Origin of the sequence: Sphingobium sp. CFD-2 (assembly GCF_024611135.1) — a bacterium.
Taxonomy (GTDB): Bacteria; Pseudomonadota; Alphaproteobacteria; order Sphingomonadales; family Sphingomonadaceae; genus Sphingobium; species Sphingobium fuliginis.
This window is the reverse complement of record NZ_CP084405.1, coordinates 1,418,190-1,474,492: the sequence shown is the minus strand read 5'-3', so window position 1 is coordinate 1,474,492 and position 56,303 is coordinate 1,418,190. Positions and strand designations below refer to the sequence as shown.

52 protein-coding genes, 1 tRNA gene and 2 pseudogenes (2 of these 55 cut by a window edge) are annotated in these 56,303 nt (G+C 64.3%); 20 read left to right on the top strand and 35 right to left on the bottom strand.

From position 1 onward, the window contains the following. The 4 genes from LDB29_RS07115 to LDB29_RS07100 form a co-directional block, all read left to right on the top strand. Positions 1–1,593, top strand: partial view of a S9 family peptidase gene (locus LDB29_RS07115; protein ID WP_025550871.1) — the 3' portion only. It extends 627 nt beyond the left edge of the window; only the last 1,593 of its 2,220 coding nucleotides appear in the window; its start codon lies off the left edge, out of view; the stop codon is at positions 1,591–1,593. A gap of 235 nt (positions 1,594–1,828) precedes the next feature. Then, on the top strand, positions 1,829–2,854 hold the full coding sequence (locus LDB29_RS07110; RefSeq protein WP_025550873.1) for an aspartate-semialdehyde dehydrogenase: 1,026 nt from the start codon (positions 1,829–1,831) through the stop codon (positions 2,852–2,854). A 10-nt stretch (positions 2,855–2,864) separates the two neighbouring features. Beyond that, on the top strand, positions 2,865–3,545 hold the full coding sequence (locus tag LDB29_RS07105) for a DUF2238 domain-containing protein (RefSeq protein ID WP_025550875.1): 681 nt from the start codon (positions 2,865–2,867) through the stop codon (positions 3,543–3,545). Between the two features lie 7 nt (positions 3,546–3,552). Continuing rightward, positions 3,553–4,326: an alpha/beta fold hydrolase gene (locus tag LDB29_RS07100; RefSeq protein ID WP_025550876.1), complete on the top strand. Its 774-nt coding sequence runs from the start codon at positions 3,553–3,555 to the stop codon at positions 4,324–4,326. Positions 4,327–4,367: 41 nt separating this feature from the next. Here the strand turns inward: LDB29_RS07100 and LDB29_RS07095 are convergent, their stop codons facing one another. Beyond that, entirely contained in the window at positions 4,368–5,822 is a 1,455-nt protein-coding gene (locus LDB29_RS07095; protein ID WP_025550878.1) for an AMP nucleosidase, read from the bottom strand. 73 nt (positions 5,823–5,895) lie between these two features. Beyond that, positions 5,896–6,378 (bottom strand): peroxiredoxin, encoded by a 483-nt coding sequence (locus tag LDB29_RS07090; RefSeq protein ID WP_025550880.1) that lies wholly within the window; start codon positions 6,376–6,378, stop codon positions 5,896–5,898. A 146-nt stretch (positions 6,379–6,524) separates the two neighbouring features. Here LDB29_RS07090 and LDB29_RS07085 point away from each other — a divergent pair, with 146 nt between their 5' ends. The 3 genes from LDB29_RS07085 to ahcY all read left to right on the top strand — a co-directional run bounded on the left by LDB29_RS07085 (position 6,525) and on the right by ahcY (position 9,331). After that, positions 6,525–7,085 (top strand): YqgE/AlgH family protein, encoded by a 561-nt coding sequence (locus tag LDB29_RS07085; RefSeq protein ID WP_025550882.1) that lies wholly within the window; start codon positions 6,525–6,527, stop codon positions 7,083–7,085. 163 nt (positions 7,086–7,248) lie between these two features. Further along, on the top strand, positions 7,249–7,800 hold the full coding sequence (locus LDB29_RS07080) for a hypothetical protein (RefSeq protein WP_025550884.1): 552 nt from the start codon (positions 7,249–7,251) through the stop codon (positions 7,798–7,800). Between the two features lie 121 nt (positions 7,801–7,921). Continuing rightward, the gene (ahcY, locus tag LDB29_RS07075) at positions 7,922–9,331 is read left to right on the top strand and encodes an adenosylhomocysteinase (protein ID WP_044662340.1); all 1,410 of its coding nucleotides are present in this window, start codon (positions 7,922–7,924) and stop codon (positions 9,329–9,331) included. 339 nt (positions 9,332–9,670) lie between these two features. Here the strand turns inward: ahcY and alaS are convergent, their stop codons facing one another. The 4 genes from alaS to LDB29_RS07055 all read right to left on the bottom strand — a co-directional run bounded on the left by alaS (position 9,671) and on the right by LDB29_RS07055 (position 14,170). After that, on the bottom strand, positions 9,671–12,325 hold the full coding sequence (gene alaS, locus LDB29_RS07070; protein ID WP_099185777.1) for an alanine--tRNA ligase: 2,655 nt from the start codon (positions 12,323–12,325) through the stop codon (positions 9,671–9,673). Between the two features lie 179 nt (positions 12,326–12,504). Further along, positions 12,505–12,786, bottom strand: a complete 282-nt coding sequence (locus LDB29_RS07065) for an acylphosphatase (protein ID WP_025548909.1) — start codon at positions 12,784–12,786, stop codon at positions 12,505–12,507. Beyond that, positions 12,786–13,520, bottom strand: a complete 735-nt coding sequence (locus LDB29_RS07060; RefSeq protein ID WP_025548911.1) for an NYN domain-containing protein — start codon at positions 13,518–13,520, stop codon at positions 12,786–12,788. Before LDB29_RS07060 ends, LDB29_RS07065 begins: the two co-directional genes overlap by 1 nt. After that, complete coding sequence (locus LDB29_RS07055; protein ID WP_025548912.1) at positions 13,520–14,170, bottom strand: carbonic anhydrase; 651 nt, start codon at positions 14,168–14,170, stop codon at positions 13,520–13,522. The genes LDB29_RS07060 and LDB29_RS07055 overlap by 1 nt, the downstream gene beginning before the upstream one ends. A 20-nt stretch (positions 14,171–14,190) precedes the next feature. On the opposite strand from LDB29_RS07055, the gene lipA reads away from it, so the two are divergent. Both lipA and LDB29_RS07045 read left to right on the top strand, forming a co-directional pair. Continuing rightward, positions 14,191–15,174 carry a lipoyl synthase gene (gene lipA, locus LDB29_RS07050; protein ID WP_025548913.1) on the top strand — a complete coding sequence of 328 codons (984 nt, stop codon included), beginning with the start codon at positions 14,191–14,193 and terminating at the stop codon, positions 15,172–15,174. 4 nt (positions 15,175–15,178) lie between these two features. Next, positions 15,179–15,655, top strand: a complete 477-nt coding sequence (locus tag LDB29_RS07045) for a type II toxin-antitoxin system RatA family toxin (RefSeq protein WP_025548914.1) — start codon at positions 15,179–15,181, stop codon at positions 15,653–15,655. Here the strand turns inward: LDB29_RS07045 and LDB29_RS07040 are convergent. After that, the gene (locus LDB29_RS07040; protein ID WP_025548915.1) at positions 15,601–16,119 is read right to left on the bottom strand and encodes a CinA family protein; all 519 of its coding nucleotides are present in this window, start codon (positions 16,117–16,119) and stop codon (positions 15,601–15,603) included. The genes LDB29_RS07045 and LDB29_RS07040 overlap by 55 nt on opposite strands. A gap of 5 nt (positions 16,120–16,124) precedes the next feature. Next, a complete protein-coding gene (locus LDB29_RS07035; RefSeq protein WP_037482354.1) occupies positions 16,125–17,306 on the bottom strand; it encodes a bifunctional 2-C-methyl-D-erythritol 4-phosphate cytidylyltransferase/2-C-methyl-D-erythritol 2,4-cyclodiphosphate synthase in 1,182 nt (393 codons plus the stop codon). A gap of 106 nt (positions 17,307–17,412) precedes the next feature. Between LDB29_RS07035 and dusB the strand changes: the two genes are divergently transcribed. The 7 genes from dusB (at position 17,413) to hflX (ending at position 26,811) form a co-directional block, all read left to right on the top strand. Then, a complete protein-coding gene (gene dusB / locus LDB29_RS07030) occupies positions 17,413–18,432 on the top strand; it encodes a tRNA dihydrouridine synthase DusB (protein WP_025548918.1) in 1,020 nt (339 codons plus the stop codon). After that, positions 18,429–19,538, top strand: a complete 1,110-nt coding sequence (locus LDB29_RS07025; RefSeq protein ID WP_025548920.1) for a nitrogen regulation protein NR(II) — start codon at positions 18,429–18,431, stop codon at positions 19,536–19,538. The genes dusB and LDB29_RS07025 overlap by 4 nt, the downstream gene beginning before the upstream one ends. A 13-nt stretch (positions 19,539–19,551) precedes the next feature. Continuing rightward, complete coding sequence (ntrC, locus tag LDB29_RS07020) at positions 19,552–20,997, top strand: nitrogen regulation protein NR(I) (RefSeq protein WP_257557002.1); 1,446 nt, start codon at positions 19,552–19,554, stop codon at positions 20,995–20,997. Between the two features lie 151 nt (positions 20,998–21,148). Next, positions 21,149–23,413 (top strand): HAMP domain-containing histidine kinase, encoded by a 2,265-nt coding sequence (locus LDB29_RS07015; protein WP_025548923.1) that lies wholly within the window; start codon positions 21,149–21,151, stop codon positions 23,411–23,413. After that, positions 23,403–24,776, top strand: coding sequence for a sigma-54 dependent transcriptional regulator (locus LDB29_RS07010; protein WP_044662332.1), 1,374 nt, complete (start codon positions 23,403–23,405; stop codon positions 24,774–24,776). The genes LDB29_RS07015 and LDB29_RS07010 overlap by 11 nt, the downstream gene beginning before the upstream one ends. A gap of 155 nt (positions 24,777–24,931) precedes the next feature. Continuing rightward, complete coding sequence (gene hfq, locus LDB29_RS07005) at positions 24,932–25,414, top strand: RNA chaperone Hfq (RefSeq protein ID WP_025548924.1); 483 nt, start codon at positions 24,932–24,934, stop codon at positions 25,412–25,414. A gap of 65 nt (positions 25,415–25,479) precedes the next feature. Next, positions 25,480–26,811 carry a GTPase HflX gene (gene hflX / locus LDB29_RS07000; protein WP_025548926.1) on the top strand — a complete coding sequence of 444 codons (1,332 nt, stop codon included), beginning with the start codon at positions 25,480–25,482 and terminating at the stop codon, positions 26,809–26,811. A 58-nt stretch (positions 26,812–26,869) separates the two neighbouring features. Here hflX and mazG read toward each other — a convergent pair whose 3' ends face one another. From mazG to LDB29_RS06950, 10 genes are all read right to left on the bottom strand, one after another. Further along, the gene (gene mazG / locus LDB29_RS06995) at positions 26,870–27,658 is read right to left on the bottom strand and encodes a nucleoside triphosphate pyrophosphohydrolase (RefSeq protein WP_025548927.1); all 789 of its coding nucleotides are present in this window, start codon (positions 27,656–27,658) and stop codon (positions 26,870–26,872) included. A gap of 132 nt (positions 27,659–27,790) precedes the next feature. Beyond that, positions 27,791–29,086, bottom strand: coding sequence for an MFS transporter (locus LDB29_RS06990; protein WP_025548929.1), 1,296 nt, complete (start codon positions 29,084–29,086; stop codon positions 27,791–27,793). Then, positions 29,083–29,733: a TIGR02281 family clan AA aspartic protease gene (locus LDB29_RS06985; protein WP_025548930.1), complete on the bottom strand. Its 651-nt coding sequence runs from the start codon at positions 29,731–29,733 to the stop codon at positions 29,083–29,085. Before LDB29_RS06985 ends, LDB29_RS06990 begins: the two co-directional genes overlap by 4 nt. Before the next feature lie 15 nt (positions 29,734–29,748). Next, a complete protein-coding gene (locus tag LDB29_RS06980) occupies positions 29,749–30,528 on the bottom strand; it encodes an MBL fold metallo-hydrolase (RefSeq protein ID WP_025548931.1) in 780 nt (259 codons plus the stop codon). Next, positions 30,525–31,298 (bottom strand): TatD family hydrolase, encoded by a 774-nt coding sequence (locus tag LDB29_RS06975; protein WP_025548933.1) that lies wholly within the window; start codon positions 31,296–31,298, stop codon positions 30,525–30,527. Before LDB29_RS06975 ends, LDB29_RS06980 begins: the two co-directional genes overlap by 4 nt. A gap of 4 nt (positions 31,299–31,302) precedes the next feature. After that, positions 31,303–32,865 carry a methionine--tRNA ligase gene (gene metG / locus LDB29_RS06970; protein WP_025548934.1) on the bottom strand — a complete coding sequence of 521 codons (1,563 nt, stop codon included), beginning with the start codon at positions 32,863–32,865 and terminating at the stop codon, positions 31,303–31,305. 43 nt (positions 32,866–32,908) lie between these two features. Then, positions 32,909–33,871: an AAA family ATPase gene (locus LDB29_RS06965; RefSeq protein WP_025548936.1), complete on the bottom strand. Its 963-nt coding sequence runs from the start codon at positions 33,869–33,871 to the stop codon at positions 32,909–32,911. Continuing rightward, the gene (gene tmk, locus LDB29_RS06960) at positions 33,868–34,509 is read right to left on the bottom strand and encodes a dTMP kinase (RefSeq protein WP_025548937.1); all 642 of its coding nucleotides are present in this window, start codon (positions 34,507–34,509) and stop codon (positions 33,868–33,870) included. Before tmk ends, LDB29_RS06965 begins: the two co-directional genes overlap by 4 nt. Continuing rightward, entirely contained in the window at positions 34,506–35,669 is a 1,164-nt protein-coding gene (locus LDB29_RS06955) for a D-alanyl-D-alanine carboxypeptidase family protein (RefSeq protein WP_025548938.1), read from the bottom strand. Before LDB29_RS06955 ends, tmk begins: the two co-directional genes overlap by 4 nt. 80 nt (positions 35,670–35,749) lie before the next feature. Then, positions 35,750–36,787, bottom strand: a complete 1,038-nt coding sequence (locus LDB29_RS06950) for a lytic transglycosylase domain-containing protein (RefSeq protein WP_025548940.1) — start codon at positions 36,785–36,787, stop codon at positions 35,750–35,752. 241 nt (positions 36,788–37,028) lie between these two features. Between LDB29_RS06950 and LDB29_RS06945 the strand changes: the two genes are divergently transcribed. After that, positions 37,029–37,118, top strand: a tRNA-Ser gene (locus LDB29_RS06945). On the opposite strand, the gene LDB29_RS06940 is transcribed toward LDB29_RS06945, so the two are convergent. From LDB29_RS06940 to LDB29_RS06860, 17 genes and pseudogenes are all read right to left on the bottom strand, one after another. Then, positions 37,086–38,735, bottom strand: coding sequence for a recombinase family protein (locus tag LDB29_RS06940; protein WP_257556701.1), 1,650 nt, complete (start codon positions 38,733–38,735; stop codon positions 37,086–37,088). The two genes, LDB29_RS06945 and LDB29_RS06940, sit on opposite strands and share 33 nt — an antisense overlap. Next, complete coding sequence (locus tag LDB29_RS06935; RefSeq protein ID WP_235577907.1) at positions 38,728–39,201, bottom strand: helix-turn-helix domain-containing protein; 474 nt, start codon at positions 39,199–39,201, stop codon at positions 38,728–38,730. The genes LDB29_RS06940 and LDB29_RS06935 overlap by 8 nt, the downstream gene beginning before the upstream one ends. A gap of 62 nt (positions 39,202–39,263) precedes the next feature. Further along, on the bottom strand, positions 39,264–39,533 hold the full coding sequence (locus tag LDB29_RS06930) for a hypothetical protein (RefSeq protein ID WP_114229172.1): 270 nt from the start codon (positions 39,531–39,533) through the stop codon (positions 39,264–39,266). Between the two features lie 244 nt (positions 39,534–39,777). Then, entirely contained in the window at positions 39,778–41,139 is a 1,362-nt protein-coding gene (locus LDB29_RS06925) for a hypothetical protein (RefSeq protein ID WP_155944427.1), read from the bottom strand. A 68-nt stretch (positions 41,140–41,207) separates the two neighbouring features. Further along, positions 41,208–41,951, bottom strand: coding sequence for a CsgG/HfaB family protein (locus LDB29_RS06920; RefSeq protein ID WP_257556696.1), 744 nt, complete (start codon positions 41,949–41,951; stop codon positions 41,208–41,210). A 98-nt stretch (positions 41,952–42,049) separates the two neighbouring features. Continuing rightward, a complete protein-coding gene (gene istB / locus LDB29_RS06915; protein ID WP_257556693.1) occupies positions 42,050–42,817 on the bottom strand; it encodes an IS21-like element helper ATPase IstB in 768 nt (255 codons plus the stop codon). After that, positions 42,814–44,310: an IS21 family transposase gene (gene istA, locus LDB29_RS06910; RefSeq protein WP_082430708.1), complete on the bottom strand. Its 1,497-nt coding sequence runs from the start codon at positions 44,308–44,310 to the stop codon at positions 42,814–42,816. Before istA ends, istB begins: the two co-directional genes overlap by 4 nt. Positions 44,311–44,429: 119 nt before the next feature. After that, positions 44,430–44,939: pseudogene (locus LDB29_RS06905) on the bottom strand (DUF932 domain-containing protein); the annotation flags it as partial. Between the two features lie 391 nt (positions 44,940–45,330). Continuing rightward, on the bottom strand, positions 45,331–45,645 hold the full coding sequence (locus LDB29_RS06900; protein ID WP_056878434.1) for a DUF736 domain-containing protein: 315 nt from the start codon (positions 45,643–45,645) through the stop codon (positions 45,331–45,333). Between the two features lie 305 nt (positions 45,646–45,950). After that, positions 45,951–47,304 (bottom strand): annotated as a pseudogene (locus LDB29_RS06895) (IS701 family transposase). Positions 47,305–47,677: 373 nt separating this feature from the next. Further along, the gene (locus LDB29_RS06890; protein ID WP_056878436.1) at positions 47,678–48,847 is read right to left on the bottom strand and encodes an IS91 family transposase; all 1,170 of its coding nucleotides are present in this window, start codon (positions 48,845–48,847) and stop codon (positions 47,678–47,680) included. 9 nt (positions 48,848–48,856) lie between these two features. Next, a complete protein-coding gene (locus LDB29_RS06885; RefSeq protein WP_056878437.1) occupies positions 48,857–49,729 on the bottom strand; it encodes a tyrosine-type recombinase/integrase in 873 nt (290 codons plus the stop codon). A gap of 588 nt (positions 49,730–50,317) precedes the next feature. Beyond that, positions 50,318–50,608 (bottom strand): putative quinol monooxygenase, encoded by a 291-nt coding sequence (locus LDB29_RS06880; RefSeq protein ID WP_056878438.1) that lies wholly within the window; start codon positions 50,606–50,608, stop codon positions 50,318–50,320. A gap of 41 nt (positions 50,609–50,649) precedes the next feature. Next, the gene (locus LDB29_RS06875; RefSeq protein ID WP_056878439.1) at positions 50,650–51,072 is read right to left on the bottom strand and encodes a type II toxin-antitoxin system VapC family toxin; all 423 of its coding nucleotides are present in this window, start codon (positions 51,070–51,072) and stop codon (positions 50,650–50,652) included. Continuing rightward, a complete protein-coding gene (locus LDB29_RS06870; RefSeq protein WP_056878440.1) occupies positions 51,069–51,323 on the bottom strand; it encodes a hypothetical protein in 255 nt (84 codons plus the stop codon). Before LDB29_RS06870 ends, LDB29_RS06875 begins: the two co-directional genes overlap by 4 nt. A gap of 95 nt (positions 51,324–51,418) precedes the next feature. Beyond that, positions 51,419–51,835: a hypothetical protein gene (locus tag LDB29_RS06865; RefSeq protein ID WP_056878441.1), complete on the bottom strand. Its 417-nt coding sequence runs from the start codon at positions 51,833–51,835 to the stop codon at positions 51,419–51,421. 137 nt (positions 51,836–51,972) lie between these two features. Continuing rightward, positions 51,973–54,018 (bottom strand): ParB/RepB/Spo0J family partition protein, encoded by a 2,046-nt coding sequence (locus LDB29_RS06860; protein ID WP_056878442.1) that lies wholly within the window; start codon positions 54,016–54,018, stop codon positions 51,973–51,975. A gap of 477 nt (positions 54,019–54,495) precedes the next feature. On the opposite strand from LDB29_RS06860, the gene LDB29_RS06855 reads away from it, so the two are divergent. The 3 genes in view from LDB29_RS06855 to LDB29_RS06845 are tightly spaced (at most 8 nt apart) and all read left to right on the top strand, a layout consistent with a single transcriptional unit that may run on beyond the window. Beyond that, entirely contained in the window at positions 54,496–54,984 is a 489-nt protein-coding gene (locus tag LDB29_RS06855) for a TIR domain-containing protein (RefSeq protein ID WP_056878443.1), read from the top strand. Between the two features lie 8 nt (positions 54,985–54,992). Beyond that, complete coding sequence (locus LDB29_RS06850; RefSeq protein WP_056878444.1) at positions 54,993–56,153, top strand: toll/interleukin-1 receptor domain-containing protein; 1,161 nt, start codon at positions 54,993–54,995, stop codon at positions 56,151–56,153. Positions 56,154–56,155: 2 nt separating this feature from the next. Next, positions 56,156–56,303, top strand: partial view of a hypothetical protein gene (locus LDB29_RS06845; protein WP_056878445.1) — the 5' portion only. It continues 509 nt past the right edge of the window; 148 of the gene's 657 nt are visible here — the first part of the coding sequence; its start codon is at positions 56,156–56,158; its stop codon lies beyond the right edge, outside the window.

Genomic DNA, 56,303 nt, shown 5'->3' with positions numbered 1-56,303 from the left:
CGCACCGGCTATTGGTGGTCGCCCGACGACAGGCTGATCGCGGTTGCGCGCGTGGACGAAAGCCCGGTCGGCATCGTCACGCGCACGGCCATCGGCGGCGAGGGCACCAAGGTCTATGAGCAGCGCTATCCGGCGGCCGGAACGCCCAATGCGCTGATCGAACTGTATGTGATGAAGCCGGAGGGCGGGGAGCCCGTCAAGGTCGATCTCGGCACGGAGAAGGATGTTTATCTCGCCCGCGTCGACTGGTCCAAGGATGGCAGAACACTTTACGTCCAGCGCGAGAGCCGGGACCAGAAGACGCTCGACCTGCTGGCCGTCGATCCGGCGACCGGCAGGGCGCGGGTGATCCTGACCGAAAGGGCGAAGAGCTGGATCAACCTCAGCAACAATTTCACGCCGCTCAAGGATGGCAGCTTCCTCTGGTGGTCGGAAAAGACCGGCCATGGACATCTCTACCATGTGCGGGGCGGCCGGTGGACGCCGCTCACCAGCGGTGAATGGGAAGTGCGCGATGTGGTGAGCGTGGATGAGGGGAAGGGCCTCGTCTATTTCACCGGCAACAGGGAAACGCCGCTGGAGCAGCAGCTTTATGCCGCGCCGCTCGCCAAGGCGGGGCCGCTGCGGCAGCTGACCTCGGCGGGCTGGTGGAACGACGCCGTGATGGACGGCGCGGCGAGCCGCATCGTGGTCGCGCGCAGCAATAGCGACCAGCCCAGGCAGGTCTATCTGGCCGACAGCGGGGGCAAGCAGTTGAACTGGCTGTCGGAGAATGCGGTTCGGGGCAGCCACCCCTATGCGCCCTATTGGGCCAGCCATGTGAAGACCCGGTTCGGCACGATCAAGGCGGCGGACGGCTCGACGCTCTACACCCGGATCATGACGCCGCCGCTGGAGGCAGGGAAGCGCTATCCGGTCTTCATGCTCCATTATGGCGGGCCCGGCGCCGGACGGCAGGTCACCAATTCATGGGGATCGCCCATCTACCAATATCTGGTAGACAGGGGCTGGATCGTCTTTGCCGTCGACAATCGGGGTACGCCCGATCGCGGCAAGGCGTTCGAGGACCAGATCTACCATGCCATGGGTACGGTCGAGGTGGAGGATCAGCTTGCGGGCGTGAACTGGCTCAAGACCCAGCCCTATGTCGATCCCAAGCGGATCGCGACCTATGGCTGGTCCTATGGCGGCTATATGTCGCTCAAGCTGCTGGAGAAGGCGCCGGGGGTGTTCTCTGCGGCGGTGGCGGGCGCGCCGGTCACGAAATGGGAACTATACGACACCCATTATACCGAGCGCTATCTGGGCCGGCCGCAGGAGAAGCCCAGCGCCTATCCCGGTTCCGGCGCGGTGGATGAGGCGGTGAAGATCAGGGACCCGCTGCTGCTGATCCACGGCATGTCGGACGATAATGTGGTGTTCGACAATTCGACGGCGCTGGTGGCGAAGATGCAGGGCGCCGCCGTGCCGTTCGAGATGATGGTCTATCCGGGCCAGACGCACCGCGTCGGCGGGCCGGGGATCAGCGTGCATCTGTGGCGGACCATCGAGGATTTCCTGGCGCGGCATGGGACGGGGCCTCAATCTCGATAATTCTGAACCCTGTCCTTCGTTCGCTCCAAGCCTGTCGAAGGGCTTTCTCTGAGAAGAAAGTGAAGGGCTTCGACAGGCTCAGCCCGAACGGAGGGAGGGTGTAAGGGAAGGGGGCAGGGCAAGGTCCGCCATGCAAGCCAAGCTTTGACGCAATAAACGGCTTGTCACTGGACAAACGGCGCAATGCCGCTATGGCGCCCACTCCGCAATTTTGCATGGAGTGGAGTGTTAAGTCATGGGCTACAAGGTCGTCGTCGTTGGTGCCACCGGTAATGTGGGCCGCGAGATGCTGACCATTCTCGCCGAGCGCGAGTTCCCTATTGACGAGATCGCGGCGGTCGCCTCGCCCCGGTCGCAGGGCACCGAAATCGATTTCGGTGACACCGGCAAGACGCTCAAATGCAAGAATATCGAGCATTTCGACTTCACCGGCTGGGACATCGCCCTGTTCGCCGCAGGCTCCGGCCCGACGGCGGAATATGCGCCCAAGGCGGCTGCGGCGGGCTGCGTCGTGATCGACAATTCGTCGCTCTACCGCATGGACCCGGACGTGCCGCTGATCGTGCCGGAAGTGAATCCGGATGCGATCGACGGCTACAAGAAGAAGAACATCATCGCGAACCCCAACTGCTCGACCGCGCAGATGGTGGTCGCCTTGAAGCCGCTGCATGACGCCGCCACGATCAAGCGCGTCGTCGTTGCCACCTACCAGTCGGTTTCCGGCGCGGGCAAGGCGGGCATGGACGAGCTGTTCGAGCAGTCGCGCAACATCTTCGTCGGCGATCCGGCCGAACCAAAGAAGTTCACCAAGCAGATCGCCTTCAACGTGATCCCGCATATCGACGTCTTCCTGGACGATGGTTCGACCAAGGAAGAGTGGAAGATGGTTGCGGAAACCAAGAAGATCCTCGATCCCAAGGTGAAGGTCACGGCGACCTGCGTGCGCGTGCCGGTGTTCGTCGGGCATTCCGAGGCGATCAATCTCGAGTTCGAGAATGAGATTTCGGCGGAGCAGGCCCAGAATATCCTGCGTGAAGCGCCCGGCGTGATGCTGGTCGACAAGCGCGAGGACGGCGGTTACGTCACCCCCGTCGAGTGCGTGGGCGACTATGCCACCTTCATCAGCCGCGTGCGTGAGGATTCGACCATCGACAATGGCCTGAACCTCTGGTGCGTCAGCGACAATCTCCGCAAGGGCGCGGCTCTGAATGCGGTGCAGATCGCGGAACTGCTGGGCCGCCGTCACCTGAAGAAGGGCTGAGGCCCTTCCCATGATCTCCGGCGCTGCTGTCTGGAAAGCCGTTCCAGCCGCGCAGCGCCGGATGATCGTTCTGCTGGTCGCGGCCATTGTCGCCGCAAATGTCGATCAGCCCTATCCCGAACTGGCGCCGCTCCAGCATGGGCCGACGGCGCTGCTCATCCTTGTCTCGCCTTGGCTGTTGCGCCGATGGCCGCTGTCGAACGGATCGGTGGCGTGCGTCCTGCTGTTCCTGCTGCTGCATACGCTGGGCGGGCGGTACATCTATTCCTATGTACCTTATGACATCTGGGCGCGGGCGATCAGCGGCCATGATATTTCCGGCACTTTCGGCTTGGCGCGCAACGGCTATGACCGGCTGGTGCATTTCGCCTTCGGCGCCCTCCTGACAGCGCCCTTCGCGGAAGCGGCGCGGCGTCATGGCGTCATGCGGACGGGCTGGAGCCTTGTTTTCGCCTTTGTCTCCGTCGGGTTCGTGGGCGCTGTCTACGAGATTTTCGAATGGCTGCTGAGCGTGGTGGCCGCCGGCCAGACGGCGGACTGGTATAATGGCCAGCAGGGCGACATGTGGGACCCGCAAAAGGACATGGCGGCCGCGCAGATCGGGAGCGTCCTCGCACTTGTCTGGCTTCTCTCTACTCGACAAGGAGAGGGCAAGGCCATATCGCCGCACGCGCATTCATCCAAGGAGTAGCCCGCTCATGTCCGGCCCCACGTCCGACCTGCCCATCGAGAAGCTGGAGATCAAGGGATTGGGCGGGCTTCCCCTTGCCGTGCATGTGGTGGGGCAGGGCCGCGACCTGGTTCTGATCCATGGCTATTTCTCCAATGCCTACACCAACTGGATACGTTACGGCCATGCCGCGAAGCTGGTGGAGGCGGGATTTCGCCTCATCCTGCCCGACCTTAGGGGGCATGGCGAAAGCGGCAAGCCCCATGATGCCGCCGCTTACCCGCCCGACGCGCTGACCGAGGACGGGCTGGCGCTGGTCGAGCAGCTTGGGCTGACCGACTATGATCTGGGCGGCTATTCGCTGGGGGCGCGGACGACGGTGCGGATGCTGGCGCGGGGCGCGACGCCGCGCCGGGTGATCCTGGCCGGCATGGGGCTGCGCGGTCTGGTCCAGACGCTCGACAATGGCGGCTATTATCGCAATGTCCTCACCAACCTCGGCACGTTCGAGCGGGGGACGTCGGAATGGATGACGGAAGCCTTCCTGAAGACCACCAAGGGCGATCCGGTCGCGATGCTGCACATCCTCAACACCTTCGTCGATACGCCCAGGGAGGTCATCGCCGGGTTCCAGCAGCCCATAGAGGTGATTTGCGGAGCCGATGACCGGGACAATGGCGTCGCGCAGGAACTGGCGGAACTGCTGCCCCACGGCCGCTATGTCGAAGTTCCGGGGAACCACATGAATGCGGTGACGCGGAAGGAGCTGGGGCAGGCGATGGTGGATTTCCTGACGGATTGAGCCATGCACATGCTCCTGCCCTTGCAGGAGCATGGCAAGCTTCAGCGGAACGGCGGCTCGTTGAAGGCGCGCAGCTTGCGGCTGTGGAGCTTCGGCCCCTCCTGCCGCAGCAGTTCGCAGGTCATAAGGCCCACGCGCAGATGCCCCGCAATGGCTTCCTCATAGAAGCGATTGGCCTGTCCCGGCAATTTCAGTTCGCCATGGATCGGCTTGTCCGAAACGCAGAGCAGCGTTCCATAAGGCACGCGGAAGCGATAGCCCTGCGCGGCGATGGTGGCCGACTCCATGTCGATGCCAACGGCGCGGGACAGGCTGAACCGCAGCGCCGAACTGGAATAGCGCAGTTCCCAGTTGCGGTCGTCGGTCGTCACGACCGTGCCCGTGCGCAGGCGGCGCTTGAAATCCTCCCGATCGTCGCCGCCCAGCACGGCCTCCGCCGCCTTCGCCAGCGCCACCTGTACTTCCGCGATGGCGGGAACCGGGATTTCGGGCGGCAGCATTTCATCCAGAACATGGTCGTCGCGCAGATAGGCGTGGGCCAGCACATAGTCGCCTATCCGCTGGCTGGGGCGCAGGCCGCCGCAATGGCCGATCATCAGCCAGGCTTCCGGCCGCACGACGGCCAGATGGTCGCAGATCGTCTTGGCGTTGGAGGGCCCGACGCCGATGTTGACCAGCGTGATGCCACTGCGGTCCGGAGCGATCAGGTGATAGGCGGGCATCTGATGCCTGCGCCAGGCGCTGTCCGCGATCATCTGCGCCGGGTCGGCGGTTTCCGGCGTTACATAGACCCCACCGGCCCCTGACAGCGCGGTGTAGCGACTGCCCTCCCGCTGCAATTCGGCGCAGGCCCATGCCACGAACTCGTCGACATAGCGGTGATAATTGGTGAACAGGATGTAGCGCTGCACATGCTCTGCCGGGGTGCCGGTGTAATGCTTCAGGCGGGCCAGTGAAAAATCGGTACGAAGGCCGTCGAACAGCGCGAGCGGCCTTTCGCCCTCCGCATCCTGCATGAACAGGCCGTCCGCGATCTCGTCCCCGATTTCCGCCAGTTCGGTGGCCGGGAAGTGGCGGGCCAGTTCGGTCGGCGGGGTGCCATCCAGCGCGCTCATGTCCAGCCCGTCCAGAACATAGGGGAAGGGAATGGGCTGGTCGCTGATGCCGGTTTCCACCATTACGCCATAGTCGCGGACGAGAAGGTCGACCTGTTCGGCCAGATAGTCACCGAACATGGCGGGGCGGGTGACGGTGGTCACATAGCGTCCGGGCTTGGACAGCCGCGCGAAGGAGCGGCCGGGGGGCGGCGCGTCCGACTCGCCGTGATGGGTGATCCGCAATTCCGGATAGCAGAAACGCCGGTCCGTCCTGGCTTCCGGTGGCGGTACGCTGCCGTCGCGGGCGTAGGCGCGCATCGCCTCGCGAAGATTTTCGATGGAGTTCCGATAGATGTCGTCGAGTTCAGCGACGATCGCACTTCCGATGCTTCTTGTCATCGAGCCTTGGTAACGCACTTATATGACCGAAGGAAGATGCGCGCCCGGATAGCGGGCGCACATCCCCCGGAAATCAGATCTGGTCGAGCAGATATTCGGCTGACGACACCTTGAAATCACCCGGCGCCTCGACATTCAGCTCCGTAACGACGCCGTCCTTGACGATCATGGAGAAGCGCTGCCCGCGCGTGCCCATGCCGAACTTGCTGCCGTCCATGGTAAGGCCGACGGCCTGCGCGAAGTCGCCATTGCCGTCGGCCAGCATCGTCACCTTGCCGTCGGCGCTGGCGGACTTGCCCCAGGCGCCCATGACGAAGGCGTCGTTGACCGCGGTGCAGGCGATTTCATCCACGCCCTTGCCCTTCAGTTCCTCCGCCTTATCGACGAAGCCGGGCAGATGGCGCGCGGAGCAGGTGGGGGTGAAGGCCCCCGGCACGGAGAAGAGCGCGACGGTGCGGCCCGCGAAGAAATCGTCCGAAGCAACCTGCTCGGGACCGTTTTCGGTCATCTTGACGAAAGTGGTGCTAGGGATGCGTTCGCCCTTCGAAATGGTCATCGTCTGCCTCCTGGCCTTGTTGGGGTTCGCGGCACGTTGGCCCTGCCGCCCTGTCTGTCAAGGGGGAGCCATGGAATATGGCGCGCTGCCCCGCCCAAGCGACGGCCCGCCATTGGCAAAGGCGACAAGGGGCGTATAGTCGCGCCATGACCACAGCACGCTCCTATGCCGGACAGTTCCTGCTTGCCCTGCCGGGAATGGAGGACATGCGGTTCGATCATTCCGTCATCGCCATGTGCGTGCATGACGAGAATGGATCGCTGGGGATCGCGGTCAGCGATGAGATCGACGGGGTCAGCCTGCACGACCTGCTGGAGAGCTTCGACATCGAACCCGGCGATGTTCCGGATTCTCCCGTGCTGCGCGGCGGGCCGGTTGAACCCCGGCGCGGCTTCGTCCTGCATTCCCTGGACTGGAGCGGTCATGACATGGTCGCCGTGGGCGAAGGATGGGGCCTGTCCGGCTCGCTGGAGATATTGAAGGCGATTGCGGAAGGGAAGGGGCCGAGTCGCTATCTGGTCGCGCTTGGCTATGCCGGGTGGGGCGCGGGGCAACTGGATGAGGAAATGAACGGGGAAAGCTGGTTTCCGACCGACTGCACCCCTGAGCTTCTGTTCGACGTGCCGGCGGCGCGGAAATGGTCGGCCGCCTATGCCGCGGCCGGAGTCGATGCCTCCCATCTGGTCAGCGGCGCGGGATCGGCCTGACCGGCCTTTCGGAACGTTGCCGTAAGCATGGCTGCATTGGGGGCTTGTTGCCTTGGCGTAACTGAACCCTTTACGGTAAAATTCGGCTAACCTTCGCCGTTGAGAGTCCGGCAACCGGATGAGCGCACCCTGATCCTCGGGCAATTGGACGGGGGTTCAACTCATGAGGATATTGATCGCAGCGGCGCTTGCCGCGACGATGCCGCTTGCGCCGGCCACGGCGGCGAACTGCTGGAAGCAGACCGCCGTGGAAGCAGCGCAAATCCGGGATTTCGAGATGATGCTGATGGTATCTGCGCTGCGGTGCCGGGCGACGGGACATGACTTCCTTGCCAGCTACAACCGCTTCATCCGGGAAAAGCGCGAGACGCTGACGCAGGTGAATGACGAGCTGCGCGAGCATTTCCGTTCGGCCGCCGGGCCGGTCGGCGCGCTGGGGGCTTATGACAATTACGTCACGGGCCTCGCCAATGTCTATGGCGCGGGCGCGGATGGGCTGGGCTGCCGCGACCTCCAGTCGATCACGGACGCCGCCAACGCCCTGCCGCCCAGCCGGTCGGCCTTGTTGGAACTCGCCGATGCGGCGGCGATCAGCCCGCATCTGTCCGGCGCGCGGTGCGACATCGTCACGGCGGTGGTGGAGAAGGTGCGGAAAACGGAGGGGACCTCATCCGGCGCGCCCGTGAAGGTCGCAGTGCGCGGTCCTGCCGAATAAGACATAAAGAAAACTTTATATTGAGTTGCCTTGGATGGCGGCGATTGGTAAAGCCCAGCCCATCGTCGCCGTTCGTTCATTCGGGCGGCGGCCTCAATCTTAACGATATGGAGACAGGCTCGTGGCCACCGCACCCGCCACCCAGGCGCAGGATTATGTGATCCGCGACATCGGCCTTGCCGCTTTCGGCCGCAAGGAAATCGAAATCGCGGAAACCGAAATGCCGGGCCTGATGGCCCTGCGCGCCGAATTCGGCGCCGCCAAGCCGCTGAAGGGCGCGCGCATCACCGGGTCGCTGCACATGACGATCCAGACCGCCGTGCTGATCGAGACGCTGGCGGAACTGGGCGCCGAAATCCGCTGGGCGTCGTGCAACATCTTCTCGACCCAGGATCATGCCGCCGCCGCCATCGCCGCGCGGGGCATCCCGGTGTTCGCCGTCAAAGGCGAGACGCTGGAGGAATATTGGGACTATGTCATCCGCATCTTCGACTGGGGCGATACGGTCTGCAACATGATCCTGGACGATGGTGGTGACGCCACCATGTTCGCGCTGTGGGGCGCCCGCGTCGAGGCCGGGGAAGAACTGTTCACCCCCGGCAACGAGGAAGAGGAAATCTTCGTCGCGACGCTGAAGCGCTTCCTGGCCGAGCGTCCGGGCTATCTGACCGAGACGGTCAAGGCCATCAAGGGCGTGTCGGAAGAGACCACGACCGGCGTCCACCGCCTCTATGAACTGGCGAAGAAGGGCAAGCTGCCCTTCCCGGCGATCAACGTCAACGACAGCGTCACCAAGTCGAAGTTCGACAATCTCTATGGCTGCAAGGAATCGCTGGTCGACGCCATCCGTCGCGCCACCGACGTCATGCTGGCCGGCAAGGTCGCCGTGGTCGCCGGCTTCGGTGACGTGGGCAAGGGTTCGGCCGCTTCGCTCCGCAATGGCGGTGCGCGCGTGCTGGTGACCGAGATCGATCCGATCTGCGCGTTGCAGGCGGCGATGGAGGGCTATGAAGTCGTCACCATGGAAGAGGCGGCCACCCGCGCCGACATCTTCGTCACCGCGACCGGCAATGAGGACGTGATCACCGTCGACCATATGCGCGCCATGAAGAACATGGCGATCGTGTGCAATATCGGCCATTTCGACAGCGAGATCCAGATCGCGGGCCTCAACAACATGAAGTGGACCGAGATCAAGCCGCAGGTCGACGAGGTCGAGTTCCCCGACGGCAAGAAGATCATCGTGCTGGCGAAGGGCCGGCTGGTGAACCTGGGCTGCGCCACCGGCCATCCGAGCTTTGTCATGTCATCGTCCTTCACCAACCAGGTGCTGGCGCAGATCGAGCTTTGGACCAAGTCGGATGAGTATAAGAACGACGTCTATGTGCTGCCCAAGCATCTGGACGAGAAGGTGGCGGCGCTCCACCTGGAGAAGCTGGGCGTGAAGCTGTCGAAGCTGACGCCCAAGCAGGCCGCCTATATCGGCGTGACCCAGGAAGGGCCATTCAAGCCGGATCATTACCGCTACTGAGCGGGATGGGGAGGGGAGGCATCGAGCCTCCCCTTTTTTTTGGGCTTGGGCGGTACGTGCTTTTGTGCCGGGTCAGGTTGCCGTGAGCCGGTCGTGCAGTTCCATTCCTTCTTGCAGAGAGCCAGGCACTCAGCCCTGTTGCTGTCGGGTCTGGACCGGATCACCCAATATCCGTCTCTTTGGGCTTGCCGTGGAGCGCTTCTCTTCGAGAAAGAAGCGGGGCTTCGACAGGCGCAAGCTGAACGGGTGGGAGAGCGACTCCGTCCTTCCGGGTAGAAGGAGGGCGCCGCTCACCCCGCGGTGCATGGCCTGCGGTCGAATATCGGGCCGGCCGCGCGGTTATGCAGGCCCGCTGGCGAGGGCTGCCCTGACCGCTTCGATCGCCGCCTGCGCTTTGTCGCCTTCCGGACCGCCGCCCTGGGCCATGTCGGGACGGCCTCCGCCGCCCTTGCCGCCCAAGGCTTCGACGCCTGCGCGGACCAGATCCACGGCGCTGATCGTGTTCACAAGGTCGTCGGTGACGCCGACGGCAATGCTGGCGCGGCCATCGACCACCGCCAGGACGGCGGAGACGCCGCTGCCGAGCGTTGCCTTGTTCTGATCGACCAATCCGCGCAGTTCCTTGGGATCGAGCCCCTCGATCACCTGACCGATGAAGTTGACCGAGCCCACCTTCTCCGGACCCGCCGCCTGTGCGGAACCCCCGCCGCCCAGCGCCAGCGCCTTCTTCGCTTCGGCGAGCTCGCGTTCCAGCTTGCGGCTCTGTTCGACCAGCGCGGCGATGCGGGCAGGGACTTCCTCCGGCGTCGTCTTGAGTGCGGCGGCGGACTGGCGCAGCCGGTCTTCGCGATCGGAGAGCCAGAGGCGCGCGGCTTCGCCGGTCAGCGCTTCGATGCGGCGGACGCCAGACGAAACGGCGCTTTCCGAGATGATCTTGAAGATCGCGATGTCGCCGGTTGCGCGGACATGGGTGCCGCCGCACAATTCGACCGAATAGCTGTTCGCATCGCCCTTGCCCATGGAGAGGACGCGGACCTCGTCCCCATATTTCTCACCGAACAGGGCCATGGCCCCAGCGGCGATGGCGTCGTCCGGCGTCATCAGGCGCGTCGTCACCGCTTCATTGTGGCGGATCTGTTCGTTCACATCGGCTTCGATGGCGGCGATCTGGCTGTGGGTCAGCGCCTCGGGATGGGAGAAGTCGAAGCGCAGACGATCCGGTGCGACGAGGCTGCCCTTCTGCGTGACGTGGGCGCCGAGCTGGTTGCGGAGCGCGGCATGCAGCAAATGGGTGGCGCTGTGATTGGCGCGGATGCGGTCGCGGCGGCTGACGTCGACGCTGAGGTGAACCGTGTCGCCCAGCTTGACGCTGCCCGCGCCGACCTTCGCCCGGTGCGCATGGAGGCGGCCCAGCGGCTTCGCGGTGTCCTCGACATCCGCGACCAGGCCGGACTGCGCGCTGATCGTGCCCGCATCGCCCATCTGGCCGCCGCTTTCGCCGTAGAACGGCGTCTGGTTGGTGATGATCGTGACCGTCTCGCCAGCGCTCGCGCTGTCGAAGTTCACACCGTCCTTGACGATCGCCAGCACCTCGCCCTCGCCCTCGGTCGAGCTATAGCCGATGAACTCCGTATTGCCGGCCTTTTCGGCAATGTCGAACCAGATTTCGTCCGAGGCCTTTTCGCCTGAGCCCTTCCACGCGGCGCGGGCGGCGGCCTTCTGTTCGGCCATCGCCTTGTCGAAGCCTTCGCGGTCGACGCTGAGGCCGCGCGAGCGCAGCGCGTCTTCGGTCAGGTCATAGGGGAAGCCATAGGTGTCGTAGAGCTTGAACGCGGTTTCGCCGGGGAGCGTGCCGCCTTCCGACAGGTCGCCGGTCGCTTCGTCGAGCAGCTTCAGCCCCTTTTCCAGCGTCTGGCGGAACCGGGTTTCCTCGCGCAGGAGGGTTTCCTCGATCAGCGGCTGGGCGCGGACCAGTTCCTGATAGGCGCCGCCCATTTCGGAGACGAGGCTGCCGACCAGACGGTGCATCAACGGCTCCTTGGCGCCGATGATATGGGCGTGGCGCATGGCGCGGCGCATGATGCGGCGCAGCACATAGCCGCGGCCTTCATTGGCGGGCAGCACGCCGTCCGCGATCAGGAAGCTGGTGGAGCGGAGGTGATCCGCGATGACGCGGTGGCTGGCCTTATACTCGCCATCGGTGGCGGTTTTCGTCAGCGCGCCCGATTCCTCTATCAGCGCCTTGAAGGTATCGGTGTCGTAATTGTCGTGGACGCCCTGCAGGACCGCGGCGATGCGTTCCAGACCCATGCCGGTGTCGATGCTGGGCTTGGGAAGTTCGGAGACGATCTCGTTCGCTTCCTGCTCATATTGCATGAAGACGAGGTTCCAGATCTCGACGAAACGGTCGCCATCTTCCTCCGGGCTTCCGGGAGGACCGCCCCAGATATGGTCGCCATGGTCGTAGAAGATTTCCGAGCAGGGGCCGCAGGGGCCACTGTCGCCCATGGCCCAGAAATTATCCTTGGTGGGGATGCGGATGATCCGCTCCTCCGGCAGGCCGGCGATCTTCTTCCACAGGTCGAAGGCTTCGTCGTCGGTATGATAGACCGTCGCCGTCAGCTTTTCGGGCGACAGGCCCCATTCCTTCGTCAGCAGGGTCCAGGCATGGGTGATCGCCTGTTCCTTGAAATAATCCCCGAAGCTGAAATTGCCCAGCATTTCGAAGAAGGTATGGTGGCGCGCGGTATAGCCGACATTGTCGAGGTCGTTATGCTTGCCGCCGGCGCGGACCGACTTCTGGCTGCTCGTCGCCTTGGTGTAGGGGCGGGATTCAAGGCCGGTGAAGACATTCTTGAACGGCACCATGCCCGCATTGACGAACATCAGCGTCGGGTCGTTGTGCGGCACGAGAGGCGCGGACGGAACGATGGTGTGGCCGTTGGCCCCGAAATAGTCGAGGAAGGAGCGGCGAATGTCGTTGGTCGATGTCATGCGGGCGATTTAGTGGGAAGCGCTCCAACGCACAAGCGGGGCTTTTCGTCGTTCATGGGAATATCGGCCGATGGGGTTTCCCGCTGAGACAGGCGGGCCGGAAAAGCGGACCGGGCCGCCCGCCTCGGCCCAAGGACGCGATTTTCCTTTCCGCCCGTCCGCCCGCCCGCCCGGCGAAGTCAGGCGGTCGGCCGCTTCTGAAATGATTCATGTCCCCCGACCGCGACATCCTCGGCCTCTATCCGCGCGACCTGCGCGGCGGGCGGGCCTTGTCGCGCCAGCAGGACGAACCGCTCCACCGCATCCCGCGGTCCTTCCACCAGCGCCTCCACGCTGCCGTCCATGCGGTTGCGTACCCAGCCTGTCAGGTTGAGACCCCGGGCCGTTTCGACGGCCCAGTTGCGGTAGAACACGCCCTGCACCCGGCCGAGGATCGTCAGGTGGCGGGCGAGGATGGTCATCAGTGCACCCGCTTGATCCAGGTCTGGCCGTCGCGGCTCTCCACCTTGAAATTATTGATCGAGCGGACAAGGTCGGACAGCCGCTTGAACCCATAGTTGCGCGTGTCGAAACTGGAGCGGTTCCCGGCGAGCTGGCCCACTTCGCTGAGGCGGGCGAAGCCCTGATCGTCGCGTTTGACGGCATTATAGGCGTCGATCAACAGCTTGACGAGATCGGGCGCGACTTCGGGCGCGTCGGGGGAGGCGGGTTCCGCCGCCGACTCCTCCAGTTCGACGGGCGCCGTTCTTGCGCTGGCGAGCGCCCCGACGTCGATGAAGCGGGTGCAGGCGCTGCGGAAGGCCTGCGGCGTCTTGTCCGTTCCGAAGCCATAGACCGGCAGGCCTTCCTGCCGGATGCGGGTGACGAGCGGCGTGAAATCGCTGTCGCTCGACATCAGGCCGAAGCCGGTGACCCGGCCCGACGCCATCAAATCCATGGCGTCGATCGTCATCTTCATGTCGGTGGCGTTCTTGCCCCGGGTGAGGTCGAACTGCTGCTGCGTTTCGATGGCCTGCGTCACGGCCTGCCGCGCCCATCTCTTGAGCGCGGGCTTGCTCCAATTGCCATAGGCGCGCCGGATATTGACGGTGCCCAGTTCCGCCAGGACCGTCAGCACCGGGTCGAAATGGTCGGCGGAGACATTGTCGGCATCGATCAGCAGGGCGATATTGCCGCTGGGGATCGGCGCGGTCATCAGGCTTCCAGTGCCGCCGGGCTGAACTGGCCGCTCGCCTCGTCCAGCAGGTGGAGCTGGCCGTCGGCAATGGCGAAGAAGGCGCCGATCAGCCTGATCTCGCCGCTCCGTTCCTTCGTGCGGACGCAGGGGAAGGTGCGCAGATTGGCCAGGCTGACCTTGACGCCTTCCTGCTCCATGGCGCGTTCGGCGTCGCGGCCGTCATCCGCGCCAAAGCGTTCGACCACCTTTTCCCGCGCTTCGTCCAGCAGTTCGATCCAGTTGTGGATGAAGCCGCCCTCGCCGGGAGGCGCGTCTTTCAGCGAATGGCTGAGCGCCGCCTTGCAGCCGCCGCATTTGCCATGGCCCATGACGACGATCTCGCCCACCTTGAGCACCTGGACCGCGAATTCCAGCGCCGCGGAGACGCCGTGGCGGCCGGGATTGGTTTCAAAGGGGGGCACCAGCGCCGCGACATTGCGGACCACGAAGATCTCGCCGGGGCTGGTGTCGAATATCTGTGCGGGATCGACTCGGCTGTCGGAACAGGCGATGACCATGACGCGGGGGCTCTGCCCCTCGCTCAGTTCATCCCATCGTTCCCGCTGCTGGGTCCAACCGGTGTTGCGGAAGCGGCGATAGCCGGCGAGCATATCAGCGAAATCGGTCATGCGCCGGTCTGTGCCGAACAATGATGGGGCTGGCAAGAGCGCTCTCGCATCGCTATCTGGAGCGCATGACCGACATCGTCCCGATCCCCGCGCCCGCCACTCGTCCCGAGCGCGCCCGCAAGCCCGACTGGATTCGCGTGAAGGCGCCGACCAGCCCCGGCTATCACGAGACGCGCAAGCTGATGCGGACCAAGGGGCTGGCGACGGTGTGCGAGGAGGCGGCCTGCCCGAATATCGGGGAGTGCTGGACCAAGAAGCATGCGACCGTGATGATCCTGGGCGATGTCTGTACGCGGGCCTGCGCCTTCTGCAACGTCAAGACCGGCATGCCGCGCAAGGTCGATCCCAACGAGCCGCAGAATTTGGCCGATGCCTGCGCCGAAATGGGGCTGGAGCATATCGTCATCACCTCCGTCGACCGCGACGACCTGCCCGATGGCGGCGCGTCGCAGTTCGTGAAGGTGATCGAGGCGCTGCGCCGCAAGACCCCGGACACGACCATCGAAATCCTGACGCCGGACTTCCGCAACAAGCATGAACGCGCCGTCGAGATGATCGTCGCGGCGCGGCCGGACGTCTATAACCATAATCTGGAGACGGTGCCGCGCCTCTATCCGACCATTCGCCCGGGCGCGCGCTATTACGCGTCGCTGCGGCTGCTGGAGACGGTGAAGAAGCTCGATCCGTCGATCTTCACCAAGTCGGGCATCATGCTGGGTCTGGGGGAGGAGCGGCTGGAGGTCCATCAGGTGATGGACGACATGCGCTCCGCCGACATCGATTTCCTGACCATGGGGCAATATCTCCAGCCGACGCCCAAGCACGCCAAGGTGATGGAGTTCGTCACTCCGGCGGCGTTCAACGCCTATGCGGCGATCGCGCGGGCCAAGGGCTTCCTGCAGGTGGCGTCGAGCCCGCTGACCCGCTCCAGCTATCATGCGGGCAAGGATTTCGCGGAAATGCGCGCGGCTCGCGAGGCGCAACTGGCAAAGGCTGGCCAATAAGCCGATGCCCAAGCATAACGAAACGAGGCCGCTTCCCTATACGCCCGAACAGATGTTCGACCTGGTGGCGAATGTGGAGGCCTATCCCGAATTCCTGCCCTGGGTCAGCGCGATCCGGGTGCGGTCCGACAGCGATTCGGAGATGGTCGCGGACATGATCGTCGGGTTCAAGGGGATCAAGGAGAGCTTCACGTCCCGCGTGCACAAGCATAGGCCGGATCATGTGCGGGTCGATTATCTGGATGGGCCCTTGAAGCATCTCCACAATGAATGGAGCTTTCGCGACGACGGCAAGGGCGGCGTTCTGGTGGATTTCGAGGTCGAGTTCGAATTCAAGAGCAAGCTGTTCGAGATGCTGGCCGGCCAGGTGTTCGACAAGGCGCTGCGCAAGATGATCGGCGCGTTCGAAACCCGCGCGGCGGAGCTTTATGGCGCGGGCGAGTCGGGCAGCAGCAGTTCGAGCGCGCACAGCGCCGCCTGAAGGCGGACGCCGCCCCGGCCCGTATCCCCGAAATAATGCATGTCGGCCACGATCTTGTCGGGGCTGGCGCCGCGTTCGGCGCGGGCGAAGACGACGGTGCCGACCGGTTTCTGCTCCGATCCGCCGCCGGGGCCGGCTATGCCGGTGATGGCGACGGCGACGTTGGCGTGGCTCTTGTTCAGCGCGCCCTGCGCCATGGCCCAGGCGGTGGCGATGGAAACCGCGCCGAAGGTTTCGATGACATCCTGCGATACTTTGAGAAGCTCGCTCTTCATGTCATTGGAATAGGTGACGAAACCGGCTTCGAACACCTCGGACGATCCGGCGATTTCGGTCAGTGCGGCGGAGACAAGGCCGCCGGTGCAGCTTTCCGCCACGGCGATGGTGCGGCCGGCGCGACGGTTGGCGGCGACGACGCGCTCGGCCAGTTCGACAAGCGACGCGGGAAGGATGCTATCAGGCATGGCGATCAGATTAGCGCGGGGAGGGAGAGCGTGGCAACAGCCTGTGCGGCAATACCCTCCCGCCGACCGGCAAAGCCCAGCCGTTCGGTGGTGGTCGCCTTTATGCTGACCCGGTCGGGAGGAAGGTGCAGGATTTCCGCGATCCGGGCGCGCATGGCGTCCCTGTGCGGGCCGATTTTCGGCGCCTCGCAGATCAGCGTCAGGTCGACATGCTCGATAAAGCCGTCCCGTTTTGCGACGCGCTCCGCCGCATATTCCAGGAAACGGGAGGAGGCGACTCCCCGCCATTGCGGGTCGGAGGGCGGGAAATGGCTGCCGATGTCGCCCTCCGCCAGTGCGCCCAGCAGCGCATCCACCAGCGCGTGGATCGCCACGTCCGCGTCGCTGTGCCCAGCGAGGCCCCGGTCGTGCGGAATGCGGACCCCGCAGAGCCAGAGCTCCTCATCGGGGGCCAGCCGGTGGACGTCATAACCCATGCCGGTCCGGACGCTGCGGGCAGCGCCCAGCCGGGCTTCGGCGCGGAGGAAATCCTCGGCATAGGTCAATTTTTCCAGCCTTTCATCGCCAGCGACCAATGTGACGTCATGGCCCGAATGCCGCAATATCTGGGCATCGTCGGTTGCTTCCCGATTGCCGTCCCAGCTTCTGTGCGCGGCCAGCAGGGCATCGAAGCGGAAGGCCTGCGGCGTCTGGACCCGGAACAGGCCATCGCGGTCGACGACGTCCCCGGCCTTGTCATGGTCGCTCTTGTCATGTTCGCTTCTGACCAATGTGTCTGCAACCGGTAAGGCGGGAATGGCGCCGGGCGCACCCTCCAGCGCGGCGAGCAGCCGGTCGATCACCGTCGCGGGGAGAAAGGGACGGGCAGCGTCGTGCACCAATATGCGCGCCGCGCCGCCAGCGGACGCTATATGCTCAAGACCGGCGCGGACGGACCCGCGGCGGCTGTCGGCGCCCTGAACGATGGCGGAGACGGTGCAGCTTTCCAGTGCGGCGTGTGCATCCTCCTCCTGCCCCGCGCCGACGACCAGGACAAGGGAACCGATGGCGGGATGCCCGGCCAGCGCGTCGACGGCGTGGGCGAGGACCGGCTTGCCGCCGATGCGCCGGAATTGCTTGGGAATGTCGCCGCCCGCGCGGCTGCCCTGACCTGCTGCGACCAGCAAAGCGACGGTTCTGTCTGTCATGGCCGCGCCTGTATCGCAGTGCCGGGCCAACCGCCAGCCCCGCCTCGCTTGCCGATGATGCGGATTTCCGCTAAGGGCTGCCTGTTTTTTAGGCAGTGTTGGAATGATGCAGAGGCTTTCCCCGATTTCCATAGGTCCGGTGACGATTGACATGCCGGTCGTGCTGGCGCCGATGACGGGCGTGACGGACATGCCGTTCCGGACACTGGTCCGCCGCTATGGCTCCGGCCTCAACGTGACCGAGATGATCGCCACGGCGGCGATGATTCGCGAGACGCGCCAGTCGCTGCAGAAGGCGGCCTGGCATCCGCTGGAGGAGCCCGTATCGATGCAGTTGGCCGGCTGTTCGCCCACGGAAATGGCGGAGGCTGCCAAGCTGAACGCGGATCGCGGCGCGGCGATCATCGACATCAACATGGGCTGCCCGGTTAAAAAGGTCGTGAATGGCGATGCGGGCAGCGCGTTGATGCGCGACCTGCCGCTGGCCGCTTCGCTGATCGAAGCGACGGTGAAGGCCGTCGATGTGCCCGTCACGGTCAAGATGCGCATGGGTTGGGATCATGCCAGCCTGAACGCGCCCGAACTGGCCCGGATCGCGGAGGATCTGGGCGCGAAGCTGATCACCGTTCATGGCCGCACGCGCTGCCAGATGTACAAGGGGTCGGCCGACTGGGCCTTCGTGCGCAGCGTGAAGGATGCGGTGTCGCTGCCCGTCATCGTCAACGGCGACATCTGCTCCATCGACGATGCCGAGACGGCGCTGGAGCAGAGCGGCGCCGACGGCGTGATGATCGGGCGGGGCGCCTATGGGCGGCCCTGGCTGATCGGGCAGGTGATGCACTGGTTCCGCACCGGGGAACGGCTGGCCGATCCTGCGCTGGAGGAACAATATCGCGTGATTACGGAACATTATCGCGCGATGCTGGAGCATTATGACAATCATACCGGCGTCAACATGGCCCGCAAGCATATCGGCTGGTACACCAAGGGGCTGCCGGGTTCGGCCGAGTTCCGCAATGCGGTGAACCAGGAGCCGGACGGCGATGTCGTGCTGGACATGCTGGCGCGCTTCTACGAACCGCTGATTGCCGACGAGGGGCCGGTCGAGACGCGCAAGGCGGCATGACGGCGGCCATGACGACCATCCCGTCGCTTCGACCGCAACAGGATGGGCCTTCGCTTTCCGAACTGATGACGGCGTTGCCGGTCGCGACCCTGGTGGTGCGGCCGGACAACAGCATCGCCGATGCCAATGTCCGCGCCGAAACGCTGCTCAACATGGCGCGATCGGCCATTGTCGGCAGCGACATAGCGCGGACCATCCGCATGGCGGAAATGGGCGCGCGCTTCGACATCTGGCACAGCAACAAGCCGATCGCCGCCTATGACATCCGCGTGCATGCGGGGCGCACGGCGGAAATGGAGGTCGACCTGATGATCGCGCCCATCGTCGATCATGAAGGCTGGCGCGTGGTATCGATCCACACCCAGAGCCAGGCGCGCAAGATCGGCCATCGCGGTACGGCGGGCGGCGCGCGATCGGCCATCGGCGCGGCGGCGATCCTGGCGCATGAGATCAAGAATCCGCTGTCGGGCATCAGGGGCGCGGCCCAGTTGCTGGAATCGGGAAATGACGGACGGGACGCCGCGCTGACGCAACTCATCTGCAATGAGGTGGACAGGATCGCCGCGCTGATCGACCGGATGCAGGACTTCACGACGGACCGGACCCTGGAGTGCCGCAGCGGCAACATCTATCCGCTGATCGACCGGGCGGCGAATATCGCCGCCGCCGGATTCGCAAAGGATATAAGGATCGTAAAAAGTTATGATCCATCCCTGCCATTCGCCAATATCAACGAGGATGCGCTGGTGCAGGTGATGATCAACCTGCTCAAAAATGCCGCCGAGGCGCTGGAGCACAGCAGGAAGCCCCGGATAAGGGTGGAGACGGCGTTTCGCCATGGCGTTTCCGTAGTGGTCGGCAAGGGGAAGGGCAGCGCGGTGCTGCCCATCGAAATCCTGGTGGTCGACAATGGGCCGGGCGTGCCGGAGCATATATTGGATCACCTGTTCAATCCCTTCATCACCGGCAGGCGGGACGGGACGGGGCTGGGGCTGGCGCTGGTGGACAAGCTGGTGCGCGACATGAACGGGTTCGTGCAATATTCGCGCGATCATGAGGCAGGGGAATCGACCTTCCGCATCCTGCTGCCGATGGGAACGGGTTGATGGCGGCAAGATGATGGCGGTGACGGCCTCGATTTTGGTGGTGGACGACGATCCGGCGATCTGCGTGGTCGTGGGGGAAGCGCTGCGGCGGCAGGGATACAGAGTCAAGACGGCCGCATCGATCCGGGAGCGGAGCGCCCTGCTGGAAAGCTTTTCGCCGGACGTCCTGATCACCGACGTCATGCTGCCGGACGGCGACGGGCTGGATGGGGTCGCGGAGATTCTGGAACGGCGCCCGGCGCTCAGCATCATCATCCTGTCGGCGCAGAACACATTGAATACGGCGATCCGCGCCACCGAAAAGGGCGCGTTCGAATATCTGCCCAAGCCCTTCGATCTCAATGAGCTGACGCGGGCCGTGTCGGATGCGCTGGGATCGGGGAAGGGGGCGGACGAGGACGCGGCCGATGCCGGCCTGCCGCATGACGGATTGCCGCTGGTGGGTCGTTCCCCGGCGATGCAGGAGGTGTATCGGACCATCGCCCGGGTCCTTTCGAACGACCTCAGCATATTGGTGCTGGGCGAATCCGGGACCGGCAAGGAACTGGTGGCAGAGGCGATCCATAGCCTGGGGCAGAGGCGGACCAAGCCGTTCGTGCCGATCAACATGGCCGCCATCCCCCGCGAACTGATCGAGGCGGAACTGTTCGGTTATGAAAAAGGGGCCTTCACCGGCGCCCATGCCCGCACCGCAGGCAAGTTCGAGCAGGCGCAGGGCGGCACGCTGTTCCTGGACGAGATCGGGGACATGCCGATGGAAGCGCAGACGCGGCTGCTGCGCGTCCTTCAGTCCGGAGAGGTCACGACCGTCGGCGGCTCCAAATCGGTCAAGGTGAATGTCCGCATCATCGCGGCCACCAACAAGGATCTGCCCAGGCTGATCGAGGAGAACCGCTTCCGGCAGGACCTCTATTACCGGTTGAACGTGGTCCCCATCGCGCTTCCGGCGCTGCGTGAGCGGCGGGAGGACGTGATCCTGCTCGCCCGGCATTTCCTGGACCGCGCGGCGCAGGAGGGGCTGCCGCGCAAGTCGCTGTCCGACGATGCGGCGCAATTGCTGATGGCCTATCACTGGCCCGGCAATGTGCGCGAACTGCAGAATCTGATGCAGCGGCTGGCGGTTCTGAGCCGTGAGAACATGATCACCGCCGACATGCTGCGCAACAGCCTGCCGCTGGAAGCCGTGCCCGCCGATTATGCCGCCCCCGGCGACCTGCTGGGCCAGGCGGTGCGGGAATGGGCGAAGCGGCAACTGGGCATCGGCCTGACCCAGCCGAACCGCAGCCTGCATGACGACCTGCTGGCGGTGGTGGAGCCGATCCTGTTCCAGGAGACGCTGGCCAGCGTCGACGGAAACCAGATACGCGCCGCGGGACTGTTGGGCATCAACCGCAACACGCTGCGCAAGAAGCTGACCGACTATGGGCTCGATCCCTTGCAGCTTCGGATCGGCGATTAGAATATTCGGCGGGGAAGATAGGTCAAGCCGATGCGTTCGGATCGACCGTTCCGGGCGGCGGCGACGAACCGACCGCTCTTTTCGACCGGAAGCGCCATGCCCATCAATTACTGTGTTTGATCGGGCACATTAATGTTGTAACCAAGCCACTATGGAAGGCGCAGTGACTCTGCCGGCGCGGGGCCGGGCATGGAAAAGGCATTTCCCCCTTTTCCTGCGCCGCCGCCTTGCCGCGGTGGTGGAGGCGGTGACGCTTGTCCTGTTCCTGGGCATGGCGGGCATCACCTATTTCCTGCTGACGGGACAGGGGCAATCCTACACATTGCTGACCCCGCCCATCGTGGCGTTGCTGCTGGTCGCCAATCTGGTGCCGGCGATTGCGCTGCTGGTGCTGCTGGGACGGCGGGTGGCGAAGCGGCGCGCGGCCCAATCCGCCATAGGGAGCGACGGGCAGTTGCACGTCCGTCTGGTGGCGATATTCTCCATCGTCGCCAGCGTGCCCATGCTGCTGGTGGTGATCTTCGCCTCCCTGCTGTTCCAATATGGCGTGCAGTTCTGGTTTTCCGACAGTGCGCGGGGCATGCTGCAAAATGCGAGCGACCTGGCGCGGGGCTATTATGAGCAGAACCTGCGCGACGTGCGTGACGAAACCGTCACCATGGCGAGCGACCTGCGCGATTATCTGAGCCAGTCGAAAGTCTCCAGCCCGCGCTTTGCCGAAGGTTATATCTATCAGGTCGTCACGCGGAAGCTGAACCGTTCCGCGATCATCGAGATCGGCAAGGACGGCGTGGCGCGCACGGCGGCGACGGTCGATCCGGAAAGCCGGCCGGCGTCGGAGATGCTGACGCCCGATGTGGTGAAGCGACTGGAAGCAGGCGAGGATGTGGTGGTCGCCGCCAAGCCCAACCAGATCGAGGCGGTGACGCTGCTCTATCCCAACGCGAAAATCTATCTCTACGCCACCCGCGATTCCGGTTCGACGGCGTTCAGCAACGTCGAGCGGGCGCAGAAGGTGTTGTCGGATTACGACATTTTCGCCGCGCAGTCCCGCGCCTTGCAGTTGCGCTTCAACATATTGCTGTTCGTGGGATCGCTGCTGCTGGTGGGCGTGGCGGTCTATATCGCGCTGAAGGTCGCCGACTGGATGGTGCGGCCCGTGAACGAACTGGTCATGGCTGCCCGGCGGATCACGGCGGGCGACCTGTCGGCCCGCGTGACCAGCCCCCAGGCGCGGGATGAGATCGGCACATTGGCCGCCGCGTTCAACCGGATGACGCAGAGGCTGGAAGCGCAGACCGGCGCGCTGGTCGCGGCGAACAGCCAGCTCGATGAACGCCGCGCCTTCATCGAGGCGATCCTGTCGGGCGTGTCGGCCGGCGTGCTGTCGGTGGACCGCGACGGCATCATCCTGCTGCTCAACAGTTCGGCGGCCGCCATATTGGTGCGGGAGGGGGACGATCCGGTGGGCTGTCCGCTGACCGAAGTGTCGCCCGAACTGGCGGCGCTGATCGCTTCGGAGGAGGATGCGGGCATCGTCCAGATCCGCGCCCATGGCGACGTGCGGACGCTGGCGGTCAAGGTTTCGGAGGATGCGTCGCGCCACATCCTGACCTTCGACGACATCACGCAGCAGCTTTCCGACCAGCGGCGGGCGGCATGGTCCGACGTGGCGCGGCGGATCGCGCATGAGATCAAGAACCCGCTGACCCCGATCCAGCTTGCGGCCGAACGGCTGCAACGCCGCTATGCCGAGGAGGTGACGAGCGACAAGGCCACCTTTACGCGCCTGACGGGCACCATCGTGCGGCAGGTGGGCGACCTGCGGCGGATCGTCGACGAATTCTCCTCCTTCGCGCGCATGCCCAAGCCGGTGTTCCGGCGCGAGCGGATCGACGACATCGCCCGCCACGCGCTGTTCCTGCACGAAGTCGCCCATCCCGATATTCGCTTCGAATATCATTCCATGGATGGCGATGCGGAAATGGTCTGCGACCGCCGGCAATTGGGCCAGGCGCTCACCAACATCGTCAAGAACGCCGTCGAGGCGATCGAGCCCAAGCCCGCCGCGGATGGCGACCATTGGCGCGGGCAGGTGTCCATGACGGTGGAGCATGACGGCGGCAACCTGCTGATCGCGGTGCAGGACAATGGCATCGGCCTGCCGCCGGAACGCGAACGCATATTGGAGCCTTATATGACCACCCGGACCAAGGGCACGGGCCTGGGCCTCGCCATCGTGAAGAAGATTGTCGAGGAGCATATGGGCGAAATCCGCTTCGACGACGCCGATGGCGGGGGCGCGCGCGTGACGTTGCGCTTCCCGGTGGCGGCGCTCGAGAAATTGGAAGAGGGGCAGGTCATCGCCTTGCCCCATGGAAAAACGACTGGAAAAGTGACAGCCAATGGCGCTTGATATTCTGATAGTCGACGATGAGGAGGACATTCGCGATCTGGTCGCGGGCGTCCTGGAGGATGAGGGCTTCACCACCCGCACCGCCGCCAATAGCGACAGCGCGATCGAGGCGCTGGACGCCCGGCGGCCTTCGCTGGTGTTGCTGGACGTGTGGTTGCAGGGATCGAAGCTGGACGGGCTGGAACTGCTGGACGAGATCAAGCGGCGGGATGCGACCATTCCGGTGCTCATGATCTCCGGCCATGGCAATATCGATACCGCCGTCGCCGCCATCCGGAAGGGAGCGGCGGACTTCATCGAAAAGCCGTTCGAGGCGGACCGGCTGCTGCATCTGGTGTCCCGCGCGACGGAGACGGAGCGGCTGCGGCGCGAAAATCAGGTGCTGCGCGCCCGTTTCGGGCAGGATGACGAACTGACCGGCACTTCGGCGGCGATCAATGCCGTTCGCGCCACGATCAAGAAGGTGGCGGGGACGGGCAGCCGGGTGCTGATTTCCGGGCCGGCGGGCGTCGGCAAGGAAGTCGCCGCGCGCATGCTGCATAGCTGGAGCGGGCGGGCGGACGCGCCCTTCATCATCGTCGCCGCCGCGCGGATGGACCCGGATCGTGTCGAGGAAGAGCTGTTCGGCGTCGAGGACCCGAGCGGGCTGGTGCGTCCCGGCTATCTGGAGCAGGCGCATGGCGGCACGCTCTACCTCGACGAAATCGCGGACATGCCGCTTACGACGCAGGCGAAGATCCTGCGCGTGCTGACGGATCAGAGCTTCACCCGCGTCGGCGGGCAGCGGCAGGTAAAGGTGGATGTCCGCGTCATTTCCTCGACCGCGCTCAACCTGGCGACGGAGATCGAGGAGCGGCGTTTCCGCGAGGACCTCTTCTATCGGCTCAACGTCGTGCCCCTCATCATCCCGCCGCTGGCCGAGCGCCGGGATGACATTCCACCGCTGGTCGAACATTATCTCGCCCGTTTCGCGGCGGAGCGCCGGGTGCCGCCGCCGGAGATCGCCAGCGACGCCATGGCCGCCTTGCAGGCCAATGAATGGCCGGGCAACGTCCGTCAGCTTCGCAACGTCATCGAGCGGACGATGATCCTGGCGCCGGGCGAGCGGATCGGGCGGATCGAACTGGACATGCTGCCGGCCGAACTGACGAGCAACGGCGGTTCGGAGGGGATGGGGCAGTCAGCGATCATGGGCGCGCCGCTCCGCGAGGCGCGGGAAAGCTTTGAGCGGGAATATCTGCGCATCCAGATCCGCCGCTTTTCGGGCAATATTTCCCGTACCGCCACCTTCATCGGCATGGAACGTTCGGCCCTGCACCGGAAGTTGAAGCTGCTGGGAATTACGGATGGCAAGGATGGTTGAGGTAAACTGAACGATCTTCAGCCAAACAGGGCATGGACGGCCCTTCGCAATTGCGGTAGGCTTGCCTCGCTTCCGACAGGCGGGGGCGGGCAAGACACTCTGCTTAAGGGTGCGAGAGCGGGTAACGTCCCGCCAATAAAGGACTGGTGAAGACCATGGCCGACAAAGTGAACAACCTTCAAGACATCTTCCTGAACAGCCTGCGCAAGAGCAAGACGCCCGTGACCATGTTCCTGGTCAAGGGTGTGAAGCTGCAGGGCATCATCACCTGGTTCGACAATTTTTCCGTGCTGCTGCGGCGGGACGGGCAGTCGCAGCTGGTGTACAAGCATGCGATTTCGACCGTCATGCCCGCGCAATCCATGGATCTGACCGAATTGCGGAAGGCCAGCGACGGCAATGGCAAGTCGAAGCTGCTCCAGGAAATCTTCCTGAGCGCGGTGCGCAAGTCCGGCAGCCCGGTGACGATGTTCCTGGTGAACGGCGTCATGTTGCAGGGCGAAATCGCCGCCTTCGACCTCTTCTGCATGCTGCTGGAGCGGGACGGCATGGTCCAGCTCGTCTACAAGCATGCGATTTCCACCGTGCAGCCGCTGCACGCGCTGGACCTCACCGGCGAGGGTGAGGGCGAGGATTGAACGCTTTTTCTTGTCCTCGCCCGGTTTCCGATGAAGCCGGCGGGGGCCGGAAGCGTTAAGCCACCATGGCTGTCTTCAACCGAGATTCCGATGACGAGGTGTCGCGCGGCGCGCGCGCCATTGTCGTGCGCGCCGATGTCCATGGTCCGGAACGTCGCGACAGCGATGCGCGGCTGGAGGAGGCGAGGGGCCTTGCCCTTGCCATCGGCATCGACGTGCGCGCGGCGCAGGCCTTTCGCGTGCGCGACCGCAAGCCCGCAACCCTGTTCGGCAGCGGTCAGGTGGACCAGATCGCGACGCTGGCGCGGGCCGAAGAGGCGGAACTGGTCATCGTCGACAATGCGCTCAGCCCCGTGCAGCAGAGCAATCTGGAAAAGGCGACCGAAACCAAGGTCATCGACCGGACCGGCCTGATCCTGGAGATATTCGGTGAGCGCGCCGCGACCAATGAGGGGCGCCTGCAGGTCGAACTGGCGCATCTGGATTACCAGGCCGGGCGGCTGGTGCGAAGCTGGACCCACCTTGAGCGGCAGCGCGGCGGCTTCGGTTTCCTGGGCGGTCCGGGCGAAACGCAGATCGAGGCTGACCGGCGGATGATCCGCGACCGGATGGCGAAGATCAGGCGGGAGCTGGATCAGGTGACGAAGACGCGCGGCCTGCACCGGGCGCGGCGGCAGCGGGCCCCCTGGCCGGTGATCGCGCTGGTGGGCTATACCAATGCGGGCAAGTCCACGCTGTTCAACCGGCTGACCGGGGCTGACGTCATGGCGGAGGATTTGCTGTTCGCGACGCTCGATCCCACGATGCGGCAGATCGCCTTGCCGGGACTGGACAAGGCCATTCTTTCCGACACCGTCGGGTTCGTTTCGGACCTGCCGACGCAGTTGATCGCGGCGTTCCGCGCGACGTTGGAGGAAGTGCTGTCGGCCGATCTGATCGTCCACGTCCGCGACATAGCGCATCCAGACAGCGACGCCCAGCGCGACGACGTCATGGATGTGCTGGGCGAGCTTGGCGTCGCGGGGGAAGGGGCTCTGGAGGGGGGCGAGGGCGATGAACCGCCGCCGATCATCGAAGCGTGGAACAAGCTGGACCTGCTGGACGAAGATGCGGCGACGCTGGCGCGGGAGACGGCGGTGCGGCGGAACGATGTGGTGATCCTGTCCGCCCTGACCGGCGAGGGTGTCGATGACCTCCAGCGCGCGATCAGCACCCGGTTGACCGCCGGGGCGCAGGTCCATCACCTGCATGTGCCGCTGGCGGACGGTGCGGGGATGGCGTGGCTGCACGAACATGGCGAGGTGATCGGCAGCAGGGCGGAGGCCGAGGATATGCTGGTGGATGTCCGGCTGTCCGATTCCGCGCTGGCGCGGTTCCTCAAGCGCCGAGGAAATTAACCTTACTGGACGAAATGCTGGAACCGGGTTCCGGCCTGTCCAGTACCATGTCGCCTTATCAAGCCTGTCGTAACTGCCGCTTCGCCTGTTGCCACAGACCTTCTTTCTCATCGAGCGGAAGCGCGGGAAAGTCCTCGCCGGCCAGTCCCTCCATGATGCGGAAACGCTTGTCGAACTTGCCATTGGCGGCGCGCAGGGCGACTTCCGGATCGACTTTCAGATGACGGGCGAGGTTGACCACGGCAAAGAGAAGGTCGCCCACTTCCTCCTCCCGTTCGGCCTGGGTAGTCGCCGCCTGCACCTCGTCCAGTTCTTCTTCGATCTTGTCGATGACGCCGCCGATGTCGGGCCAGTCGAACCCCGTGCGGGCTGCGCGTTTCTGAAGCTTTTCGGCGCGGAGCAGGGCGGGCAGCGCAATGGCGACTCCCGCCAGCGCGCTTGGATCGGGTTCCTTCTCGGCGCGCTCGGCGGCCTTGATGGCTTCCCATTGGGCATGGCCATCCGTGCGTCCGGTTCCTTCGCCAAAGACGTGGGGATGACGGCGGATCATCTTTTCCGTGATGCCGTCGATGACCTCCTGCAATGTGAAATGGCCGGCCTGTTCCGCCATACGGCTATGGAAGGCGACCTGCAGCAGCAGATCGCCAAGTTCGTCCCGCAGGGCCGCCATATCGTCGCGCTCTATGGCGTCGGCGACTTCATAGGCTTCCTCGATCGTATAGGGCGCGATGCTGGCGAAGTCCTGTTCGACATCCCAGGGGCAACCGGTGTCGGGATCGCGCAGCCGTGCCATGACTTTGGCGAGCGGCATGATGTCGGCGGGACTCGCCTTGCTGTTGGATGACATGCAGGACTCTGGATCAAATGGGTGGGATTGGGAGGATGATAGGGTGCCGGATGGGCCAAGGCCAGCTTCCGGCAATGAATATCTTAGTTCGATAATAAGGATTATGTTAAATATGTGATGATCCTCGCTTCCTCAATCTTCCACTATCCGGCTATGCTGCCGCGTATCGGGCATGCGGATATAGACGATCAGGGAGATGCCGATCATCACCGTCACATAGATGTAGAATGCCTGTTCGTCGCCGATCTGCTTGAACCAGAGAGCGACGAATTCCGCGGTGCCGCCGAACAAGGTGTTGGCCAGCGCATAAGGCAAAGCCACTCCCAATGCGCGGATATGGGCGGGAAACAATTCCGCCTTCACCACCGCGTTGATCGAAGTGTAGCCGGTCACGATCACCAGGCCGGCCATTACGAGCAGCCCCGCCGCCCACGGGTCCTTGGTGACGGCCAGCGTCGCGAAGATGGGATAGGTGCACAGGACGCCGAGCAGGCCGAAGCCGATCATCAGCGGCTTGCGCCCGATGCGGTCGGAAAGCGCCCCCGCGACAGGCTGAAGCAGCATGAAAAGAAAAAGCGTTATGCCATTGATTTGCGACGCTATTTCCCGACTGAGGCCGCTGGTGTTGACCAGGAATTTCTGCATGTAGATGGAATAGGCGTAAAAGGCGATCGTGCCGCCTGCCGTCAGCAGCATCACCGTCAGCGTCTCGCGCGGATGCCGGGTCACGAGTTCCATGAATCCGGATTTGGGGGCGCCCTCCGCCCTGGCCACGGCAAAGCTCTGGGTTTCGGCCAGGCCGCGCCGCAGCCAGAAGACGATGATCGCCAGCGCTCCGCCGATCAGGAACGGAATGCGCCAGCCCCAGGCATCCAGTTCGGCCTCGGTCAGCATGGCCTGGAGCGCCAGCAGGACGCAGATGGCGACAAGTTGCCCCGCGATCAGGGTCACATATTGGAAGCTGGAGAAAAAGCCGCGGCGGTTGCGCCCCGCCATTTCGGACAGATAGGTCGCGCTGGCGCCATATTCGCCGCCGATCGACAGTCCCTGCATCAGGCGCGCAAGCACCAGCAGCAAGGGCGCGGCCACCCCGACGCTATCATAGGAGGGCGTGACGGCGATCAGCAAGGAGCCGGCGCACATCAGGGCCACGGACAGCGTCAGGCCGCTTTTCCGGCCATGGCGATCGGCATAGACGCCCATCAGCCAGGCGCCGATGGGTCGCATCAGAAAGCCCACGGCGAAAATCCCCGCGGCACTCAGCAATTGCGCCGTGCGGTCCTCGCTCGGGAAGAAATGCTGGGCGAAATAGAGGGTGAAGGCGGAATAGGCATACCAGTCATACCATTCGACCAGATTGCCGGTGGAGCCGCCGATGATGGCCTTCAGGCGCTGACGCTGATCGGGTGCTGCGGTCGATGACGTCATGGGGTCAGCACCATCTCTCCATTTTGCACGGACCAGCTTTTCAGGCGCGACAGCATGTTCATGCCGATCACATTGACCTCTCCGAAAGCCGGGGAAACGACGATGTCGAGATCGCTGGCCCGGATCGGGCCGACCACCAGCGTGGCGATGGTCGAGCGCTTGGCGTCGATCTTGCCGTTGGCGGTCATCATGCTGACGCCGGGCGCGTTCAGGTCGAAGTTCAGGCCGGAACCGCGGGCCGCCTCCACTGACAGGGCGGTGACGCTGGCGCCGCTGTCGATCAGAAAGCGCGTCGGGTTCCCGTTGACCATTCCCTCCACCCAATAATGACCGTCGGGCGCGACCGGGATTCGCAAGGCCTGTCCCTCCACATGCGCGGACGGCAAGGCCGCCGGCGCGGCATTGGTCGACGCGGCATTGGTCGACAATGGAGGGGATTCGTCCCCGGCCCCATATAAGCGGCTGGAAAACAGACCGGACTTCTCGCCAGCCTTGAACAGCCCGAGGAGGACGGCGAAGATGACGATCCAGAGCATGGCCATGCGCATGAGCCCGCCCATCGGGGCGCGCCGGGCAATCAGGGCCGACCCGACCAGGACAAGCGCCAGCACATACCAGAGACTGGACATTGCCTGATCGCCATCCATCCCCTGCCCCGCCCCCTATGTCGCGCCCAGTTCGGCCACCAGCCCGTCATAGCCCGGTTCGACGCCTTCGGGGAGTGTCCGGCGGAGCGTCGCATAATCCATGCTCTGGTCCATATGGATCAATATGGCACGGCGGGGCCTTACGGCCTGAACGGCATCCAGGGTAAGCGCCAGATGCGCGTGCGTCGGATGCGGCTTTTCCCGCAGGGCATCGACAACCCAGATGTCCAGCCCATCGTACAGCGCCAGCATGTCGACCGTTATGTCATGAAAATCAGTGGCATAGCCAATGGAATGACCATCATGCGTGAAGCGGAAGCCGGTGGAGAATATCTCGCCATGGGGCTGATCCGTGCAGGCGATGCCGATGTCCCCGATGCGCAGGCCGTCCGGCAGCGCATGGGGTTCGATCGTCGGATGATAACCGTGACGCCCTTCGAAGGCATAGCCGAAGCGTTCACGGAGCAGGCGGAGCGTCTGGGGGCGTGCATAGCCGGGCACGGGCGTGCCGCGATGATGGTAAAGCTGACGGACGTCGTCCAGGCCGTGGCTGTGGTCGGCATGGTCATGCGTCCACAATATGGCGTCGATCTGCACGACATCGGCCGCCAGCAACTGGGTGCGCATATCCGGTGATGTGTCGATCAGCAGCCGGGTCGTGGGGCTTTCGATCAGGATCGATGCCCGGGTGCGGCGGTTCTTCGGCTCCTGCGGGTCGCATGCGCCCCAGTCATTGCCGATCCGGGGAACGCCCGAAGAGGTGCCGCTGCCCAGGATGGTGAGCTTGAGGCTCATGCCGCCTTGCTGAACAGCTTGCGGAAATTGGCTGACGTCGCCTCGGCCAGCTGCTCGACACTCTCGCCCCGCAAATTCGCCAGGAAACGGGCAGTGTCCGCCACGAACGCCGGTTCGCAGGGCTTGCCGCGATGGGGAACCGGCGCGAGGAACGGGGAGTCAGTCTCGATCAGCAGGCTTTCGAGCGGCAGGCGCGCGGCCGTTTCCTGCAAATCCCTGGCGTTCCTGAAGGTCACGATACCCGAAATGCTGATAAGGAAACCCAGTTCCATCGCCGCATCGGCAAAGGCGCCGCTGGCGGTGAAGCAGTGTATGACCCCGCCATAGGCGCCCTTCCCCATTTCATCGCGCATGATCGCGAGCGTGTCTTCCTCCGCATCGCGGGTGTGGACGATCAGCGGCAGGCCGGTTCCGCGGGAGGCGGCGATGTGGGCGCGGAAGCTGCGTTGCTGCCGCTCGCGGTCGCTATGGTCGTAATAATAATCGAGGCCGGTCTCGCCTATGCCGACGATACGCGGGTGGGAAGCGCGTTCGACGAGCTTCGCCGTATCGACATGCGGATGCTCGTCTGCCTCATGCGGATGGATGCCGACGGTTGCCCAGACATCGGGTTCGCGCAACGCGGTGTCCAGCACATCGTCCCACTCGCTTTCCCGCGTGGCGATGTTGAGCATCAGGCCGACGCCGGCGCCACGCGCCCGTTCGAGCACATTCTGCTGATCCTCGATCAACCCTTTGTAATTCAAGTGGCAATGGCTGTCGATGAACATGTCCTTATGCCTCTTCGACGGGCAGTTCGAGCCGCGGGAAAAGCGGCTTGGGCGGGCTCAAGGTAAAGCCCGACGCGCGCAGTTGCGCATACCAGTCAGTGGCGATGGCGGCATAGCTGCGGCCATCCTCGGCTACCCCCATCTGCTGGAGCAGGGCGGAGGCGCTTGCCGGGATGACCGGCTGGACGATGATGGCGAGATCGGCGATGGCTTCGTAGAGGGTGGCGAGCACGGCCTCCATCCGGGCGGGATCTGTCTTGCGGAGCGTCCAGGGCGCCTGCGCGTCGATATAGGCGTTACAGGCAAAGACCGCACGCATCCAGGCTTCGATGGCGGTCGATGGCGCAAGGTCGGCCATGGCGCCCTGGAAAGTCCGGGCCGCTTCTCCCACGGTTGCAAGAAGATCGCGGTCGACATCCTGCGCCGCCGGTTCCGGCAGACGGCCTTCGAGATTCTTGGCGATGAAGCTCAGCGTCCGCTGGGCGAGATTGCCGAAACTATTGGCGAGGTCGCTGTTCGAACGGGCGACGATCGCCTCCGCGCTGTAGCTGCCGTCATTGCCGAAGGTGACTTCCGACAGCAGGAAATAGCGAAGCTGGTCCACGCCGAAGCCCTCCGCCAGTTCCATCGGATCGGCCACATTGCCGAGCGACTTCGACATCTTCTCCCCCCGGTTGAGGAGGAAGCCGTGGCCGAACACCTGCTTGGGCAAAGGCAGCTTCGCGCTCATCAGGAAGGCCGGCCAGTAAACGGTATGAAAACGCACGATATCCTTGCCGATGATATGCGTGATGTCGCCTCCTTCCGACCAGTAACGGGCCATGCGTTCGGCATCGTCGGGATAGCCGCAGCCGGTGATGTAATTGGTGAGCGCGTCCACCCACACATACATGACATGGCCGTCGCTGCCCGGCACCTTCACGCCCCAGTCGAAGCTGGTGCGCGACACGCTGAGGTCGGACAGTCCGCCTTCGACGAAGCGCATGATCTCATTGCGGCGGCTGTCGGGCTGGATGAAATCAGGCTGGCTCGCGTAGAGGTCCAGCAGCTTCTGCTGATAGGCCGACAGGCGGAAGAACCAGCTTTCCTCCACCGTCCATTCCACCGGCGTGCCCTGGGGCGAGAGCTTCTGCCCGCCCTCCCCTTCGGTCAGTTCCTTTTCGTCGTAAAAGGCTTCGTCGCGCACCGAATACCAGCCTTCATACCGGCCGAGATAGAGGTCGCCATTGGCCTCCATCGCCTGCCAGATCGCCTGGCTGGCGCGATGGTGATCCGGCTCGCTGGTGCGGATGAAACGATCATAGCTGATATTCAGACCGTCGTTCATAGCCCTGAAATATCCGGACATTTCATCGGCAAGCGCGCGTGGCTCCATGTTCCGGCCGCGGGCGGTCTGGGCCATTTTAAGGCCATGTTCGTCCGTGCCGGTCTGGAAGAAGACGTCGCGGCCCATCATCCGCTGGAAACGGGCGATCGCATCGGTGGCGATCACTTCATAGGCGTGGCCGATATGCGGGCGGCCATTGGGGTAGCTGATGGCGGTCGTGATGGTATAGGGCTTGGACATGGGCCTTCCCTAGCGGGTGTTAGCCCTTGCGCAAAGCCGCTTTTCAGCGGGCAAGGGCCGCAACATGCCCCGCCAGTTCGAAAACCACCGCCCCCGGTTCGAGCGACAGGATGATGGCTCCGCCTGCAAGCTGACGGGCGGCTTCCCAATGGTCCAGCGCCTTGCCGAGATCGTCCCCCTGCCGCTGGCGCGCCGCCGCCGCGATGAAGGCCGGGGCACGCTCCAGAAAGGCCTCATAACGGGGCCGTGCGCTTTTTGATGAAAGCATCTTGGCCAGGATCAGCCGATGGCGATTGCCGGGGTCGCCGTCGGCGGCGATCGCCGCCAGCGAATGCTCGATGTCCGCTATGTTGAGGCCGGCATAGCGCAATGCCTTGCCGGGAGACCCCTCGCCTGCGCGGACCAGCGCCGTCAGTTCGTCCGCAGACAGGCCTGCGTCCGCCTTGTAGAGGATGCTCCGCATGGCATCCTCACCCAAGCTGTCGAAGCGCAGGGTGCGGCAGCGGGAGCGGATGGTCGGCAGCAGGCGGCCGGGCGCATGGCTGACCAGCAGGAACAGCATGTCGGCCGGCGGCTCTTCCAGATTCTTGAGCAGCGCATTGGCCGCGCCGCGCTCCAGATCGTCGGCGCTGTCGATGACGACGATCCGCCGCGAGGACATGGAGGGAGCCGACTGGATCAGGCGCTGCAGGCCCCGGACCTGATCGACCGTGATGTTGCGCGCGGTGCCGCTTTCCCTTTCCAGGCAGAAAAGCTCCGCATAGTCGGGGTGGGCGTCGGCCTCGAACAGACGACGGATCGGGTGGTCGTGCGGCACGTCCAGCCCGTCGGCCGCGATGGCCGGGCCCGCTGCCTCCGCCAGCAGGCGCAGCGCCATGGCGCGGGCGAAGCTTGCCTTGCCGATGCCGCGTGGGCCGGCCAATATCCAGCCATGGTGCAGGCGGCCGCTTCGCGCCGCGCCGATCAGGGTGCGGGCCTGCCCGTCATGGCCGAGCAGCGGCGTCATGGCAGCAGGTCCTGCAAGGCATGCAGCAGCCTTGCCGTCACGGCTTCGGCTTCGCCAGAGGCATCGACGGTCAGGAAGCGCGCCGGTTCCTGCTGCGCGAACCGATGGAAGGCCGTCGAGACGGCCCGGTGAAAGTCCCGGTCACGCCCACCGATCCTGTCCGCAGCATCCCCATCGCGGGATTGGGCGCGAGCGCTCGCCTCCTCCTCCGCCAGGGTGAGGAAGAGCGTCCGGTCGGGCAGGAAACCGTCGCTGCCGATCCGGTGAAGCGCCAATATGTCCGCGTCGGTCAGCGAACCCATGCCCTGATAGGCGCGGCTGCTGTCCAGGAAGCGGTCGGAAAGCACCCATGCGCCGCGCTCCAGCGCCGGGCGGATCGTCTTTTCGACATGATCGGCACGGGCAGCGGCGAACAGCAGCGCTTCGGCGCGAGGGCTCCAGCGGTCCGCGCCACCGGTCAGCAGGAGGGCCCGAATGGCCTCCGCCCCTTCGCTGCCGCCGGGTTCGCGGGTTTCCACCACTTCCAGGCCGCGCGCGCGCAGGGCCGCGGCAAGCGCGCTCAACTGGGTCGACTTGCCCGCGCCCTCCCCGCCTTCCAGAGAGATGAAGCGCCCCCCTGTCGTCCGGGCGTCGGTCACCCGAAGAACGACTTCAGCCCGTTCCACAGGCGGCCGAAAATGCCGGCTTCGGAGACATCCTCGCCGGCGACCAGCGGCAGGATCTGCGGCGGGGTATCGGGGGTCGAGACGATCAGTTGCGCGATCCTCTGCCCCTTGGCGATGGGCGCCTTGATCGGGCCGGTATAGGCGACCTTGACCGAGATGTTGGACGATGCGGCGCGAGGCAGGGTCACGGCCATGTCCTGCGGCGCCACCAGCGGCACGCTGGTCGCGCTGCCAAGCTGCACTTCGGCGGTCTCGACGGTCTGGCCCTTCTTGAACAGCGGCTGCGCCTTCCATGCGCGGAAGCCCCAGTCCATGAAGCGCACGGATTCAGCAATCCGCTGATTGAAGCTGGTCAGGCCCGCGACGACCATGACCAGACGACGCCCCTCCTGCTCGGCCGATCCGGTGAAGCCGAAACCCGCTTCCTGGGTATGCCCGGTCTTGAGCCCGTCGGCCCCGGCCACCTTGCCCAATATGGGATTGCGGTTGCCCTGCTCGATGTCCGCGCCGCCCATCGTCTTGCCCCAGGTGAAGCTGCGCGTGGCGTAGAATTTCTTGTAGAGGTTGGGCGTTTCCTCGATCGTCGCTTCGGCCAGCGTCGCCAGGTCGGCGGCGGTGACATAGGTGACGCCTTCGTCCGGCCAGCCATTGCTGGTGCCGAAATTGCTGTTCTTGAGGCCCAGACGCTTCGCCTCCTGATTCATCAGCGCGACGAAGGCCTGCTCGGTCCCGGCAATGCCCTCCGCCAGCACGACGCAGGCGTCATTGCCGGAAAGGGTGACGATGCCGTGCAGCAGATTTTCCACCGACACCTGCTCGCCCGGCGACAGGAACATGGTCGAACCGGCCTGCGGGCCATGCCATTGCTGCCAGGTTTCCGGGCGGACGGTAAATTTCTGGTCGAGCTTCAGGTCGCCCTTCTGGATCAGGCGGAAGGCGACATGGGCCGTCATCATCTTCGCCATGGAGGCAGGCGGCATCCGCGTGTCGCCACCCTTGTTATAGAGCACCGCGCCTGACGACAGGTCCTTCATATAGGCGATCGGCGCTTCGCTGCTATAGGGCGGCGCGGCGGCGGTCAGCGGCGTGGAGAGCAACCCGACGAACAGGAGGGCGGCGATGGACTTCTTCATGCAGGATTGCCTTCGGACTGGTGGATTCTTCGAGTGCCTAGCGCATTCATTAGCCATGGCAGGACCAATAGCAAAGCGCTCTATTGCTTCACCGCGTCGGCGAGCAGGCCGACCGACAATGCGTAGAAATTCGAACAATTATAGTCGAGGATCGCCCGGTAGTTGCTGGTGAGCAGATAAGCCGTCTTGCCCGGCCCATCGGGTTCCAGCAGCGTCGCCATCACCCGGTCGGCGGGCCAGCCGCCGCCGCTGGGCACGATCCCCATGCGCCGCCATTCGGCCATGCTGAGCCAGCGGCTGTGGCGATTGAACACGCGCGGGCAGCGGGCGGGGCTGGTGCGGGCGGCAAGGCCGGAGCGGTCGAGACCGGCGGGAACGGACACCGCAATGCCCCACGGCTGGCCCCGGCGCCATCCGGCATGGACGAAATAATTGGCGATGGAGGCGAGCGCATCGGCTTCGCTGTTCCAGATGTCGACCCTTCCGTCGCCGTCGCCGTCCTTGCCCAACCGCAGATAGACGCTGGGCAGGAACTGGGGATAACCGGTCGCGCCCGCCCAACTGCCCACCAGGCGGCTGCGCGGCACGCCATTGTCCAGCATCTTGAGCGTCGCCAGCAGTTCCGGTTCGAACAATGTCCGGCGGCGCCCCTCATAGGAAAGGGTCGCGAGTGAGCGGATCAGGTCGAAATCGCCGGTATAGGCGCCGTAATTTGTCTCATGGCCGTAAATGGCGACCATGACCTCCTCCGGCACGCCGGTCTCCGCCTCGATCCGGGCGAGCCGGGCGCGGTTGGCGAGATAGGCCGTGCGGCCCCGGCCGATGCGCGCCGCGTCGACATGCTGGCGGCGATATGGCTCGAAATTGGGAATGGGGGCGTAGGCGCCGCCGCCAGGCTGGTTCTGGTCGAGCTGAACCACGCGGGGATTGGGGGTCAGGCCCGGGAAAACGCTGTCCAGGGTCGTATCCCGGATGCCCATGGTCCGCGCCTTCGGGCGGAGGGATTCCAGATAGGCGCGAAAGGCGACATCCTCCTGCGCGCTGACGCTGTCCGCCGTCAGACCGCCCGCCATGACGGCGGCGAGCCCCAGCAACAGCGACATGATCGACGAACGCATTGAAGAATCTCCTTAAGCCCTTTTGTTGCACAGGGATGGCGTGGCGTGAATCCCCTTAATGGCGCACGGCGCCATTCGGGCGATGAAACCGCCTTCCCGCCATTTTTACGCTTGGCAAGGCCGCCGGGTTCGCTAGAGCGGGTTTCGATCTGACTGAATCGGATCGCTGCGCTGTTTTCCGCGATTTCCCGACCAGCGATCGGTTTGATCGGCTGGAAATCGCTCCCGGAAGCGTGGCGACGGACAGGTGGCCGAGTGGTTTAAGGCAGCGGTCTTGAAAACCGCCGTGGGTTCACGCTCACCGTGGGTTCGAATCCCACCCTGTCCGCCATTTCAGTCCCATAGTGGGCACGCCGATTCCCGCCGATTTCCCGCTAGAGACCGAAGTGAGGGTGCGGAGCAGTTCGCCCTTCGATCCCATGATGCGGACATGGCTCTCCCCGACCTCGACGCGCTGGGCGAAGGCGCGCAGATGATCCCGCCGATAGCCGCCACCGTCCTGACGTAGACGCTTGCGAGCGGCGGTCGCGAACTTGCGGAGCGCCGCCGGGGTGACGGCCATGCTGCCGGAGCTTTCGAGCTGGGCCTGAGCGCGCTCGGAATCGGCCTGCGCCTGATCGCGCAGCGCCCGGAGTGCCACGACGCGCTCCTTCAGCGCCGGATCGTTCAGATCGGCCACGCCTGATTCGATCGCCTCATAGAGCCGCTTCAGCCGAAGCTCGGTCTCGGCCGCACGGCGGTTCAACTCGGCGATATGCTCGCGGCGGCGATCGGCCCGCTCTTCGCGCCGGTCGAGGATCGAGGCCAGGATGTCCTCCAGCCGCTCGGGCTGGAGCAGCCGGTTCTCGATATGGTCGCAGACGATGGCGTCGAGCTGTGGCATCGGGATCGAGCGGCCGGAGCAGCCGGTCTCGCCCTGCCGCGCCTTGATCGAGCAGGTGTAGTAGCGATAGCGTCCGCCCTTGCCGGTGCGGATGGTCATGGCCCCACCGCACTTCTCGCAAAAGCAGATGCCCGTCAGCAGGGTCGGCCCGCTGACCACCCGCGGCGGCGTGACCTTCGGATTGCGGATGCGCAGATGCTCCTGCACCGCGTCGAACGTCTCCTGATCGATCAGGCGCGGCACCGGCACCACGACGATCTCGCTGACCGGCTTCAACTCCTTGGACTTGGAGCGCTTGTTGAACTCGTGCTCGCCGATATAGGTGCGCCGGGTCAGTATGCGGTGAAGCTGGCCGATGCCCCAGCGCCCGCCGTCGCGCGTGAAAATGCGGTTGCGGTTGAGATAGTTGACGATGGCCTTGACGCCCATCGGCCCGGAGCCGCCTTCGCCCTGGAGCGCCAGCCGATAGATCAGTCGCACGGTGTCGGCGTGCAGCGGGTCGATCTCCAGCTTTTTCTTGGTCTTGGCGCCACGCTGCTCGGCGGCGATGATGCGATAGCCGATCGGCGGCAGCGCGCCGTTCCAGAAGCCCTGACGGGCATTCTCCTTCAGGGCGCGCATGACGTGCTTGGCGTTCTCCTTCGACTGATATTCGTCGAACAGCGCCATGATCTGCCGCATCATGACGTGCATCGGATCGTCGCCGATCTCCTGCGTGATCGAGACCAGCTTGACGCCGTTCTTCGCCAGCTTGCGGACGTAGAACTCCAGCTCGAAATGATCGCGGAAGAAACGCGAGAAGCTGTGAACCACGACGACATCGAACGGCGCGGGCTTCGACGTGCCCGCTTCGATCATCTGCTGGAAGGCCGGTCGGCGGTCGTTGGTCGCGGTCGCACCCGGCTCGACGAAGGTTTCGACGAGCTGGTAGCCGCGTGATACGCAATAGGCTTCGCCCTGCCGCTTCTGGTCCGGGATCGACACGTCATGTTCGGCCTGCCGCGCCGTCGAGACGCGCAGATAGAGGGCGGCGCGGGTGGCGACCAAGGGAGCTTCTTTATTCATGGATGGTCTCCTTCGGACGTGAGGATTTGCGGCGTGGGCTGGCGAGCGCCAGTTCCAGCATGACGCGATCATGGACGAGTTTGGGGGCGAGTTTCTTGCCGCTGCGCTCCATGCGGATCAGGCCATAGCCGACCATTGCTTTCAGCGTGCGGGAGAGATTGGATTTGGCGCGGCCCGTCAGCTCGGCCAGGGCGTCGAGCGACTCCGGCTCCTCTTCGGCGATGAGGCGCAGCATCTCGCGATTGGGCGCGGACAGCACCTTGGAAAAGGATTCCGTCGAGATGAACCAGATCTTCGGATCATCGGGCGACGGCTTTTCCTCGCCGCGCGCGATGCGCAGCGTGCGGGCCTTCATCTCCCCGGTATCGGCGATGCCGACCTTCAGCGTGGTCATGGCGTAGAAGCCTCCGTCGTGGCGCTTGCCGACCGGACGAAGGCGCCAGATGGCGAAGCGGATATTCGCCATTTCAGTTATCATAGTAAAATAATTTAATCAAGGAAAATCGCCTGCCGTTGAGGGGAGACGGATCAGGCGGACTTGCCGAACAGTTCATCCAAGATGTCACCGAACCACGCCTCGAACAGGTCGATTTCGGCCTCCGTCACCGGCACGCGCTCGGGCCAGTCGTCGGAGACCGTCCAGTGGGTGAGCGACGGATCGACCGGCCGGCTTTTGACTGATGCGGGAGGCGCGGCCTCTCCTTCGGCTTCGTCTATATAGTCGTAGAGGTCGTCGGGCAGAATGCCGGGGGCGGCACGCGCCTGACGCCGGGTCTTATGATCTTGGCGCCGAGACATGAACTCACCATCCGGTTCGATAGGCAGGCGTCGGTTCCCCCGATCGGAAGGCGCGGCAAAGCGCCGCCCGATGATCCTGCCGATGGTGGCGTGGGTTTGAAGTCAGCATGTTCCGATACCTCGTTCGTGGTTCACGATCGCAATGATGCCGCTCTCATCAAAAAGGCCGCCATGCCGAGGGGGAGCGGCATGGCGGCCTTCCCGATGACACCGGGGCGGCTCCGGCGTCATCGGTAGCGGTGGCTCAGCGGCTGGCGGTGAGCGTGTTGACGGCCTGGTTGCCGATGGCGGTGGCGGTGAGGCTGTTGCCGGCGATCGTGACCAGGCCGGCATTGACGCCGCCGGTCATGGACGCGCCGAAGTGACCGACGACGGTGGCCGAGACCGGACCACGATTGACCTGCACATTGCTGACCAGGGCGACCGGCTGACCATTTCCATTGACGGTCGCGCCGTTCAGCGCGGCATTGCCATAGGCGGACGCAGAGCCGGTATTGTCGGTGGCGCCGATCCGGCTGTCGTTGGTGCAGCCGCAGTTGAGCGCGACGCCTGCGCCGGCAACAGTCTTCGCCGTGACCGCGCCAGTGTTCACCTGTCGGTTGGAGAGCACTGAACCGGCGATCGGCAGGGAGACGGACGCCCGCGCCAGCATCGGCACCTCGCCGCCGCCCGGATAGTCGCCATTACCGACACCACCGGAGACGGTCATGCGATTCTCCGCGACATTGCCGCGCGCCAGCGATGCGGCGCTGTTACCCTCGATGCCGATAGCCGACCCATAGGCTCCGCTGCCGGCGACGCCGAACGCCGCCTTGGTCGTCGAACGGACCTCGGCATCGTTGCTCTGGCGGTTATCGAGCACGGTGCGCCCGCCGGAAACACTCGCTGCCGTCGCCGTCAGGCTGTTGAGCGCCCGGTTGGCGGTCGCCTCGGAGGCGGTGCTGTTGCTCTCAACGGTCGCGCGCGACGAGGCAATGGGCGATCCGGCGTTGCCGACGCCGATCCGGCTGGATGCGCTGGTCGTGACCTGGCCGGCTGCACGCTGGCGGCTGCCGAGCTGCACATCGCCGGACAGGCCGACCGTTTCGACCGTCAGACCATTCGAGGCATCGTTCATGCGGGCGAGCGCGGTGTTGGCGTTGTCCGACAGGGTAACGCTCGATCCGCCGATCTCGCCGGGAACCGCAACGGTCATGCGGGACGTAGCCTTCACCGCGCCGTTACCAGTCTGGCGATTGGACAGGACGGCGAACGGCGTCGGCTCATAGGTGCCACCGCCCTCGGCCCGCACGGTCTTCGCGGTCAGCGTGGTCGTAGCGGCATTACCCGCAACTTCCGCCGACTGGCGGTTGCCGGAGATGGTGAGCGCGGAATCACTCGCCGACGCCCAGCCAGTGGAAACGCCATAGCGGCCATCGGCGGTGGCGGTCGTCGGGATCGGCTGACCTTCGCTGCTCCATGCCTGTTCGAGTTTCTGGTGATTGGCGGCGGTATATTGGCCCTGAAGCTCGGAAGCGCCGGCGGCGCTGCCGATCAGCGTGGCGAGCATCGCGACGGCGGTGCCGGCGAGAAGCCCGCGCGCACGGTGGGAATGGATACTGGTCATCATGGTCTCCTTGGGTTGTGGCCCGGAATTGGGCCGTGGGGGAACGGAAGGTGTGCTGAGGCCGCCAGTCAGGGCAGTGACTGGCCGGGATCGCGGCGATGGGTCGTGACAGCAGCAATCCGATCGCCGGTCAGGCGTGGACGCTGCTCGGGCGGACGCGAGGCGAGGCAGGTTTCGGGATCGGATTTGAGGACGGTCCCGACGAGGCGCAGGGTCACTTCTTCGAGCGTCGTGCGGATGCCGAGTTGAAGGGGTTCCTGACCCTTGGCGCCGATGTTGATGTCGAAGAGGTTGGAGCCGAAGAAGCGGAAGGTGCCGGCGCCGATCTCGTAGCCGGTATATTGCTTGGTCAGACTGACGGTCTTCACGACGATCAGTGAGCGGGTGTCGACGATGCGCAGATCGACCGCGACCGATTGCGTGAACACCCGCGCCTTCGGCCCGACGCCGTTGACGCCGATCTCGGCGCCGCCGGAATGGAGGTCGTAATTGACTTCGGTGATGCCGCCGACGATGAAATAATCAGAGCCGATCAGCGAGCCGCCGAAATACGGCAGCCACTTCACCGGCCCGCCAGGCTGGCCGGGAACGCTATGTTGTTCACCGTCGCCGAGCTGGCGCTTGTCCATCCACAGCAGCTCGCGTTCGGCGACAGACGGATCGAAGCGTTCGGCAAGACGGATACGGTCGCCGAGCTTGCCGAGCGCCGATGTGACCATCAGTGCGCCGCCCTGCGTGACCGCATTGCCCTCCAGATTGGAGAATTTGCCGGTATAGTCTCGGATGTCAACGGCGGAGTAAAAGTCGGCCATTGGGCGGCGCAAAATCAGGCCGGGTGATCCGTGTGCTGGCGAGCGCCGCGAGGGCGTAGCCCGAGTGGGGGTCGCCAACACACGGATGGTCTTTTCTGTCAGGGGTTGGAGCGTGCCTTGCGCGCCTGGCTTTGGGCCAGACGATAGCTCTCTCCGTTCATCTCGAGTATGGAGACGTGGTGGGTAAGCCGGTCGAGGAGCGCGCCTGTCAGGCGCTCGGAGCCGAACGTTTCGGTCCACTCGTCGAACGGCAAGTTGCTGGTGATCAGCGTCGAGCCGCGCTCGTAACGCTGCGAGATCAGCTCGAACAGCAGTTCCGCGCCGGTTTTCGAGAGCGGCACGAACCCCAGTTCATCGATGATGAGGAGCTTGTATCCGGCCATTTGCTTGTGGAGGCGCAGAAGGCGGCGTTCGTCGCGTGCCTCCATCATCGCGCTGACCAGCGCGGACGCGGTGGTGAAGCCGACCGTCAGGCCCTTCTGGCAGGCGGCAAGGCCGAGGCCGATCGCCACATGGGTCTTGCCGGTTCCCGAGGGACCAAGGGCTATGACGTTCTCGCGGCGGTTGATCCAGTCGCAGCGTGCCAGTTCCAGCACCTGCATCTTGTTGAGCTTGGGGATCGCGGCAAAGTCGAAGCTGTCGAGGCTCTTGGCGGCCGGGAACTTCGCAGCCTTGATCCGGCGCTCGACCATCCGGCGTTCCCGGTCGATCAGCTCCAGGTCGACAAGCCGGGCAAGGTAGCGGACGTGATCTGCGCCCTCGGCCGCGCATCGCCGGGCCAGCTTGTCATGCTCGCGCAGGAAGGTTGGTAGCTTGAGCGTCTTGAGGTGGCTGGCCAGTAACAGCTCGGGGGACGGACTGCTCATGCCGCATCCTTCGCATCGCCCGAGAGCAACTGCATGTAGGAGCGCGCCGATGTCGTCTCCACCCTGGCTCTGGGCAGATAGGGATAGATCGCCATGTCCAATCGGGGTGGTCGGCGCTCCACCCGGCACAGCAGGAGATGCTTCACGGCATCAAAGCCGATCGCCCCGATATCGAGAGCCTGCTTTACGGCCGCATGCAGATCGGCAAGCGTGAAGCTCTCCAGCAGACGCAGCACCTGCACATACTCGCGCCGACCATGCTTGCCCATACGAGCTTCCATGAGGCGGCGCAGCGTTGCAAACGCTTCGGGCAGGTGCCAGCCTTGCAGGGGCGCTGCCTGATCGAGCGCATTGATCTTCTGTTCGATCAGGGGAAGGTAATGGATGGGATCGAAGATCACGTCCTCGCGCTCGTAGCTGCGCACATGACGGGCAATGACCTCGCCCCGGCAGCCGATCACCACCTCGCCGACATAGCCCCGGATCCATACCTCCTGATGGCCGAAGCGCACCGGCACCGAGTAATCATTGGTCCGGTAACGCACCAGCGCCTGCGACGAGACCTGGCCGCTGGTCTGGTCACAAGCCTCGAACGGGGCAGCCGGCAGTTCCTGCATCGCCGCCAGATCGCGCTTCAGCCTCTCGCCGATCGTCTCGCTCTCGCCCCGCAGCCGGTCGTTCTGACGCTTGCGGCATTGCTCCTCGAGCCACAGGTTGAACGCCTCCCACGTCGCGAACCGGGGGATCGGCACCATGAAGTTGCGGCGAGCATAACCGACCAGCCCTTCAACACTGCCTTTGTCGTTCCCCCTGCCGGGACGGCCGTAACGATCGCGGATCAGGTAATGCGACAGGAAGCCGCTGAACAGCCGGGCGCGCTGCCTCGTGCCGTCGGGCAGGATCTTCGAGACCAGGCAGCGGTCGTTATCGTAGACGATCGACAGCGGCACCGCGCCGAAAAACGCGAAGGCGTGCACGTGGCCGTCCATCCATGCCTCGGCAACGGCAGCGGGATAGGCGCGCACGTAGCAGGCGTCGCTGTGCGGTAGATCGAGCACGAAGAAATGCGCCTTCTGCACAACACCGCCGATCTCGACCATGGCCTCACCAAAATCTGCCTGGGCATGGCCGGGCGCATGCGCCAGCGGCACGAACATCTCCCGGCTGCGCTGCTCGCGCTGTCGGATGTAATCCTTGATGATCGTGTAGCCGCCGGTGAAACCGTGCTCTTCGCGAAGGCGGTCAAATACCCGCTTCGCCGTATGACGCTGCTTGCGCGGAACCTGACGGTCACCATCAAGCCATGCATCGATGATCGGAACGAACGCTTCCAGCTTGGGCCGCCGCACCGCCGCCGTCCGGCGGTAACCGGGGGGCTCCGAATACGACAGCATCTTGCGGACCGTGTCGCGCGATACGTTGAAATGCTTCGCCGCCTCACGCTGGCTCATGCCGCCCGCGCAAGCAAGACGCACCTTCAGGTAAAGATCCACGGTATATATCTCCACGCCCTCCCTGCTCGCGCAAAGAAGGCAAAGTGGACGACTTTTACGCCGCCCGCAGCAGCACTTCGCCGCCGCCACCGTGGTCTAATTTTGCACCGCCGTTCTCAGGTGGCGTCGATCAGGCGCGGGAAGTCCTCCGCGACCGTGTAGACGCCTTCGATAATCTGATCCTGAATGCGGCCCGTGTGGGGCACGCGAACTTCCTCGAACCGCTCGCCCGCGATCATGCTGTTTGTGCAAACGAAGCGGAGCATTCCAGCAAACATCTGGTAGCTGGACGTTCCGTCATGCGAATTGACGATGATGACTTCCGCCGCCTCCGGCTTGCCGATGCCGTCATCGCGGCGCAGGCGCAGCATGTGCTTGGCATGGCCGACACGGTTCCCATCACGCGGAACCGCCTGCACGGCGAAGAACGGGAACCATCCTTCCCGGCGCAACCCCTCCAGAATCTCGATGGTAGGGACATAGACGTACCGCTCCGACCGGCTGTCATGGGCTTCGCGGGCGAACACGGATGGGACGTGGCGAAACAGGGCTTCATTGTCGAGGGCTTCACGCCCGCTGATCTGATGCGAATTGCGGCCGAACCGGGTGGCAAGGGTATGATAGCTCATGGTCTTGATCCTCTTGGGCTTGGGGTTCAGAGCAGCGAAGCGCGGCTCCTGAACCCTTGCCCGTCGGCGAGACCGGGGGGTGTAAGGCGCAAGGGCGGCCGGGTCGGAGGGGGATCACCCGGCCTGCACGGAACGAGGAACGACGTGGAGGAAGGCTGGGGATACCGTCCCGGCCGAGCGTCAGCGATCCCTTGCGCCGCGCCAGGGGGCAGCGCCCCCAAGCCACCCGTCCGGCATGAGCGCCAGCGGGCGCCGGGCATGAAGATCGGATCAGGATGTGCAAAGCCGCCGAATCTAAAATCCGCATATCCTGATTGCCGTATTCTCTTGAAGGCGCAGACAAGTATGACGAAGCCCCGCTACTCAGGCGGGGCTTCGGAGGTGTCCGGGCTCAGTCTGCGCTGCGGCGGGACCAGATGAGGTTGTGAACCTCGCCGCCTTCGTCCTCGACCAGGCTGGCGTAGATCGGGGCTGGAAAGCTCGAATCGTCCAGCTTGACCGAGAGATAGTCGCGGCCGGTTTCGCGGGCGGTCTTCTTCCAGGCCGCGCCGAACTCGGTGGTGCCAGCGAAGATGCGATAGTCGGGACCGCGCTCGCTTTCGCCTGCCGCCGGGGCGAACTTGGCCTTGACGTTGAGGGTCAGGGTCTTGACCGTGCCGGTGATGTCGCCGTTCGCTGTCTTGGTGAAGGTGCCGATGGTCGCCATTGTCGTGTCTCCGTTGCTCGGGCCGCGCCTATCGCGTCCTCGATGGCGGTCGTGAGACCGGAGGCGATCAGCCCGCACCCACAGGGCCGGAATGAAATGGAGGGCAGTCGACGACGGCTTTTTTGCTTCGCGATGCAAAGCGTGCTCGCACGCGGCGGAAAAAAGCCGGTGACGGACGTTGCGGGAGGATGGTCGAGGCGGAGCCGGTCTTCGGTCAGACCCATGCCTTTCGAGGACGCCGTAGGTGCGCCCCTTCAGGACGGCAGAGAAACGATGATACGATCTAGCACTACTTTGGCAGAATTTTAGAGCTGAACCAGCGGCGGCAGTGCGGACATCGTGTTGATGGTTGCTCTTCGAAGGCCGTGATGATGGTCGCGCGGACCGCTGGCAAGGTCGGCTGAGGCGGCGGGCCCTGGATTCTTTTTTTCCCGCTTCGCCTGCTTGAGGCGCCGGGATTGAAGGAAGGCATAGGCGATCATGGTCATGAGTGCGTGCCGGTGCAGCCCCGTCCATGATCGTCCCTCGAAGTGATCGAGGCCGAGTTCCTCCTTCAGTTGCTGATGCGCCTGCTCGCAGATCCAGCGTGCCTTGATGGCGCCGGCCAAGCGCTTGAGCGACGTGTCGGCGGGCAGGTTCGAGAGGTAATATTTGTGCTCTCCATTCGAGCGGTGTTCGCCGATCAGCCAGGCCTCTTCTCCCGGCAGATGCTGCTGTCCCATGTCACCGATCCTCTGGGGCGGCCCGTCTGCCACCCTGATCCGCATGGCGGCGAAGCGAGCCTTCAGCGGTCCCTTGGTGCCACGCCGCCAGCTCAGCGTGCGCCAGGGCGCCGTCGCCAGCATCTTCTCCGCCGATATCGACTTCGCATCGGGCACATGGTTCTTCCGCGGGCGGCCACGCCCGGAAACGGGGAAGACGAGAGCCACGTCGACCGGATAGACTTTCTGGCGTGCTCCTATGCCGACGGCCCAGGTGAGGCCACGCTCGCTCAAACCCTGCCGGAATGGCGCGGAGAGGCCATAACCGGCATCAGCCAGCACGCAGCCGAAGCGCAGGCCGGCCGTGCGCGCCCGATCGATCTCGGCGAGCGCGATCTCGGGCTTGGTCCGATAGCCTGCGTGATCGTTCGGCACGCCGGCTCGGGCCAGTCGCGCGGGATCGCTCGTCCAGCTCTCGGGCAGAAACAGCCGCAAGCCCACCATGACCGGAACTTCGCCGGAAGCCAGCGTCAGCGACACCAAGGTCTGGCAGTTGGCGTTCTTGCCCAGGGCCGAGGCGTATTGCGGCGCGACGCCGACCGAGCGCTCGCCCTTGTTCGGCAAAGCCGTGTCATCGACGATCAGCCAGGCCTCGCTGCCGCCGACCATCCGATCCGCCTCGGTGAGAAGAGCCTTCTCCAACGGTGCCGCGTCCCAAACACCGCCGGCGATGAAGTGATGAAGCTGGTCGTAGCCGACGCCACCATCGCGCGCCGCCATCGGCTGGACGCTCTTGCGATCACCGGCACCAATCAGCCCCGCCACATAGGCCGGACACATCCGCGCTCGCACCTTGTGCCGCAGAGCATCGAGAAAGGGCGTAAGCCAGCCCTCGAGATCAGACTTCCAGCGCTCGTCCATGGCCGGCCCTCCAGAAAGCCGACCACCCATGAATCACGCAATCCGCGCCGCGGGAATCTGGAGGGTTCTGTGAGGTCGCGGGGCGCAACGCGGGCGTCCTGGCGCTGTGTGCGCGACCTCATTGAAGCCGGATTGAACGAACCCGCTGACGCGCGCGCTGTGCTATGGATATTGTTGTTCGCGGGTGGGTCCGGGCATGACCTCGAGGCTCTGCACGTGTTCGCCGACATGTTCACCGCGGGGAATAATCCGGCCTGTGTATCGGCCCGGAAGCGTCGATTTGCGTGGTTGCGGCGCGCTTGGTGGGGGCCGACGCCGCGCCCAAGATTGGCGTGGGCGCGCGTCATCGTCGCATCGATGAGCAATGTCGCCGCGATGCCGGAGTGGTCGATCAGAGCCGCGAAGCATGCTCATGATGTGTTGGGCCATCGCCGCGCTCGGGCGAAGGTCGCGGTGATTTGCAAGCTGCCACCACAGCATGGGCAGACGCTGGGATCGAAGGGATGCCGCTGCGTTCGAGGCTTGGCAGGTACCGCGGGTTCGCCTGGCGTGTCGGCGAGTAGATGCCGGATCTGCGCGAGCCTGGCACGGCGGATGCCGTTGGCGAGGAAACCGTAATGCCGGATGCGGTGAAATCCGTCGGGCAAGCAGTGGAGCAGGAAGCGGCGAATGAACTCGTGGGCCTCAAGGGTCATGTCGCGCGATGCGTTGCCGTGGCGATAATCCTTCCAGCGGAAGGTCACGCTGGTGTCGTCGGCGCGCACCAGTCGGCTGTTGGCGATGGCGACGCGGTGGGTGTAGCGGCCAAGATAGGCCAGCACGTGCGCGGGCGAGCCGAATGGCGGCTTGGCATAGGTGATCCAGCGCTTCCTGCGCAGCGCGCGGATCGTCTCGGCAAAGCATCCGGCATCGTGGAGTGACGCCAGGTTGCCGAAGAACTGCAACTGCCCGGCAGCATGGGCGGTCAGCAGCCGTTCGATGAACACCCTGCGGAACAGCTTGGAGAGAACATGGACGGGCAGGAAGAAGCTGCGCCGGCACGATCTCCAGCGAGAGCTACCGTCGGCAAGCACGCCGCCGGGGACAAGGCAATGAATATGGGGGTGATGGGTCAGCGTCTGCCCCCAAGTGTGCAGGATACCGATAAAGCCAAGCTCGCCGCCCAGACGATGCCGAGGATCGGCGGCGATGGTCTTGAGCGTCGCGGCGACGGCTTCAAACAGGATGCCATAGAGCAGCCGCTTGTTCTGGTAGGCGATCGCAGCGACCTCGCCGGGCACGGTGAATACGACATGGAAATAGGGAACGGGCAGAAGGTCGGCTTCGCGATCGGCAAGCCACTGGTCGCGGGCGGCGCCTTGGCACTTGGGACAATGCCGGTTGCGGCAGGAGTTGTAGGCGACCCGGCTATGTGCGCAGTCATCGCAGGTCTCGACGTGCCCACCGAGCGCCGCCGTCCGGCACAACTGGATCGCGGACATGACGCGGCGTTCCACCCGACCGAGGTGGCCGTCGTGAGCCTGAGCATAGGCAGTGCCGTGGCGGCGGAAGATATCCGCCACCTCCAATGTCGAGCGCACGGCGGCGCGTCAGGCGGGCGGCACCACCTCGAGGGTCAAGCGATCAAGCGGGCTCTGCGCCGCAGCGATCGTGGTCGTGGCAACCTGCGTGTAGCGCGCTGTCGTCGACAGGCTGTTATGCCCCAGCAAAACCTGGATGATGCGAATATCGACGCCGCTCTCAAGAAGATGGGTGGCAAAGCTGTGCCGCAACGTGTGCACGCTGACCTTCTTGGTCAAGCCTGCCGCCTTGGCGGCGGATCGGCACGCCGAATGCAGAACGGTAACGTTGATCGGCCCGTCTTCCCGTCCCGGGAAAAGCCAGTCCGTTGGCCGCGTCAGGCGCCAATAGGTGCGCAGGATATCGAGCAGTTGGGCCGACAGCATCACCGTGCGATCCTTGGCGCCCTTGCCATGCCGCACCTGGAGAAGCATCCGGTCGCTGTCGATATCGCCGACCTTGAGGCTCACGACCTCCGATACGCGAAGTCCGGCGGCATAGGCTGTGGTCAACGCCGCCCGCGCCTTCAACGACGGCACCGCTTCGAGAAAGCGCACCACTTCGTCAGCGCTCAAGATCGCCGGCAGCTTGCGGGGCATCCTCGCATAGGCAATCCGCTCGGGTATCTCGCCCCGGTTCAGCGTCACGCCGTAGAAAAAACGCAGAGCGCACACGGTCTGGTTGAGCGCCGGCCAGGATATCCCCTGTGACACGAGATAGACCTGAAATGCCCGGACATCCTCGAGCCCGAGCCGATCCGGCGAACGTCTGAAATAGCGGCTGAACTTCGTGACGGCGTGCAAGTACGATCGTTGCGTCGCCGGCGACAGGTTGCGCAGCATCATGTCGTCGATCATACGGCGGCGCAGCGGGCTCACCGCTGTCGTGGTGGTATCAGCCATGGGATGGTCTCCTGATCAGGGGTTGGTCTTCAGCAACCAAACCTTCCCATCAGGAGGCCATTCCAGCCAATACGCTCACCCCTCCCGCGTCAGCGGGTTCGTTCAATCCTGAATGTCGATCCGACCTAGGCCCCTGTCACGCGGTGAACCTAGCGATGGCATCCCCGGTATGGCCTGCGCTGTTCCTGAACAAGGCTGTTTGTGTGCTACCGGCGCAGGCGAAGGTTGCGGCCATGCCTCAAGGATTGCGGAGGCCGCCAAGTTTGGAACTGCTGAATTGGGCGTTCCCGTCCGGCTTCACTATCGCACGGCAATGCGAGATGGACCGTCGCTCCAAGCGTGATCCGCTATTGCGGGTGATGGAACCGGGCAACGCCCGCAAATCCTGAGTCCGCCGCCCTGGACACCGCGGCAAGACACCGTTCCCCGTTGTTGCGGGGCTTCACGCGATCCGCCGCTGCTTCTTGCGTTAGTGATCGAAGCCGAATGGCGGAAACGCGCTCCTGGACGTGGTTCCGGCGCAGCCGAGAGCGCGGCCCGAAGGGCAACGCCCAAACCCGTTCAGTGGGAAACATCTTCCTGATCGAGTCAGGCCGGAAACGCATCCATGAGGATGAACGTCGCCTTCTGTCGCTGGTGCGCATTGATGAGCGGGACCAGCCGCGTGAAATGCTCGGTCCTGCAATGGGCGTCCAGTGCCGCCCGATCCGGCCATTCCTCTATGAAGATGAAATGGCCGGGGTCTTTCTGGTCGATGAAGAGGTCATAGGAAATGCAGAGGTCTTCCTGTCGGGTTTTATCGACCAGCTCGCGGTAGAGCGGCAGGACGGTCTCAACGGCTTCCGGCTTGATGAAATCCTCGGCGATGACCTTGAGCATAAGGTGACGCTTCCTTTCGCAATCGGGCGATGCCCTCGTGTTCAGTGCCCGGCCGTCCAAGGGTCGATGATCGGGACACCCGCCGCCTTGAAGGCGCTGGCATCGCGCGTGGCGACTGCAAAGCCATGGGCAGTCGCGATGGCCGCGATGTAACCGTCCGGCGTCGGAAAACCCTTGCCCGCGTTGCGCGCCGCAACGGCGAGGTCGGCATAGCGGCGAGCGGCATCCGTATCGAAGGGAAGGATTCTGCCGTCGAACAGGCCGAGAAGCCCGTCGAGGGTTGCGGCGAGCTTCCGCTTGCGCTGCCCGTCCGGCAGCGCGCCGATGCCGAACAGGAGTTCCGCGACGGTGACGCTGGAGAGATAGAGGGTTTCGGCGGCCTGCTCATCCAGCCAGTCGCGCACGGCGGGCGCCGGTTCCGGCTTCATCGCCTCGGAAACGACATTGGTGTCCAGAACGATCATTCAAAGCTCATAGGCACGGCGGGCGTCCGGTCGCGGCTCTGTTCCAGCGCCTCGAAATCGGCATTGGTCAAGCCTGCCTCCCGGCTCAACGCCGCCATGGCGGAACCGATGCGCAGGCGGTTGGCGGGACGCACCGCCTCTTCCAGAATATCGCGGATTTCGGCCTCGGTGCTGCGACCATGATGGGCCGCGCGCACCTTGAGGGCGCGGTGCGCCTCGTCTGACAGGTTGCGAATGGTGACGGCGGGCATCTGATGGCGTCTCCGGCTAATTGATGGCGACGCCATCACTATAGAATCTTTGCTATCATTTATCAAGATGCGGCAGCCGAATGGATGTGGTTCCGCTATTTGGCGGGCGGGCTGATATTCGCTACCAGCCGCACGAGCGCCGACGCGCCTGTCACGCCGCCGCCGATCAGGCAGAAGATTGTGCGCCAGACCTCGGACGGCACGACCTCGCGCGTGATGCCGTGAACCAGTGCATAGCCCGCAACGGCGGCAGGCGCGGCGAAAACAAGCACCACGGCGAGGCGCAGGATTGGTGTCCTCACCATCATGAACAGAACCACCAGCAGACCATAGGCGGCGGCGCCCGCCGCCAACCCGACCAGTCCTGCGCCGATCAGGCCGGAACCGGAGGCATAGGCCAAACGCGCCGCCTCCACGCCGATCATGAAGGGCAGTGCATAAACGGCCAGCGTATAGGCCAGGACAGAGAGACCGGCGACCAGCGCGACGGCCATCAACATGAGCACGATCATTTGCAGAATCCTCCTGTGCCGATGACCCTGACGGGCATCGGATCGGTCGCGCGGGGTCGATCCCCGCGCGACCGCGATTTTTGGGAAGGGTAGGAAACAGGAAGGCCGGGACCGCTTGCGCGATCCCGGCCCGGTCCTCACTCGGCGGCTTGGAGGTAGGCGTCGGCTTCCGGCTCGGCCTCCAACCATGCGGGTCGCGTGGTGCGCAGCACGGTCGGTAGCCAGCCCGTTCCAGCGAGAAGCTGTTCGGCGGCCTGCGCCATCTCCGGCTTCTTCAAGCCCGCGATCCGCTCGGCGGCTTCATCGCTGACACCTTCACGAACGGCGGCGAGGATATGCGCCTTGGTGACGCGGTCGAGATAGGTCGGCGTCGTCGGCGTCCAGTGCGCCGTCATGTCCAGCGCCACCGCGCTCGCCAGCTTCTCCGCCGTCGCGCGGGCGTTCGGCTTCTGCTCCCACGGTGTCCTGACCGCATTGACGGTCAGCGATACGCAATGGGCGAGCAAGGCCATAAGGCTCGCCTGATCCAGACCGGCGACGAAGGCCCAGAGGTCCGCCACCTCGCGGGGCATATCCGATGCCCATCCGGCATGACGATCCGCCAGCGCCTGCGCGGCGGGCGTGTCCTCGATCCCGTCCGCGTGAGAAGCCAGATACGCGCTGGTCAGGCGGATTTCGAGGCAGGACGCTTCCCCGCCGCGATAGAAGGTCTGCGCCGCCAGTGCATGAACCACGGCGACAAGCGCCATGTCCGGCTGCTCGCCAAGGGCGAGACGCAGGCCAAGGGTGCGATGCGCGGTCAGGTCGCGGACGAGCGCGTCCGACAGCGGCTTTCCCGCATCCCCGGCATCCTCGTCCTCCGGGTGAGGTTCGGGTTCCTCATCCTCGCCGCCGTCCTCATCTTCGATGATTTCGCCATCACCGTTAACGCGCACACCGTCGATGACGGTTTCGCCGTCTTCGCCCGCTTCCGGTTCGGGAGCCTCGTCCTCGGCGCGGATGAAGCCGCGTTCGATGCGGGCCGTGCCGTCATGGTTCAGGATGACGAACACACCGCCACGCGCGATCTCGTCGGCATCATAGGCATGACGCTTGCCGTCGATCCGCTTGATCTCCGCTTCCAACTCCCCGAACCGCTGATCCGCTTCGTCCGGGAGTTCGTCGTAGCCTTCGTATTCCGACGACAGGCGGTCGTATTCCTCCTGCGCGGCGGTGTAGGCGGCGGCATCGTCCGCCGACAATTCCACCGGATGCGGATAGGTGCGGCGCATCCCGTGCGCATGGGGGAAATCGATGTGAACCGAAGTCCACTTCCACCCCTCCGACGCCTGAACCTCGGCAGCAATGCTTTCCAGCTTGTCGATGACAAGCCGGTCCAGCAACGCGGCATCCTCGAAATAGCCGCCCCGATCCTCGGTGAAGAGGTCGCGGATGATCGTGCCGCCCGCCTCGGCGTATGCGTCCGCGCCGACGAAACGCGCGCGCCGGTCACTGGCTTCCACGTTCATCTTGGTCAGGTCGCGGCGGATAATCCACGGCTCACGGTTATAGGACAGGTTGTCGAACACCTGTTCCTGCCGGTCGTGATCCTCGGTGATGGCGAAGGCCATCAACTGGTCCAGCGACAAGCCGCCATCGCGATAGACCTGCATCAACTTCGGGCTGACCGCGCCGAGACGCATCCGCTGCCTGACGACATGCGGGGTCACGCCGAACCGGGCGGCAATTTCCTCCGCGCCCCAACCACGATTGTCCGCAAGTTCACGGAAGCGCTCATACTGATCGGCGGGGTGCATCGCCTCGCGGGTGATATTCTCGTCGAGGGAGATTTCCGCTGCGTCGTTCTCGGTATCCAGAACGCAACGGATGGCTTCCGACTTCTTGATCTGCTTGCGCTTGACGCGCAGCAATTGCGCCAGCCTGCGGCCTTCGCCGATGGTGACGAGATAGAAGCCGGTCGCTTCGCCTTCCGCGTTCGTCTCCGGCTCCACCACCAGATTTTGCAGCATCCCCTTGGCGGCGATGCTGGCCGCCAGTGCTTCGATATGGGCTTCGCTGTGCGGGGTCTTGCGGGCGTTGCGGGGCGACTTCTTCAACTTGTTCAGCGGCACGAACAGCACCGCGCCGTTCTCATTGGCGGGGGCTTCGGAAACCGTGGCGGTCGTTTCGACAGTATTGGTCATGGTCTTGATCCTTTGGCTTGGGTTTCGCGCAGCGAAGCGCCGCGCTGAAACCCTGGCCGTCGCCGAGACCGGGGGGTGCAAGGGGCAAGGGCGGCCGGGACGGAGGGGGATCACCCGGCCTGCACAAGCGGATCGAAGTCATAACTGAGAGTGTGAAACACGCATTCGCGCGGAAGGCCGGGGAAACCGTCCCGGCCGAGCGTCAGCGATCCCTTGCGCCGCGCCGGGGGGCGGAGCCCACAAGCCACCCGCCCGGCATGAGCGCCAGCGGGCGCCGGGCACGAGAACCGGATCAGGATGGCAAAGCCTCGGAAGCTGGAAGTCGTGCATCCTGATCGCCGCATTTTCTGCTAGGATAGACTACGGCGATTCTGTCTCTTTTTTCGGGATGGCAGTTTTCAGATGAGGAACGCACATTCCGACAGCTGGCGCGGCCCAAGCGCACCAACATAGTCTAAGAAAATAAGGAGGTAATGCATGGCCCGGAAAGTTTTTTTCAGTTTTCACTATGCGCGTGACGTTCGCCGCATCGTTCAGGTGCGCAATTCCTGGGTCGTTCGCGCAAAAGGTGAGGCGCAGCCCTTCTATGATGCCGCCGAGTTTGAGGAGGCCAAGAAGCGCGCCGGTGGCATAGAGAAGTGGATTGAGGAACAGCTCAAGGGTACGTCGGTCACGGTGGTGCTGTTCGGTGCCGAAACCTACGACCGCGAATGGGTGCGACACGAAATCAAGCGGAGCTACGAACTCAAGAAAGGCATCCTCGCCATCGACATCCACCGTATCAAAGATCCGCAACTCGGAGCTGACGTTCAAGGAAAGAACCCTCTCGATTACTGGCATGTCGAGCAGAATGGCAAAAAGGTTCCGTTCAGCAGTCTCTACAGGACCTATGACTGGGTCAATGATGATGGTTATAATAATATGTCGACCTGGATTGAGGCTGCGGCCGTGGCAGCGGGGCGCTGAGGCGAGGCATGAGCCTTTACGAGCTTGCAATCCTAGGAAGCCCAGCCACCGAGGAGCGTGATGCCCTAACCGCGACCTTGCACGGAATGGTCGAGGATTTTGGTCTCGTGTTAGGCACCGACGTGCTCGTTTATGACGGAGGGACGGTGTCGGGTCGCGACAAGCGCGCCGCCTTTGCCGCCGTGTTTTTCGGTGCGGCGGCACCCACCGACATAGAGGCCGCGCACGAACTGGTGCTTGCGAGCGCGCCGATCATCCCAACTATCGCTGCCAATGGCGACTTCGCCCTGCATGTGCCAGAGTTTCTACAGTCAGCTAACGGTCTGAAACGTCGTGCCGACGATCCAGCAATGACCGAACTCGCGGCGGCGATGCTTGAGTGCGTTGGTTTGCTACGCAGGCAGCGCCGCGTATTCGTCAGTTATCGGCGGGTTGAATCTCGCGCCGCGGCGCTTCAGCTTCATGACTTGCTCAACGCTCGCGGCTTTGACGTCTTTCTCGACACACATGATATACGTCCGGGCGATCCCTTTCAGGACGTGCTATGGCACCGTCTAGTCGACTCTGACGTGATGGTCATGCTCGATACCCCTGGCTATTTTGATAGCCGCTGGACCCGACAAGAGATCGGTCGGGCGCGAGCGAAGGACATCCAAGTTCTTCGTGTGATCTGGCCTGAACATGTGCCAAGCAAGCTGACCGATATGGCCGAGACAGTTTATCTCGACCCTGCTGAGCTTACAGCATCTGACGGTCCGATAATCAATGATACGGCCGAATCGATAGTGCTTCGGGTGGAGCGGTTGCGGAGCCGGAGCATCGCGGCCCGCTATATGTCGATCACCGGCAAGCTTCGCGCTGATGTCGAGAAGATTGGCGCTTCGGTCGAAGGTGTGGGCGCACATCGTGCAATCGCTGTGCGGTTGATCGGGGATCGCAAGGTTTGGGCCTATCCGATTGTTGGCGTGCCGACCGCCGAGATATTGAACGATGTTGCGGAGAAGGCGCGACGCGCCGAGCAAGGCGAAGTGCCGGTTCTCGTGTACGATCATCTCGGCATTCGCGACGCTTGGAGCGCTCACCTACGATGGTTGGATGAACAGATCTTATCCGTCCGCGCGATAAAGGTGTCTGAAGCAGGCTGGGCGCTCGCGGCATGGGAGGACTGAGCATGGCCGATGCTATCTTCCTTTCTGCCGGCGTTCCCGACCCGAAGCGGGGGCCGGAATATGCTGCCACAGCCGATAGTGTGGCGATCGGGGCCGCCGTGTCTGCTCTGGTCCATATTACGCTAGGACGTCGCCTTCTGGTCTGGGGCG

Coding starts and splice junctions, on each gene's coding strand:
- LDB29_RS06980 (WP_025548931.1), bottom strand. CDS start 30,528: ATGAGCCTCAAGCTCACCATCCTGGGCAGCGGCACCTCTTCGGGCGTT.
- hfq (WP_025548924.1), top strand. CDS start 24,932: ATGGCCGACAAAGTGAACAACCTTCAAGACATCTTCCTGAACAGCCTG.
- LDB29_RS07110 (WP_025550873.1), top strand. CDS start 1,829: ATGGGCTACAAGGTCGTCGTCGTTGGTGCCACCGGTAATGTGGGCCGC.
- hflX (WP_025548926.1), top strand. CDS start 25,480: ATGGCTGTCTTCAACCGAGATTCCGATGACGAGGTGTCGCGCGGCGCG.
- LDB29_RS06855 (WP_056878443.1), top strand. CDS start 54,496: ATGGCCCGGAAAGTTTTTTTCAGTTTTCACTATGCGCGTGACGTTCGC.
- LDB29_RS07065 (WP_025548909.1), bottom strand. CDS start 12,786: ATGACCATCCTCGCCCGCCACCTGACGATCCTCGGCCGGGTGCAGGGC.
- LDB29_RS07015 (WP_025548923.1), top strand. CDS start 21,149: ATGGAAGGCGCAGTGACTCTGCCGGCGCGGGGCCGGGCATGGAAAAGG.
- lipA (WP_025548913.1), top strand. CDS start 14,191: ATGATGGGGCTGGCAAGAGCGCTCTCGCATCGCTATCTGGAGCGCATG.
- LDB29_RS06925 (WP_155944427.1), bottom strand. CDS start 41,139: ATGACCAGTATCCATTCCCACCGTGCGCGCGGGCTTCTCGCCGGCACC.
- LDB29_RS07040 (WP_025548915.1), bottom strand. CDS start 16,119: ATGCCTGATAGCATCCTTCCCGCGTCGCTTGTCGAACTGGCCGAGCGC.
- LDB29_RS06965 (WP_025548936.1), bottom strand. CDS start 33,871: ATGACGCCGCTGCTCGGCCATGACGGGCAGGCCCGCACCCTGATCGGC.
- LDB29_RS07090 (WP_025550880.1), bottom strand. CDS start 6,378: ATGACCATTTCGAAGGGCGAACGCATCCCTAGCACCACTTTCGTCAAG.
- LDB29_RS06885 (WP_056878437.1), bottom strand. CDS start 49,729: ATGGCTGATACCACCACGACAGCGGTGAGCCCGCTGCGCCGCCGTATG.
- mazG (WP_025548927.1), bottom strand. CDS start 27,658: ATGTCATCCAACAGCAAGGCGAGTCCCGCCGACATCATGCCGCTCGCC.
- LDB29_RS06935 (WP_235577907.1), bottom strand. CDS start 39,201: ATGGCGAATATCCGCTTCGCCATCTGGCGCCTTCGTCCGGTCGGCAAG.
- dusB (WP_025548918.1), top strand. CDS start 17,413: ATGCAGAGGCTTTCCCCGATTTCCATAGGTCCGGTGACGATTGACATG.
- LDB29_RS07085 (WP_025550882.1), top strand. CDS start 6,525: ATGACCACAGCACGCTCCTATGCCGGACAGTTCCTGCTTGCCCTGCCG.
- metG (WP_025548934.1), bottom strand. CDS start 32,865: ATGTCCAAGCCCTATACCATCACGACCGCCATCAGCTACCCCAATGGC.
- LDB29_RS07100 (WP_025550876.1), top strand. CDS start 3,553: ATGTCCGGCCCCACGTCCGACCTGCCCATCGAGAAGCTGGAGATCAAG.
- LDB29_RS06955 (WP_025548938.1), bottom strand. CDS start 35,669: ATGAAGAAGTCCATCGCCGCCCTCCTGTTCGTCGGGTTGCTCTCCACG.
- LDB29_RS07060 (WP_025548911.1), bottom strand. CDS start 13,520: ATGACCGCGCCGATCCCCAGCGGCAATATCGCCCTGCTGATCGATGCC.
- istB (WP_257556693.1), bottom strand. CDS start 42,817: ATGAGCAGTCCGTCCCCCGAGCTGTTACTGGCCAGCCACCTCAAGACG.
- LDB29_RS06860 (WP_056878442.1), bottom strand. CDS start 54,018: ATGACCAATACTGTCGAAACGACCGCCACGGTTTCCGAAGCCCCCGCC.
- LDB29_RS06975 (WP_025548933.1), bottom strand. CDS start 31,298: ATGTTCATCGACAGCCATTGCCACTTGAATTACAAAGGGTTGATCGAG.
- LDB29_RS06865 (WP_056878441.1), bottom strand. CDS start 51,835: ATGATCGTGCTCATGTTGATGGCCGTCGCGCTGGTCGCCGGTCTCTCT.
- LDB29_RS06950 (WP_025548940.1), bottom strand. CDS start 36,787: ATGCGTTCGTCGATCATGTCGCTGTTGCTGGGGCTCGCCGCCGTCATG.
- LDB29_RS06900 (WP_056878434.1), bottom strand. CDS start 45,645: ATGGCGACCATCGGCACCTTCACCAAGACAGCGAACGGCGACATCACC.
- LDB29_RS07045 (WP_025548914.1), top strand. CDS start 15,179: ATGCCCAAGCATAACGAAACGAGGCCGCTTCCCTATACGCCCGAACAG.
- LDB29_RS06920 (WP_257556696.1), bottom strand. CDS start 41,951: ATGGCCGACTTTTACTCCGCCGTTGACATCCGAGACTATACCGGCAAA.
- LDB29_RS07105 (WP_025550875.1), top strand. CDS start 2,865: ATGATCTCCGGCGCTGCTGTCTGGAAAGCCGTTCCAGCCGCGCAGCGC.
- ntrC (WP_257557002.1), top strand. CDS start 19,552: ATGGCGGTGACGGCCTCGATTTTGGTGGTGGACGACGATCCGGCGATC.
- LDB29_RS07055 (WP_025548912.1), bottom strand. CDS start 14,170: ATGACCGATTTCGCTGATATGCTCGCCGGCTATCGCCGCTTCCGCAAC.
- LDB29_RS06985 (WP_025548930.1), bottom strand. CDS start 29,733: ATGGATGGCGATCAGGCAATGTCCAGTCTCTGGTATGTGCTGGCGCTT.
- LDB29_RS07010 (WP_044662332.1), top strand. CDS start 23,403: ATGGCGCTTGATATTCTGATAGTCGACGATGAGGAGGACATTCGCGAT.
- LDB29_RS06880 (WP_056878438.1), bottom strand. CDS start 50,608: ATGCTCAAGGTCATCGCCGAGGATTTCATCAAGCCGGAAGCCGTTGAG.
- LDB29_RS06875 (WP_056878439.1), bottom strand. CDS start 51,072: ATGATCGTTCTGGACACCAATGTCGTTTCCGAGGCGATGAAGCCGGAA.
- LDB29_RS06930 (WP_114229172.1), bottom strand. CDS start 39,533: ATGTCTCGGCGCCAAGATCATAAGACCCGGCGTCAGGCGCGTGCCGCC.
- LDB29_RS07025 (WP_025548920.1), top strand. CDS start 18,429: ATGACGGCGGCCATGACGACCATCCCGTCGCTTCGACCGCAACAGGAT.
- alaS (WP_099185777.1), bottom strand. CDS start 12,325: ATGACATCGACCAACGACATTCGCCGCTCCTTCCTCGACTATTTCGGG.
- LDB29_RS06940 (WP_257556701.1), bottom strand. CDS start 38,735: ATGAATAAAGAAGCTCCCTTGGTCGCCACCCGCGCCGCCCTCTATCTG.
- LDB29_RS07095 (WP_025550878.1), bottom strand. CDS start 5,822: ATGACAAGAAGCATCGGAAGTGCGATCGTCGCTGAACTCGACGACATC.
- LDB29_RS06870 (WP_056878440.1), bottom strand. CDS start 51,323: ATGCCCGCCGTCACCATTCGCAACCTGTCAGACGAGGCGCACCGCGCC.
- LDB29_RS06850 (WP_056878444.1), top strand. CDS start 54,993: ATGAGCCTTTACGAGCTTGCAATCCTAGGAAGCCCAGCCACCGAGGAG.
- LDB29_RS06990 (WP_025548929.1), bottom strand. CDS start 29,086: ATGACGTCATCGACCGCAGCACCCGATCAGCGTCAGCGCCTGAAGGCC.
- LDB29_RS07080 (WP_025550884.1), top strand. CDS start 7,249: ATGAGGATATTGATCGCAGCGGCGCTTGCCGCGACGATGCCGCTTGCG.
- LDB29_RS07035 (WP_037482354.1), bottom strand. CDS start 17,306: ATGACAGACAGAACCGTCGCTTTGCTGGTCGCAGCAGGTCAGGGCAGC.